The organism is Actinomycetospora chibensis (assembly GCF_028737215.1).
In the GTDB taxonomy this organism is placed as follows: domain Bacteria; phylum Actinomycetota; class Actinomycetes; order Mycobacteriales; family Pseudonocardiaceae; genus Actinomycetospora; species Actinomycetospora chibensis.
In genome coordinates, this window is the sequence record NZ_JAQZAM010000030.1 from 1 (window position 1) to 50,265 (window position 50,265).

Sequence of the window (50,265 nt, forward strand, 5' to 3'; positions counted from 1 at the left end):
ACCCATCCACGGATCGTGGACCGGCCCAGCTCACAGACTTGGGAGACACGCCCTAGGCCGGTCGGCGTGTGCCCGGTCGACATGCCAGCGTGGGGCTTCGCTGGCACTCAACGCCGGCTTCCCCACCACCGATCACCGGCCGTGCCCACCGTTGTCGGCCCGCTCATGATCGAGGGGGATTTCCTCGCGTTGAGTGCCAGCGTGGACGCAGGGCTGGCATCGGGGACCGGTGACGGCGGGTGTTCGCGTAGCGGGAACGACGTGATGTCACCCTCCGGCTCGCGCTCCTACCGTCAGTGCCCATGCAGCGCAGCACCGACCGCGTCCTGACGACCCACGTCGGCAGCCTCGCCCGGCCCGAACCCCTGCTGGACACCATGCGGGAGAAGGAGCACGGGCGGCCGTACGACGCCGACCTCTTCGCCCGCCAGGTGACCGACGCGGTCGCCGAGGTCGTCGCGAAGCAACGCGAGGTCGGGATCGACGTCGTCACCGACGGCGAGATGGGCAAGGTCAGCTTCGCCACCTACATCCAGCGCCGGCTCGGCGGCTTCGAGCCCGCGTCCTCCGGCGAGCGGCTGCTCCCGCCGTCCTGGCAGGTCGAGATCGACGCCTTCCCGGAGTACTACGAGGGCTACCTCGGCAAGTACTCGAAGACGGTGGCGCCGATGGTCAGCGTCGCCTGCACGGGTCCCGTCTCCTACATCGGCCACGACGAGCTGCAGACCGACATCGCCAACCTGCACAAGGCGGTCGCCGGGGTCTCCGGCGTCGTCGAGACGTTCATGCCGTCGACGTCGCCGCGCGGATTCGGGCGCAACGCCTACTACGCCACCGACCGCGAGTACTACGAGGCCGTCGGCGAGGCGCTGCGCGAGGAGTACCTGGCGATCATCGAGGCCGGGTTCCTCCTGCAGATCGACGATCCGTGGCTGATCGAGATCCTCTCCGACCCGACACTGGAGCCCGCCGAGCGCGACCGCACCGCGCGCGAGCACGCCGAGATCGTCAACCACTCCCTGCGCGGTGTCCCGACCGAGAAGATCCGTCTGCACACCTGCTACGGCCTCAACCACGGCCCGCGGGTGCACGACATCTCCATGGGCGAGGTCGCGCCGTACATGCTCGGCATCCAGGCCGGCGGCTACTCGTTCGAGGTCGCGAACCCGCGGCACATGCACGAGTGGAAGGTCTGGGAGGACCCCGCGATCCGGAACGCGCTGCCCGACGGCGCGGTCCTGATCCCCGGCCTGCTCGGCCACGCCCAGAACTACGTGGAGCACCCGGAGCTGATCGCCGACATGATCGGCTGGTACGCCTCGTGCGTCGGGCGCGAGAACGTCATCGCCTCCGCCGACTGCGGCTTCTCCTCGCGCGCGAGCTACGCGCCCGAGGTGCACCCGAGCGTCGTGTGGGAGAAGTTCCGCGCGCTGTCCGCGGGCGCCGCGATCGCGACGCAGCGCCTCTGGTCGTAGGCACGACACCGGAGGACGCGGAAAGGGGAGGCGGGCCGGCTGGGCGTCCCCCCGGGCGCCCGGCAACGACCCGCCTCCCCTTCCCGTCGCGCGCCCGGCCGAAGAGCACAGGGCGATCGCGAGGACGTCAGAGCGACCCCCGACGACCGTCGTCCCGCCCTCGCCGCCAAGCGTCACCGAACTCCGGCGCCGGGCATATCAGCAGAATTGACTAGCCCGCCCGCACGGTGCCCATGCCGCTGGACGGGGTCCTGCCCGCCGCCTACCGTCAGTCGTCGTGCCAGGTCAGGGGGGTGTTCCCGACGCCGACGGCGGAGCGGGGACGACGACGGCCGCGCCCGCCGGCCCCTGGCGCGCGGCGGACGCCGCCGCGCTGGCCCGCTCCTGGGACCGGGCCCGTGCCGGCAGCGCCCTCACCGTCGTGCTCACCGGCGACGCGGGCGCCGGCAAGACCCAGCTGGTGCGCGGCCTCGCGGCGCGCGCCGAGGCCGACGGCGGGATCGTGATCACCGGCTCCGCCGTCGACGTCGGCGAGCAGCTGCCGCTCTGGCCCGTCGCCACGGGTCTGCGACGTCTCGCGCGCGCCGCCGACGACGCGCCCGACCGGGTGCTCGCCGCGCGCGCCGCCCTCGAGCCGTGGCGCGAGGAGCTGCGGCCCCTCCTCGACGGCGGGACCACACCGGCACCGTCGGGCGGGCAGCTGCTCGAGCTGGTCCGCCGGGTCCTCGTCGGGCTCGCCGCCCGCGCGCCGGTCCTCCTCGTGATCGACGACCTGCACTGGGCCGACCGCACCACCCGCGAACTCGTGGTGTCGCTCGTCGCCCACCTCTCCGACGAGCGCGTCCTGGTCGTCGTCACCGCCCGCTCCGACACCCTCGACGTCACCCACCCGCTGCGTCGGATGCTCCCCGAGCTCGCCCGGGACCGGGCCGTCCGCCTGATCGAGCTCTCGCCGCTGCCCCACGACGCCGTCGCGACGATCGTCCGCGACGAGGGGGGCGACGCCGACCTCGCGGGCCTCGTCTGGCGCCGCTCGGGCGGCAACGCGTTCATCGTCGCCGAGACCCTCGCCGCCGTCGCCGAGGGCGCCGCCGACGGTCTCTCCCCCGGCCTGCGCGGCCTGGTGCTCGGCCGCCTCGCCGGGCTCGGCCCGGTGGCCCAGCGCGTCGTGGCCGCGCTGTCCCTCGGTGAGGAGCCGGTGTCGCACGGACTCCTCGCCGAGGTGGTGCGCGCCGCCGACGAGGACGAGCTGCTCGCGGCGCTGCGCGAGTCGGCGGAGGCCGCGATGGTGGTCGTCGACCCGCACGTCGAGGGCTACGGGCTGCGGCACGGCCTGATGCGGGACGTCGTCGCCGCCGAGCTGATGCCCGGGGAGCGGCGGAGCCTGCACCGTCGCTACGCGTTGGCGTTCGACGCGGTCTCCGGCGACGACCACGCCGATCACGCCACCCCGGACCCCGCCGGCCCTGCTGTGGCCCTGCGCCGCGCCCACCACTGGGCCCGCGCCGACGACCCCGAGCGCGCCCTGCCCGCCGTCGTGCACGCGGCGCAGGTGGCCGAGCAGATGCACGAGTTCGGCACCGCGCACCGCCAGTGGATGGCCGCGCTCGAACTCTCCGCGGCGCGCCGCGCGCCGGTCACCCTGGCGCAGGCCCACGCTCCCCGCGCGCTGCCGCCCGCCGACCACGAGGCCAGCGCGCTGCTGCGCCACGCCGCGGACACCGCCCGCCTCGCGGGCGAGTACGACGCCGCCGTCGACCTGCTGCGACGCCTCGTGCCCGACTCGGCGACCGTGGGGCGCACGGAGCTCCCGTCCGCGGTGCGGCTCGGGCGCACGCTGCTCGACGCGGGCCGCACGGGCGACGCGGTGCACGTCCTGCACGACGCGGGGCTCGCGGCGACCCGGATCGGCGACGACCCCGCCCTCGCGGGCGTCCACGCCGCGCACGCCGAGGCCCTGCTGATCACCGGCGACGTCCGGGGAGCCCAACGGGAGGTCGAGCGGGCGCTGGTGGTGTCCCGCCGCCGCGGTGAGCAGCCCGAGCAGGCCCCGATGCTCGCCACCCTGGGCTTCGCCCTGGCCTACCTCGAGAGCCCCGACCGGGGCCTCGCCGCCGTCGCCGAGGGTCTGATGATCGCCGAGCGCACCGGCGACGGCGCCGCGGTCGGGCGCGCCTACCAGGCGTGGGCGGACCTGCTCTCCGGCCCGCTGGGCGAGCTGCACGAGGGCGTGGAGATCGCGCGGCAGGGCGTGGCGCGGATGCGCGACCTGGGCCTGGCCCGCTCGGCCGGGGTGCGCCTGCTGGCGACGACGGCCAACGGACTGTTCCGACTCGGGCGCTGGGCGGAGGCCTCCGACGCCGTCGACGAGGCCTGGGCGCTGAGCCCCACCGGCGCGGACGCCCTCGAGGTACGCCTGGCCCGCTGCCGGCTGCAGGTCGGGCGCGGCGAGTTCGGGGCGGCCGACGAGGACCTGCGCGCGGTCGACCTCCTCGCCCTCGACGGCACGGGCGAGGACCCCGCCGTCGACAGCGTGACCGACAGCGCTACCGACACCGTCGCCGACCCCGGCGACACCACCGGACCCACGCCGCTCGCCCCGCGCCGCGGCACCGTGGCGTCCCGGTACCGCGTCCCCCTGCTGACGCTGCGCGCCGGGGTCGAGATGTGGCGGGGCCGGCCGGACCTCGCCCGCGACCTCGTCGCCCGCGGCCTCGACGTCGCCGAGCACACCCCGGACGACGTCTTCCTCGTCGCGCCGCTGGTGTGGCACGGGCTGCGGGCCGAGGCCGAGGCGGTCGCGCGCGGCATGGCCACCGACCGCGCGGCCCTCGACCGCCTCGCCGGCCACGTGACGCACCTCGAACGCCGGGTCCCGCACACCCTGCCCGCGCTGCGTCGCACGGTGCTCGCCTACGTCCGCATGTGCCACGCCGAGGCCGGGCGCGCCGCCGGGGCGTCCGACCCGGTGGCGTGGGGGCAGGTCGCCCAGGCGTGGAGCGCGCTCCTGCACCCCTACCCCGCGGCCTACGCGTTGTTGCGGCGCGCCGAGGCGCTGCTCGCCACCGGGGCACGCCGTGGCGAGGCCGCCCGCGCGCTGCGCACCGCCGCCGAGACCGCGACGGCGATGGGCGCGGCGCCGTTCCTCGACGAGATCGCGGGCCTCGCCCGCCGGGCGCGCCTGGACGTCGTGCACGCCGGCGACGCGGTGGTCACCACGCGCGACGACGCCGCCGAACCGGCGACGCGACGTGCTCCCGAGCTGTCGTCGCTGACCTCGCGCGAGCACGAGGTGCTCGCCGTGCTGGCCGAGGGCCTCTCCAACCGCCAGATCGCCCAGCGCCTCTACATCAGCGAGCGCACCGTGGCCGTGCACGTCTCCCGGGTGCTCGCCAAGACCGACACCCGCTCGCGCACCCAGGCCGCCGCCCTGCTCCAGCGCATCCGTGCCCGTCCCACCGGCCCCGATCGAGGTCCCCGTGCCTGATGCGCCCGACGAGAACAAGCGGAGGCTCGCGCCGCTCGCGGCGCGGCGACCCACGACGGTGCCGGAGGTCGTGGACCTCCTGCGAGAGATCCGGGACGTCGCGGACGACCTCGAGGGCAAGGGCAAGGGTCATCGCGACGGCATCGCCTGCTTCTCGGACCTCTATCACACGATCACGTCCGACGTGCTCGCCCGATACGAGGCGCGCGACCTCTTCCGTTGCGGCGACTTCATCTACCGGCTGGATCTGGCCTTCGCCCAGCGCTACCTCGACGCCCTGCACGCGTGGCTGGGCGGCCGCCCGACGCCGGCGTGCTGGAGCATCCTGTTCGACCGCCGCCAGGACGACTCCGCCGAGTGGTGCTTCTCGGTCGTCGGCGTCAACGCGCACGTGAACTTCGACCTCACCTTCGCCCTGCTCGACGTATGGGAGGCGAACCCCGGGCGGTGGCCCGATCTTCGCCACCAGCGCGCCGACTACCTGGCGATCAACAGGATCTTCCACGAGCGCATGGACCACCTCTGCGAGGAGAACGGCACGCCCTGGACACGGTGGGAGGAGCTCTTCCCGGACGGCGGCTGGCTCGACCGCCTCGCCAACCGCGGGGGCGACATGATCGTCCTGCGGACCCGTGACGAGGCCTGGGACAAGGCGGAGGAGCTGTGGCCGTCCCGCGAGCGGGACGGGTACCGCGACGTGATGAGCGAGACCCTGGACGAGAAGGCCGAGTTCATCGCGAAGATCTTCATCTGACGTAGCCTCGCCCCGTGCCCCGTCGCGACCCCCCGCTCCCCCAGCGCCACGGGCTCGACCCGGCGCGGGTGCGGATGCCCGACGAGGGGCCGTGGGCGACGCTGCGCGACCACCTCGTCGAGCGGCTGCCGGTGCCGCCCGCGCGGGTCGACGCGATGCTCGCCGAGGGGCGCATCGTCGACCACGAGGGCCCGCTGGGCCCCGCGTCACCGTTCGTGCCGCGGTCGGTGGTGTAGTTCCACCGCGATCTCCCCGACGAGGCCCCGGTGCCGTTCGACATCGACGTCGTGCACCGCGACGACGAGATCGTCGTCGTCGACAAGCCGCACTTCCTCGCCACGATCCCCCGCGGCCGCCACGTGCGCGAGACCGTGCTCGTCCGCCTCCGCGACCGGCTCGGTCTGCCGGCGCTGAGCCCCGCACACCGGCTGGACCGGGTGACCGCCGGGCTCCTGCTTCTCGTCGTCGACCCGTCGCGGCGCGGGACCTACCAGAACCTCTTCCGCGACCGGCGGGTCGCCAAGGCCTACGAGGCCGTCGCTCCGCACGACCCGGACGTCGACCTCCCCCGCGTCGTGCGGAGCCGGATCGTCAAGGAGCGGGGTGTCGTCACCGCGCAGGAGGTACCCGGCGAGCCGAACGCGGAGACGCTGGTCGAGCTGCTCGATGCCCAGGACGGCCCCACGTCGTTCGGCAGGGCGCGCTACCTCCTGACGCCCCGCACCGGGCGCACCCACCAGCTGCGGGTGCACATGGCCTCGCTCGGCCTGCCGATCCTCGGGGACCCCTTCTACCCCCGGCTCCACGACGTCCCGCTCGACGACTTCCGCACGCCGCTGCAGCTGCTGGCGCGCGAGCTGTCGTTCCCCGACCCGCGCACCGGCGAGATGCGCCACTTCACCAGCCGGCGCAGTCTGCAGGCATGGGACGACCCGCAGGGGTGGCGCACGGGACCGTGACCGACACCGATCCACTGATCGTCTCGGCCCTGCTCGACGCGGAGACGCAGGCCGAGCTCGACGCGCAGCGCCGGCGCCTCTTCCCCTCGAAGCGGCTCGTCGTCGGCGCGCACCTGACGCTGTTCCACGCCCTGCCGGGCGGTCGCGCCGACGAGGTGATCGCTGCGCTGGACGAGCTCGCGGCGCGCCCGCCGATCGCCGGCCGGGTCCGGGCGCCGTTCGCGCTCGGGCGCGGCGTCGCCTACCGGATCGAGGCCCCCGGGCTCGACGCCGTGCACGCGGCGATCGCCCGGCGCTTCGCCGGTGACCTGACCCGGCAGGACAGCCGGCGCCCGCACCACCACGTCACCGTGCAGAACAAGGTCGACCCGGAGACCGCGAAGGCGACGCTCGCCGACCTCGTCGCGTCGCACGCCCCGTACCCGGCCACGGTCACCGGCCTCGCACTCTGGCGCTACCGCGGCGGGCCGTGGGAGTCGGTGCGCGAGTTCCCGTTCCGCGGCGAGGGCTGAGCGTCCCGCGCTCGGGCAGGATGCCGGACGTGTCGGATCTGCCCCCACTCGACGTCCCCGTCGTCGCCGCGCCGATGGCGGGCGGCCCGTCCACCCCCGCCCTGGTCGCTGCCGTCGGCGACGCCGGCGGGCTGGGGTTCCTCGCGGGCGGCTACCTCACGGCGGACTCGTTCGACGAGCAGCTCGCCTCGTGTCGCGGCCGTCCCGTGGCGGCCAACCTCTTCCTGCCCGCGGACCCCGACCCCGACCCGGACCGGCGCGCCGCGGCGGTCGCCGCCTACGCCGAGGACCTCCGCGGCGAGGCCGAGCGCCGGGGCGTGGCGCTGGGCGAGCCCCGCACCGACGACGACGCCGTCGACGCGAAGATCGCGGTGCTGGCGCGGCACCGCCCGGCGGTGGTGTCGGTGACGTTCGCGCTGCCCTCGCCCACGCGGTTCGCGGCGCTGCGGGAGACGGGCGCGGCCCTGATGGCCACGGTGACCTCGGTGGACGAGGCCCGGGCGGCCGCGGCGCAGGGGTTCGACGCGCTGTGGGTGCAGGGCGCCGAGGCGGGCGGGCACCGGGGCGTCCACCGCGACACGGGCGGCGACCCCGAGGCCGGGGCCGCACCGCTCGCGCGTCTGCTCCCGGCGGTGCGCGCGGCGACGGACCTGCCGCTGGTCGCCGCGGGCGGGATCACCGACGGTGCCGGCGTGGCGCGGGTCCTCGCGGAGGGGGCGGTCGCCGCGGCGCTGGGGACCGCGTTCCTGTGCTGCCCCGAAGCCGGGACGTCGGCCACCCACCGGGCGGCGCTGCTCGGGTGGTCGAGGGACCGGTCCCGCGACACCGTCGTCACCCGGGCCTTCACGGGGCGGCCGGCAAGGGCGCTCGCCAACGCCTTCAGCGACGCGCACTCGGCGGCGGCTCCCGCGGCCTATCCGGAGCTGCACCACCTGACCCGCCCGCTCCGGGCCGCGGCCTCGGCGGCCGGGGACCCCGACGGGCTACACCTGTGGGCCGGGACCGGCTGGCGCACGGTCACCGAGGAGCCGGCGGGCGAGCTCGTCGCGCGGCTCGAGCGGGAACGCCGCGGAGTCTGACACGACACCCGTGGAGGAGCCGGAAACGACTGCGGCCCGTCCCCTGGGTTCGAGGACGGGCCACCGGGAGATCCGGGTCGAACTAGAAGTAGGTCTTGCGGCCACCCACGCCACGGCCGACGGCGCCCAGGATCGTCAGCACGAGACCGACGACCGCGAGGATCGCGCCGATCGTGTAGAGGATCGAGATGCCGGTGACGGCCCCGATGATGATGAGGATGACGCCGAGAATGATCAACTTTTCTCCTTGGTGGTGCAGTGATCAAGCCTTGGGGACTGCCAGTTACCCGGCCACATGAACGAGGACACTCCGCAACCGGACCATTCCTGGATCGTCCATTCGCGTCACACCGTATACGCCGGACGTACACTGCATGTGCAAGTCGAGGACGTTACTGCGCCGGCCGGGGACCGATTCCGGCAGGATCGGGTAATAGTTCCCGCTGCGGCGGTTGCGCTCGTGCTCGACGACGAGGACCGGCTCCTCGTTCTCCGCACGCATCGCCACGTCGTCGACCGGGACGGGTGGGAGCTCCCCGGCGGCGTCGTCGATCCGGGCGAGGATCCCATGACCGCGGCCTCGCGGGAAGCCGCCGAGGAGACCGGGTGGCGACCCAGCGGTCCGGGTCGCACGCTCCTGGCGTTCGAGCCCCTGCCCGGCACGGCGGTCGCGCCCATGTCGGTGCACCTCTGGACCGGCGCGGTGCCGGGCGACGTCCCGCTCGACCCCCTCGAGCCGGGCCGGGCGCGGTGGATCCCGTTCGCCGAGGCCGTGCGCCTCACCCTGGCCGGCGAGATGCTCGGCGCCGGCTCGCTGGTCGGCGTCCTCGCCCTGCAGGCCGAGCGCACGGCGACCTGAGCCGGCCCCCTGACAGGGCGCCCGCGGACGGGACGAAGGACGCCCTCGCTGCCGTGGGAGCAGCGAGGGCGTCCTTCGCTTCTCGGGGTGGGGTCAGTCGCTCTGGACGGTCAGACCCCACCCGGTGAGCGTGCCCTGGTCGATGCCGACCGCGTCGACGACCTGCAGGCGCCACTCCCCGCCGGCGGCCTGGCCCACGAGCGGCGCGAGCGGGCTGCCCGGCGTCGCACTGTCGAGGTCCACGGCGAGGTTCGGGTTGGCCCGGGCGCAGTCGGTCGGGTTCGCGACCTCGACCTGCGTGCCCTGGGGCGAGATCAGGGTGACCGTGAGGTCGCAGGTGAAGGGGTGCGTGATCGTCGCCTCGACGTGCACGGTCTGCACCGCGCCGGAGCCGTCGAGAGTGATCGCGCTGGTGACCCCCGCCGGGTCGGCGTCGGGGATCGCGACGGCGCCCGACGACACCCCGATCATCGTGCCGCCGCCGGAGAGCAGCACGACGGCGCCGACGATGCCGGCGACGACCACGAGCGCGATCCCGCCGAGCAGCCAGCCGATCCAGCCGCGCTTCCGGGGTGCGGGCGGAGGGCCGTAGCCCGTGCCCGGCATCGCGCCGGTCGGCGGCCGGCCGGGCGGGCCGTAGCCGGGCTGGCCGTATGCCGACTGACCGTATCCCGACTGGCCGTATCCCGACTGGCCGTAGCCCGACTGACCGTTGCCGGGCGGGCCGTAGCCGGGTCCGGCCTGACCCCAGCCCGGGCCGGGACCCGGTGGCGCGTAGCCGGGTGGGTAGGCCGACGCCCGGCCGGCCACCGCGGTGTCCTGAGCGGACTCGGGGGCCTGACCGACCACCCGGGTCGGACGCGACGAGGGGTCGCCCTCGGGGGCGGAGGAGCCGAACGGCGGGACGGTGGTGCTCATGGCGGTCTCCCGGGGAGGGCAGGGTTCGGGGGGCGGCCCCGGAGAGCGAGCCCGGAGCGTATGGCACGCACAGTAATCAAATCCGGCTCAGTCTCGGCCATTCTTCACTCTTATGTCGTAACGACAGCTTCACTCCGTGAGTGATGCGGGTCGCTCGACGACAAACACTTTGACGTCCTACTATTTGGGGCGAGGCCCGCCGACCCGTACTGCGAGGAACGATGACGGACGAGCTGTACGTCCCGACCCACCCGATCCGCTTCGTCACCGCGGCGAGCCTGTTCGACGGGCACGACGCGGCGATCAACATCATGCGGCGGATCCTGCAGCGGCAGGGCGCCGAGGTGATCCACCTCGGGCACAACCGCTCGGTCGACGAGGTGGTCACGGCCGCGATCCAGGAGGACGCGCACGGCGTCGCCATCAGCTCGTACCAGGGCGGGCACGTCGAGTACTTCAGCTACCTCGTCGACCTGTTGCGCGAGCGCGGCGCGGGGCACGTGAAGGTCTACGGCGGCGGCGGGGGCGTCATCGTCCAGGACGAGATCGACCGCCTGCATGCGCACGGCGTCGAGCACATCTTCTCCCCCACCGACGGCCAGCGCATGGGCCTGCCCGGAATGATCAACACGATGATCCGGACCTGCGACGTCGACCTCGGCGCGCAGCCCCCGTCGAGCTGGGACGGCGTCTTCGCCGGCGAGCCGGCCACGCTCGCGCGGGCCCTCTCGGTGGCCGAGGCGGGCCAGCTGCCCGACGAGATCCGCGAGCGCGCCGCGTCGACGCTCGAGGGCCGCTCCGTCCCTGTGCTCGGCATCACCGGCACCGGCGGCTCGGGCAAGTCGTCGCTGACCGACGAGCTCGTGCGCCGCTTCCGCCTCGACCAGGAGGACAAGCTCCGGATCGCGGTGCTCGCCGTCGACCCGACGCGGCGCAAGGGCGGCGGCGCGCTGCTCGGCGACCGCATCCGCATGAACTCCCTCGGCGGACCGCAGGTGTACTTCCGGTCGATGGCTTCGCGTGGGGGCGGGGGCACGCTGCCCGAGCACCTGGGCGACGCGATCGCGCTGCTGCGCGCCTCGGGGGTCGACCTCGTCATCGTCGAGACCCCCGGTATCGGCCAGGGCGACGCCGGCATCGTCGACTTCGTCGACGCCTCGCTGTACGTGATGACGCCCGAGTTCGGCGCCGCCTCGCAGCTCGAGAAGATCGACATGCTGGACTTCGCCGACGTCGTGGCGATCAACAAGTTCGAGCGCCGCGGCGCCGAGGACGCCCGCCGCGACGTCGCCCGTCAGCTCGTGCGCAACCGCGACGCGTTCAGCTCGTCGTGGGAGGACATGCCGGTCTACGGCACCAGCGCCGCGACGTTCCACGACGACGGCGTCACCGCGCTCTACGGGCACCTGCGCTCGACGCTCGCGGGGCTCGGCCTCTCGGTCGGCGACGGGCGGCTGACGATCCCGGACACGAAGACGTCGACCGACTACGCCGCCTCCATCCCGCCCGAGCGCGCGCGCTACCTCGCCGACATCGCCGGCACGGTGCGCGACTACCACCGCGGGACCGAGTCGATGGTCGCGGCCGCGCAGAAGCGCCAGGCGCTGCGGCGGGCCACCGAGGCCCTCGGCGACCGCGACGCCGGCGCGCTGCCGGACGTGCTCGCCGAGGCGGAGCGCGACCTGCCGGGCGAGGCCGCGGCGCTGCTGGACGCCTGGCCCGCGACGGTGGAGGCCTACGCCGGCGACGAGTTGGTCGTCCACGTGCGCGACAAGGAGCTGCGCACGCAGCTGACCCGCGAGACGCTCTCGGGCACCAAGGTCCACCGCGTCTCGCTGCCGCCGTACACCGCCGACGAGGAGATCCTGCGCTTCCTTCGGCGGGAGAATCTGCCGGGGCAGTTCCCGTTCACCGCCGGGGTGTTCGCGTTCAAGCGCGAGGGCGAGGACCCGGCCCGCATGTTCGCCGGCGAGGGCGACGCGTTCCGCACCAACCGCCGGTTCCACTACCTCTCGCAGGACTCGCCGGCGAAGCGACTGTCGACCGCGTTCGACTCCGTGACGCTCTACGGCCACGATCCGGCGACCCCGCCCGACGTGTACGGCAAGGTCGGCACCTCCGGGGTGTCGATCGCGTCGCTGGACGACATGAAGGTGCTCTACTCCGGGTTCGACCTGACCTCGCCGACCACGTCGGTGTCGATGACGATCAACGGCCCGGCGCCCGCGATCCTCGCCTTCTACCTCAACACCGCGGTCGACCAGCAGGTCGACGCGTTCACCGAGAGGGAGGGCCGGGAGCCGTCGGAGGACGAGCGCGCCGAGCTCGCCGCCCACGCGTTCCAGAACGTCCGCGGCACGGTGCAGGCCGACATCCTCAAGGAGGACCAGGGCCAGAACACCTGCATCTTCTCCACCGAGTTCTCCCTGCGGATGATGGCCGACATCCAGCAGTGGTTCATCGAGAACAAGGTCCGGAACTTCTACTCGGTGTCGATCTCCGGGTACCACATCGCCGAGGCCGGGGCGAACCCCATCAGCCAGCTCGCCTTCACGTTGGCGAACGGCTTCACCTACGTCGAGTCGTATCTCGCGCGCGGGATGGACATCGACGACTTCGCCCCGAACCTGTCGTTCTTCTTCTCGAACGGCATGGACGCCGAGTACTCCGTGATCGGCCGCGTCGCCCGTCGCATCTGGGCGGTCGCGATGCGGGAGCGCTACGGCGCGAGCGAGCGCTCGCAGAAGCTGAAGTACCACGTGCAGACCTCGGGGCGGTCGCTGCACGCGCAGGAGATGAACTTCAACGACATCCGCACGACGCTCCAGGCGCTGTGCGCGCTCTACGACAACGCGAACTCCCTGCACACCAACGCCTACGACGAGGCGGTCACCACCCCGTCGCAGGAGTCGGTGCGCCGCGCGCTGGCCATCCAGCTGATCATCAACCGCGAGTGGGGCCTGTCGATGAACGAGAACCCGCTGCAGGGGTCGTTCGTCATCGACGAGCTGACCGACCTCGTCGAGGAGGCGGTGCTGAAGGAGTTCGACTCGATCGCCGAGCGCGGCGGCGTGCTGGGCGCCATGGAGACGGGCTACCAGCGCGGCAAGATCCAGGACGAGTCGATGCTCTACGAGTCGCGCAAGCACGACGGCACGCTGCCGCTGGTCGGCGTCAACACGTTCCTGCCCCCCGAGGACGCCGAGCAGGAGGCGCCGGAGCTCGAGCTCTCCCGTGGCACCGAGGAGGAGAAGAACTCCCAGCTGCAGCGCGTGGAGGACTTCAAGTCCCGGAACGCCGACGCCGCCCCCGAGGCGCTGCGCCGGCTCCAGGACGCGGCCACCTCCGGGGGCAACGTCTTCGCCGAGCTCGTCTCCGCCGCCCGCGTCTGCACCCTGGGCCAGCTCACCGACGCGTTCTTCGAGGTGGGCGGGCAGTACCGCCGCTCGATGTAGCAGGTGCGCTGCGCGCATGTGAGCACTTCGGGGTGCTGGAGCACTCCCAAGTGCTCACATGCGGCGCAGCCGCACCTCAGGACGCCACGAGCCACGTCCCCGCGGTCTCGTGAGCCCGGGCGCGCACCTGCGCGGCGAGGGGGCGCAGCTCGGCCATCGCCGGCACGGTGTCGGCGAGGGTCAGCTCGGCCTCGATGACCGTGACGTCGCCGCCCCACACGTCGCCGAGGATCCGGACCAGCCAGCCGGTGCCGTGGTCCCAGCCCTCGCGCGGGGTGCCCGGCCCGTACCCGCCGCCGCGCGAGACCACGAGCGCCACGGGACGCCCGGCCAGCGGCTGGTTCCCGGGCGCGAAGCGCGGGTCGGTGATGAGCACGTCCACCCACGTCTTGAGGTGGGCGGCGATGCCGAAGTTGTAGAGCGGCGAGCCGATGACGAGCGCGTCGGCGGCGACGACCTCGTCGGCCAGCTCGCCCACCAGCGCGACCGCCGCGCGCTGCTCGGGGGTGCGGTCGGCCTCCGGCGTCGCGCCGGCACCCATCGCCGTCGTCCAGAGGTCGGCGGGCAGGGGCTCGCGGCCGACGTCGCGCCGGACGACCGTCCTCCCCGGGTGCTGCTCGAGCCACGTCCGCTCGACGGTGTCGGCCACCTCGCGGCTCACCGAGCCCTCGGTGCGGATGCTGCTGTCCAGACGGAACAGGGACATGGGGACGACCTCCCGATCGCGACGTGCTGTCGCTTAGATGTTCTGCTCGACAGACTATCGTGTCAACAGAAGGGTGGTGAGATCGCGTATCGTGAGACCGTGACCACTCCGCAGCGCGTCGAGTCCGATCTCGGCTGGGCGCTCGGCCGGGTGGCGCGCGCCCACCTGCGGGTGGCGCAGGAGCAGGTCGCGGGCCTGCCCGGGGGACCGCGCGGCTACCAGGTGCTCGTGGCAGCGGCGCGCGAGGAGTCGAGCACCCAGCTCGCGCTGGCCCAGAAGCTGGGCGTCGACCGCACCGTGATGACCTACCTGATCGACGAGCTGCAGGCCGCGGGCCTCGTCGAGCGCCGGCCCGATCCGGCCGACCGCCGCGCCCGCCGCGTCGTGCTCACCGAGGCCGGCGGCGCGCGCCTGTGCGACCTCGAACGTCGGCTGCGCGAGGCCGAGCAGCACGTCCTCGCCCCGTTGACCCCCGAGGAGCAGGACGTCCTGCGCGCCCTCCTGCGACGCGTGGCCGAGGTGGACCCGGACACCGCGTCGGCCTGCGAGGTCGCCCGCGACCTAGCCCAGGAGTGCTGAGAGCTCCTCGTCGAGCGCGCCCAGGAAGCGGTCGACGCCCTCGGCGCCGCCCAGCACGGCGTCGTCCGCCGCGATCCCGAGACGCACGCGGCCCGCGTAGCTCAGGATGCTCACGCCCAGCGCGAGCTGCCCGGAGCACGGCACCCAGAACAACAGGTCGCGCACACGCGTGCCGGCGATCTCGAGCTCCCGGACGGGGCCGGGCACGTTCGTGATGATGAGGCTCGCGGCCTCGGCGTAGCGGCGCACGAGGCCCTGGGTCCAGGCGGCGCGGCCGTGGCCGGCGGTGGCGATGCCGATGAAGGTCGCCAGCGCCTGATTGGTCCGCTTGATCGACGACATCACCCGGTGCATGCGCTCCACGCGGCGACCGGGATCCCGCTCGTCGGTGGGGATCGTCGGGAGCACGAGGCCGAACTCGTTGCCCAGCCAGTGCGACACCGGGCGGTCGAGGCGGCGCAGGTTGGTGGGCATCACCGCGCGCAGGCGGGGGCTGTCGCCGCCCAGGTACGCGCGCAGCGCGCCCGCGATCGCCGCGCACAGCACGTCGTTGACGCTCGCCCCGTGCTCCTTGCCGACGGCCTTGACCGCGTCGAGGTCGACGGCCCGCGTCCAGCGCGCGGACTTCGCGGTGCCCAGCTCGCCCTGCAGCGCGGTCTCGGCCTCGGCGGGCGGCCGGACGATGAGCGCGGTCGAGTGCCCGATCGCGCTGCTCGTCGCGGCGAGCTCCTCGCGGCCCTCCGGGCTCGGCCAGCGCGCGACCGTGCGCCCCAGCCGCGAGAGCCGCTGCGGGAGCTCCCGCCGCACGAGGCGGACGTCGCGGACCCCGCGGCGGCGCTTCGGGGGCGCGGCGTAGGCCACCGGGGTGCCCTCGTCGGTGCCGGGCGGGTCGTCGGCGAGCGCGTGGAAGAGGTGGTTGAGCGCGACGCCGTCGGCGAGCCCGTGGTGGATGCTCACGAGCACCGCGGAGCCGTCCTCGCCGGCACCCTCCGCCCCGCGGTAGCCGGTGAGCACGTGGATCGCCCACCAGGGCCGGTCGGTGGGCAGCGGGCGCGACATCAGCGTGCCGACGTGCTCGGCCAGCGCGGCGTCGTCGCCGGGCGAGGCGAGGTCCACCGTGTCGATGTGCGCGGCGAGATCGGGCTCGTCGTCGACCCACCGGACCGGCCCGAGGCCGCCGGCGGGCCAGGTCGGCCGCTGCCGGAACCCCGGATAGCGCGCCACCCACCGCTGGGCCACCCGCTCGCGCACCGTGGCGACGTCCACCGGTCCGTCGCAGAACAGCACTCCGTGCACGACCATCCGGTTCGTCGGCTGCTCGAGCTGCAGCCAGGCGGTGTCGATGCCCGACGCCCAACGGTCCACGGGAGTGCCTCCGGTCACGGGGAAGATGGCGGTACCGACGGTATCGGATGACTCCGGGTGGCACCCTGGAGGGCATGGACGTCGTCGACGATCAAGACCGCCGTGTCGCGCTCCCCGACTCCGTCGACCGGGTGGTCAGCCTCGTCCCCTCACTCACCGAGGCGCTCGCCGTGACCGCCCCGGGCCTCCTGGTGGGCGCCACCGACTGGTGCACCCACCCCGACGACCTCGACGACCACGGGGTCACCCGCGTGCGGGGCACGAAGAACCCCGACATCGAGACGATCGTCGCGCTGCGCCCGGATCTCGTGCTGGCCAACGCCGAGGAGAACAAGCCCGAGGAGCTCGACAAGCTCCGCGAGGCCGGGCTGGCCGTGTACGTCACCGACATCCGGACGGTCGACGGCGCGCTGCGCTCGCTGGAGCGGGTGCTCGCCGCGTGCGGCCTGGAGCGCCCGGCGTGGATCGACGGCGCGCGGGCCGCCTGGGACACCCTGCCGCTGCCCGACGGCCCGCGCCGCGCCGTCGTGCCGATCTGGCGCAAGCCCTGGATGGCGGTCGGCTCGGACACCTTCACCGGCGCCGTGCTCGCCCGTCTCGGCATCGAGAACGTGCTCGGCGACAGCCCGGAGCGCTACCCGCGGTTCGACCCGGCGGACCTGCCGGCGCACGACCTCGTCGTGCTGCCCGACGAGCCGTACCGCTTCACCGCCGACGACGGACCCGAGTCGTTCGCGGCGCCGTCCGCGCTGGTCAGCGGGCGGTTGCTCACCTGGTACGGACCGAGCCTGCTCGAGGCCGCCCGGGTGCTGCCCGCCGCGCTGGCGGCCGCGGAGACGACGGGCGCCGGCGCGGCCTCCTAGCGGCCTCAGGTCTGGGTGACGCCGCCGTCGACGGTGATCGTCGTGCCCGTGACGTACGAGCTCGCGTCGGAGACGAGGAAGACCAGGGCCGCGGCGAGCTCCTGCGGATCCCCGATCCGCCCGGACAGGACGCGCGGCATCATCTTCTCGAGGTAGCCCTCGGCGTAGCCGTCGGTCATCTCCGAGGTGAAGAAGCCGGGCGCGAGGGCGTTGACGCGGATGCCCTTGCGCGGGGTCCACTGCTGGGCGAGGTCGCGGGTGAGGCCGATCAGCCCGGCCTTCGACGCGGAGTACGCGGCCTGCGGGAGCCCGGCGGTGGTGAGCGCGAGGATGCTGGAGACGTTGACGATGCTGCTGCCGGGCTGCATCACCGCCCCGGCGGCCTGTGCCATCCAGTAGCAGCCGTTGAGGTTGACGTCGATGACCTCGCGGAACTGCTCCGGGGTCTCCTTCGTCGCGGGGTACGCGGTACCGATGCCGGCGTTGTTGACCAGGATGTCGACGCGCCCGAACTCGCTCATGCCGGCGTCCACCAGCGCGCGGCAGTCCTCGGGCTTGGCGACGTCCGTGCCCACGGCGACCACGCGGCGACCGAGCGCCTCGACGGCCTTGCGCGTCTCCTCCAGCTTCTCGGTGCGCCGGGCCCCGAGCACGACGTCGGCGCCCGCCTCGGCGAGCGCGGTGGCGAAGACCGCCCCCAGCCCGGAGGAGGCGCCGGTGATCACGGCAACGCGGTCGTCGAGTCGGAAGCGATCGAGGATGCCCATGGGCCCAGGACCGTAGGGCACGGTCTCCCGACGGCGCAGTGCTCCCGGAACCGGGCTCGTAGTCTCGGCGGGTGGTCGTCGCGTGAGCGGGGTGCTGGAGGGCTTCCTCGTCATCGCCGTGATCGTCGCTGTCGGACTGCTCGTCGGACGGCTCGGACTGCTGCCGGACTCGGCCACCGAGACGCTCTCGCGCACGGCGTTCTTCGTCGCCACCCCGGCGCTGCTCTTCGTCACGCTGCTGCGCGCCGACGTGGCGCGCGTGCTCTCGACGGGGCTGGTGGTCACCGCACTCGCGGCGCTGACGGTGTGCGCGCTCTACGTGCCGGTCGGGATGCTGCGCCGCAGGCCGCGCGGCGAGACCGTGGTCGGGTCGATGGCCAGCGGCTACCTCAACGCCGGCAACCTCGGTCTCCCGATCGCGACCTACGCGCTGGGCAGCGCCGCCGAGATCGCGCCGTCGCTGATCTTCCAGCTCGCCGTGCTCACGCCGACGTACACGACGCTGCTCGACGTCGTCGCCACACATCGACGCGGCGAGCGGCCCGGGATCGCAGGGGCGCTGCTGGCCCCGCTGCGCAACCCGTTGCTGCTGGCCACGGCCGCCGGCCTCGGCGGCAACCTCGCCGGCCTCCGGCCGCCCGAAGGGCTGCTCGCGCCGATCGAGCTGCTGGCCGACCTCGCGGTGCCGGCGATGCTGCTGGCGTTCGGGCTCTCGCTGGCGCACGCCCAGCGGCCGGGCCGTGACGACGACGTCGTCTGTCTGTCCGCGGTGATCGTGCTCAAGAACCTCGTGCACCCGCTGCTGGCCTGGGCGATCGGGACGGCGTTCGGGCTGAGCGGGCCGGCGCTGCTCGCGGTCGTCGTCAGCGCCGCCCTCCCGACCGCGCAGAACGTCTTCGGCTACGCGGTGCGCTTCGACACCGGCGTGGCCCTGGCCCGCGACGCCGCACTGCTCACGACGTTCCTGAGCGTGCCGGTCCTGCTGGTCGCGGCGCTGTGACGGCCATGTGAGCACTTTCCGCCCCTATGAGGGCGGAAAGTGCTCACGTACGGGGTCAGGCGGCCGCGAGGGCGGGCTCGGGCTCGGCCACGGGGTCGCGGGACTCACGGCGGCGGCCGCGGACCTCGAGGCCGCCGGAGAGCCCGAGCACGGCGAGGCCGACGACGGCGAGAACCGCGCCGACGAGAGCGGGCGCGAGGTAGCCCAGGCCCGCGGCGATGACCATGCCGCCGAGCCACGCACCGAGGGAGTTCGCGACGTTCGACGCCGACTGGATCGCCGCCGAGGCCATGGTCGGCGCGTCGCCGACGAGGTCGAGGATGCGGGTCTGGATCGCCGGGCCCAGGGCCAGCGAGAACATGCCGGCGCCGAAGAGCGAGAGCACCGCGAGCACCGGGTGGTGCACGGTGACGACGAAGCTGACCAGCACCCCGGCCAGCGCGACCAGGCAGACGTAGAGGGTGGACATCGGGGCGCGATCGGCGGCGCGCCCGCCGAGCACCGACCCCGCGGTCATGCCGAGGCCGACCACCGCGAGCAGCAGGGTGACCGTGGTGGTGGAGAACCCGCCGACCTCGGTGAGCATCGGGGAGACGTAGCTGTAGCAGGCGAACATCGCGCCGAAGCCGAAGATCACCGCGGCGAGCGAGAGCACGACCTGGGGGTGGCGCAGCGTCCGCACCTCGCGGGTCAGGGCCCCGGGACCGGTGGCGGTCGGGTCGGCGCGGGGGACGAACGCCGCGACGGCCGCGACGGCGACCAGGCCGATGACGCCGACGACGGCGAAGGTCGCCCGCCAGCCGGCCTCCTGGCCGAGCAGCGTGCCCAGCGGGACACCGACGACGTTGGCGATCGTGAGCCCGAGGAACACCCGGGACACCGCGGTGGCGCGCCGGTCGCGGCCGACCATCGACGCGGCGGCCACCGAGGCGGCGCCGAAGAACGCGCCGTGCGGCAGACCGGTGAGGAAGCGGACGGCGAGCAGCGACGTCATGCCCGGCGCGAGCGCCGAGAGCAGGTTGCCGACGGCGAACACGCTCATGAGTCCGATGAGGACGGGGCGGCGGGGCAGCTTGACGGTCGCGGCGGCGAGCAGGGGCGCGCCGACGACGACGCCGGCGGCGTAGGCCGAGATCAGGTGGCCGGCGTCGTCGATCGGGACGCCGAGGTCGCCCGCGACCTGGGGCAGCAGGCCCATGATCACGAACTCGGTGGTGCCGATGCCGAAGGTGCCCAGGGCTAGGGCGAGCAGGGCGAGAGGCACGGGGAGCTCCTCGAGGGGACGTGCGGGGGTTTTCCGTTCGCCGTCCACGGTTCGTGCGCTCGCGTCATAAGTCGAAGAAGATGCACGCCAGGACGCATAAGCTGAGCTGATGCCGACGCTGCGCCAGCTCGAGTCCTTCGTCGCCGTCGTCGACGAGGGATCGTTCACGCGGGCCGCTGACCGGCTGTTCGTGACCCAGCCCGGCCTCTCGCAGCAGATCGCGGCGCTCGAGAAGGAGCTGGGTGGGTCACTCTTCAGCCGCCTGCCGCGTGCGGTGGCTCTCACCCCGACCGGGCGGGCGCTCCTCCCCCACGCCCGCACCGCGATCACCGCGGCCGAGCGCGGGAACGCCGCGGCGCGCCAGGTCACCGGCTCCGAGGGCGGCGAGCTGCGCATCGCGTGCGTCTACTCGGTGAGCCTGGGCCTGCTGCCCGGGGTCCTGCGGCGCTGGCGCGCCGAGAACCCGGACGTCACCGTGCGCCTGTTCGAGCACCGCCACGGCGATGCGCTCGCCACCGCCGTCCGGGAGGGGCAGGCCGACGTCGGCGTCGGTCCGGTGCCCGCCCAGTGGCGCGGGCGCCAGCGCAGCCTCGGCACCGAGGAGATGGTGGTGCTGCTGCCGCCGAACCTCGGGGCCGACGACGTCATGTCCCCCGCAGGCGGGGAGATCGCCCTGAGCCGCCTCGAGCACGTGCCGTGGGTGCAGTACGCGCCGGACCACGCGCTGGCCGACGTGCTGATCGACGCCTGCGAGCGCGCCGGCTACCGGCCCCGGGTCGCGGTGCGCACCGAGCAGACGGCGGTCGCGCCCCTGCTCACCTCGGCGGGGATCGGGCCCTGCCTGGTGCCCGCGGCGATCGTGCCGCCGGTGTTCGCGGGCACGATCGCGCGACCGGTGCCCAGCGCCGACCGCGAGCTCCTCGCCTATACCGGGGCCGAGCCCGACGCCCTGACCACGCGGTTCCTGGGCCTCGTGGCCCGGGCGGCGGTCCTGATGCCCGACCACGTGGCGGCGGCGCTGTCGCGCTCGTGAGTCCTCGTCCGTGCTATGACACGCAGGATCACTCACGAGACCGGAGGTCGACCACTGTGGATGCTCGCCCGACGACGGCCGTCATCGGCGGCGGGACGATGGGCGCCGGGATCGCCCACGTCCTGCTCGCCGCCGGATCCCCGGTGGTCCTGGTGGAGGCCGACACGGGCCGGGTGGACGCGGCGCGGCAGGCGGTGGAGGCGAGCGTCGACGGCGCGGAGAAGCGCGGCAAGCTCCCCGAGGGCACCTCGCGCGACGACCTGCTCGCCCACCTGACGCTGCGCACGTCCGTCGACGAGCTCCCCGACGACACTGCGCTGGTGATCGAGGCCGTGCCCGAGCGCGTCGACCTCAAGCAGACCGTCCTCGGCGGCGCCGCCCGCGCCTGCCCGGCCGCGGTGCTGGCGTCCAACACCTCGTCGCTGTCGATCGGCGCGATCGCGGCCGACCTTCCCGGCGACCGCGTCATCGGCATGCACTTCTTCAACCCGGTACCGGCCCAGAAGCTCGTCGAGCTGGTGGTGCACCCCGGGACGTCGGAGGAGACGACCGCGGAGACCCGGGGCTGGGTCGAGGCGCTGGGCAAGACCGCGATCGTCGTCAACGACGCCCCCGGCTTCGCCACCTCGCGCCTCGGCCTGACCGTGGGGCTCGAGGCCATCCGCATGGTCGAGGAGGGCGTCGCGAGCCCGGAGGACATCGACACCGGGATGCAGCTCGGCTACCGCTGGCCGATGGGCCCGCTGCGGCTCACCGACGTCGTCGGGCTGGACGTGCGCCTCGCCATCGCCGAGCACCTCACCGGCGAGCTCGGCCCGCGCTTCACCCCGCCGCAGCTGCTGCGCGACAAGGTCGAGCGCGGCGAGCTCGGGCAGAAAGCCGGGCGCGGCTTCTACGACTGGAGCTGACGCGATGGATCTCGGACTCGCCGGCCGCGTCGCGATCGTCACCGGCGGCTCGCGCGGCATCGGCCTGGCCTGCGCCCGGCAGCTGGCCACCGAGGGCGCCCACGTGGTGCTCGTGGCCCGCGGCGCCGAGGCGCTCGAGCACGCCGCCGGGCGGGTGCGCGCCGCCGGGCCCGCGACGACGGTGCTGCCGATCGCCGCCGACACCACCGACGACGCGTCGGTCCGGGCGATGGTCGATCGGGCGGTGAGCGAGCTCGGCGGGGTCGACGTGCTGGTCAACGCCGCCGCCCCGCCCGCCGGCGGGGGTCCGGTACCGCCGTTGGCCGAGCTCACCGACGAGGCCGTGCTCGACGCCGTCGACACCAAGGTCGTCGGCTACCTGCGCACCGCGCGCGCGGTCGCCCCGCACATGACCGCCCAGGGCTGGGGGCGGATCGTCAACGTCTCGGGGCTCAACGCGCGGCGCACCGGCTCGATCGCGGGGACGGTGCGCAACGTGGGCGTCGCGGCGCTGACGGCCAACCTCGCCGACGAGCTCGGGCCCCGCGGGGTCGGCGTCGTGGTGGTCCACCCGGGCTACACGGAGACCGAGAGAACGGCCGGCATGGTGGCCGACCGGATGGCCGCCACGGGCCGCTCCGAGGACGAGGTCCGGGCCGAGCTCGCCGCCGGGACCAGCCTGCGCCGGATCATCACCGCCGACGAGGTGGCCGACGTCGTCGTCTTCCTGGCCTCGCCCCGCGCGATCGCGGTGACGGGCGACGCGATCGCCGCGGGCGGCGGCGAGCGGGGCGTCGTGCACTACTGAGACCTCGGCCCGGACCGACCCCACACGTACGAACCGGCGCCCCCCTCGAGGGGGGACGCCGGCTCGTATCTGGGAGGAAGTGTCAGCTCGGGACCCGCACGGTCCCGGTCGTCCCACCGTCCGCTTGTCTCGCCCAGCGGCGTGGAGTCTGGTGTGGATCAGCTCCCGTGCGCGGTACGGCGCCGGGTCGACCGGGTCCTCGTGATGCGGTGCGGGGTAGTCCCTGCGTCCAATCCATCACCTCTTCCCGGTCATCCAACTGGGTCATGTGCGCGGTGCGCTCATCCCTCAGCTCGTGTGATCAGCACCACAGCGACACCTCTGAACATACTCGCGCGCGGGGTGCGGTCAAGGGGTCCCACGCTCCATCGCGAGGAGCAAACGCTTGCGTTCGACCCCGGGTCCCCCACCGGAAGGAACCCCCGCCGCGGTCAGGACGCGATGGCACGGGACGAGCAGGCTGACCGGGTTCCGGGCGTTCGCGGTGCCCACCGCCTGGGCCGCGCGCGGGCTCCCGATCGCCGCCGCGAGGGCCCCGTACGTGGTCGTCGCGCCGTAGGGCACCTCGCGCAGTGCGTCCCAGACGGCCCGCGAGAACGGGGTGCCGGGCGGGTCGGCGGGGAGCGTGAACGTGCGCCGCTCGCCGGCGAAGTACTCGTCGAGCTCGCCGGCGAGATCGTCCAGGGCGCCGCACGCGCCGTCGTCGGGCTCGCCGAAGGACGGGTCGGGGTCGCTGCCGGGTCGGAGGTGGCTCCGCTGGTCGTGGACGTGCAGGCCGCGCACGGCGCCGAGCTCGTCGTCCCAGGTCAGGGTCAGCGGCCCGAGGGGGCTCTCGATCACGCGGAAGCGTCGCGAGGGTGCCGTCACGCGTCCTGGTCTACCCACCCGGGTAGGCACTCATCGTGCGTGCCATCGGAGTGAACTCCTACGGAGGCCCCGACGCCCTCGAGGTCGTCGAGCTGCCCGAGCCCCACGCCGGCCCCGGGGAGGTCCGGCTCCGCGTGCGGGCGGCGGCGGTGAACCCGACCGACACCCTCGCGCGCGACGGGACGCGGGCCGAGCGTCAGCGGAAGGACCCGCCGCCGTACGTGCCCGGCATGGACGCGGCCGGCGAGGTCGACGAGATCGGCGAGGGCACCGACACCGAGCTCCACGTCGGCGACGCCGCGATGGCGGTCGTCGTCCCCGACGGGAGCCACGGGGCCTACGCCGAGTACGTCGTGGTGCCGGCCGCGTCGGCCGTGCGGGCGCCGTCGGGGACGTCGGCCGCCGAGGCCGCGACGCTGCCGATGAACGCGATGACCGCGCGCCTGGCGCTCGACACGCTCGCGCTGGCGCCCGGGCGGACGCTCGCCGTGACCGGTGCGGCGGGCGCGCTCGGGGGCTATATCGTGCAGCTCGCGAAGGCCGACCGGCTCACCGTCGTCGCCGACGCCTCCGAGGCCGACGAGCCGCTGGTGCGCGCGCTCGGCGCCGACGTCGTCGTCCGGCGCGGCGACGACGTGGCCGCGCGTATCCGCGAGAGCCAGCCGGGCGGGGTGGACGCGCTGGTCGACGGGTCGCTGCAGGGCGACGCGCTGCTCGACGCCGTCCGCGACGGCGGGAAGATCGCGACGGTGCGCGGTCATCGCGGCGCCGACGAGCGCGGCATCACCTGGCACCCGGTGCTCGTGCGCGACGTCGCCACCGACCACGCCGCCCTGGACGTCCTGCGCCGCCAGGCCGAGGAGGGCGTGCTGACCCCGCGCGTCGCCGCCGCGATGCCGGCCGAGCAGGCACCCGAGGCCCACCGACGCCTCGAGGCCGGCGGCGTCCGGGGTCGCCTCGTCCTGATGTTCTGACCCCTCGTGCGCGATCTTCGGTGCTATAGCCCCGAAGATCGCGCACGAGGGGTCAGCCGAACGTGTCCACCAGCTCCGAGACGCAGAGGACGAGGAAGAGCACCGCGGCGCCGGACAGCAACGACGTCGAGAGCCAGCCGTTGCGCCATTCGCGCGGCGCCCGTTTGCTGCCGAGCAGCCACAGCAGCGTGATCGCCAGGAACGGCATGAAGAACGCGCCGAGCGCGCCGTAGGCGACGATCAGGGCGAACGGACGGCCGAGGAACAGCAGGATCATCGGCGGGAACGTCAGCCACAGCAGGTAGGCCCGGTACGGAACGCTGCGGGTCGCGTCCTCGCTGAGCTGACCGGCCGCGGCGAGCTCCTCGGGCGTGCGGGCAACGGCCTCGCGCCGGGTGCGGACGAAATCGGTGACCATCAGGCTCACGCCCTGCCACACCCCGAGCAGGGACGAGAACGAGGTCGCGAAGAAACCGACGAGGAACAGGGTCGCGATCACCGGGCCGAAGCGCTGCTGGAGGATCTCGTCGAGGTCGAGCAGGCCGCGGTCGCTCTCGACCAGCGCGATGTTCGCGGTGTACAGCAGCTCGGCGCCGACCACGAGCATCGCCGCCACGAAGATCCCCGTGGTGATGTAGGCGACGCGGTTGTCGAGGCGCATCACGCGCATCCACGAGCTGTCGCGCCAGCCCTTGGCGTTGATCCAGTAGCCGTAGGCCGCCATCGTCACGGTGCCGCCGACGCCGCCGACGAGGCCGAGGGTGTAGACGGCCGAGCCCGAGGGCAGCACGGGGAGCAGGCCCGCGAGCATTGCCGGGACGTCCGGGAGCACGATGACGGCCAGGCCGACCACGACGACGAACATGACGCCGACCAGCGCCGTCATGATCTTCTCGAAGATCGCGTACGACCCGAACCACACGAGCGCGAGCCCGAGCAGCCCGCACGGGATGCCCCAGGCCGGGATCGAGCCGCCGAACATCGCCGCGAGCGGCAGCGCCGACGACGTCATCGCCGTCGCGCCGTAGACGAAGCCCCAGATGACGACATAGACGACGAAGTACACGGTCGTCCAGGGCCCCAGCGACCGCCAGCCCGCGAAGATCGTCGAGCCCGTCGCGAGGTGCCAGCGCCCCGTCGCCTCCGCCAGCGAGATCTTCACGACGACCCCGAGGATCACGGCCCACAGCAGCGTGTAGCCGAACTCCGACCCGGCGACGAGCGTCGCGGCGAGGTCGCCGGCCCCGACGCCGGTCGCGGCCACGACGATGCCCGGGCCGACGATGCTCCAGCGGCGGGCCGGCTGCGTCGCGGTGGTGGTGTCGGTGTCGTCCGTCCCCCGATCGGTCATACGGGGCAGTTCATCACGTCCCTCCCGCGTCACGGGAGTGTGCGATCGCCACGGCCTGCTCGGGCGTCCCGCGCCAGGCGGGCCCGTGCCCGGGCAGGAGCACACCGGCGTCGAGCGGCGCCAACGCGTCGAGGGCGACGGCGGCCCGGGCCGGGTCGTGGTCGAAGAACGCGGCCAGGCGCTGCGGTCCGGTCCGGGCGGTCGTCGGGTGGCCGGTGACCAGGGCGTCGCCGCTGACCAGCGCTCCCGCGTCCGGGAGCAGGTAGGCGGTGTGGCCGCTGGTGTGCCCCGGGGTCGGCACGGGCACCGGGCGCCCCGGCAGGTCGAGGGGCTCGTCGAGGGCGGTCGCGCTCGGGACGGCGACGCTGCGCAGCGCGCCGAGCCGGACGGCGTGGACCGCCCACGCGAGCACCCGCGGCCGACAGGCGTGGCGGGCGACGTCGGCGGGACCCGCCTGCTCGACGACCTCGCGCCGCGCGTGGCGGACCTCGGCCGGCCCGGTGAGCACCGGGAACCCGACACGCGCGGCCAGCGGGGCGAGCCCGCCGACGTGGTCGACGTGGGCGTGGGTGACGAGCGCGGCGACGACGTCGCCCGGCTCGCGGCCCACGGCGGTGAGGGACGCCTCCAGCGCTCCGGCGTCGCCCGGATAGCCCCCGTCGATCACCGTCACGGCCTGGCCGTCGACGACGAGCACCCAGTTCACCGCGGACCCGCGCACGAGGTGCACGCCCGCGGCGACCGTCTCGACCGTCACGGGGTGCGGACGCCGACGTGCTCGGCGAGGAAGGCGGCGACGGCGGGCCGGGTGGCCTGGGCGCCCGGGCTGCCGAAGGGGTAGTCGAAGACGTGGTCGGCGTGCGGCACCTCGACGAGACGGCCGGGGACGCCGGCGTCGCGCAGGGCGCGGTCGTAGGCCAGCACGCGGCCGGGGAACACGAAGTGGTCCGCCGAGCCCAGGACCACGAGGGTCGGCGGGAGACCGGGGCGGACGAGGTCGACGGGTGAGGAGGCGCGGGTCTCCTCCGGGTGCCGGTCCGCCCGGCCGCCGAGCACGGCGTCCTGCAGGGACCGGTCGACCAGGCGCAGGTCGGTGGCCGGGTAGAAGGCGACGACGGCACGGGGCGTCGGCGCCCCCGGGAGGTCGCCGTCGAGGATCCCGGCGGTCGTGCTGATCGCGAGCGTCGCCCCGGCGGACTGGCCGGCGAGGACGATCCGGCCCGGGTCGAGGTCCTCCTCGTCGGCGTGCGCGACGGCCCAGGCCGCGGCGGCCGCGACGTCGCGCCGCTGCCCCTCGCCGACGGGCGACGGGGGCGGAAGGCGGTACTCGACGCTGACGACGGCGTGGCCCCGGTCGGCGAGCCAGCGGTTGAGCGCGGTGCGGTCGTCGCGCTCGCCGCGCACCCAGCTGCCGCCGTGCACCCAGACGACGACCGGGTGGGGCCCGGGGCCGGCAGGGCGGTAGAGGTCGAGGCGCAGCGGCCGGCCGAGCTCGTCGACCCCGTACTGCTCGGTGCGGTCCGGGCGCCCGTCGGGCTGGCCGGTGACGGTGAGCGCGGCCCACCAGTCGACGTCGGCCCCCTCGGCGCGGGCGGCCCGGGTCTGGTCGACGAGGACGGCACCGAGGCCGATCGTCGCGACGAGGGCGAGCGCGCCGACGACGATCCCGGTCCGCGGTGACCCCAGCGCCCAGGCCAGCCCACCGAGCCCGACGCCGGCGAGCGCCGCCAGCGCGGCGTGCAGGGGGTACTGGCCGGTGACGAACGACCCGAGGAACCCGATCACCGGCAGCCGCGGCACGTAGGTGCCGAGAGCCACGAGCAGCACCGTGGCGAGCCAGACCACACCGACCACGCGCACCAGCCACACCAGCACCCGGTGCCCTCCTCGCCCGCGCCCGACCTCGATCACCTCAGCACCCGCGCCGTCCCGTGTCGCAGCGAACGTCCTGCTGCGTCTACGCGCGCGAGGTCCTGAGGTGATCGGTCGGCGGGCTGAGGTCTCGATCACGGCCCGAGGCGCTCATGATCGAGGGGGATTCACTGACGTTGAATGCCAGCGTGGCCCCCACGCTGGCACACCCCGTGGGCCGTCCGGCGGAAGGGACTCAGCCGGGCTCAGCCGAAGGCGGCCGGGACGCGGCGGCCGGGCGGGGCCGTGAGGATCCGGCGGGCCAGGACGGCGACGACGGCCACCAGTGCCACGAGGGCCGCCACCACGACGGCCAGCGGCGGGCCCATGACCACGATCGCTCCGAGCGCCCAGACCACCGAGACCGCGTAGGGCAGCGCGCCGGCGCCCCGGGCCACGACGGCCGCGGCGATCGCGCCGGTGACCAGCAGGACCAGCGCCCCGAGGACGGTCGCGACGCCGCCGGCGCCCGGTGCGCCGAGGAAGGTGCCGGTGGTGGCCGCGCCGACAACGGTCGCGACGCTCACCCAGCCCGCGTAGAGGCCCACGGGGCCGTGGAGCGTCAGCCGGTCGGCGGCGTCGGCCGCGGGGTGCGCGGTGAGGCGGGCCATGGCGACGGCGAGCACCACGAGCAGCGCGACGATGACCACCTGGGCCAGCACGACCGCCTGCGCGGAGAAGACGAGGATCCAGCCGGCGTTGAGGACGCCCGAGGCCACGAGCCACCAGCCCGTCGCCCGGTGCACCGGCCGCGCCGGCTGGCCGGGCAACACCTGGCGCACGGCGAGCAGCAGGAAGCCCGCGTAGATCACACCCCAGATCGAGAAGGCCGCGGGCGCCGGCATGACGACGGTGGTGTTCTCCCGGGCGACGACGCCGACCGACAGGCCGAACGCCCCCGACCCGCCGAGCCCGCCCGCCACGATCTGCAGCAGCGCGACCAGCAGCAGGGCGCCGGCCCGCACACGATCACCCACGGTGGCCCTCGTCGTCGGGTCGGCCACGGTCGCGGTCATGAGCTATCCCTTCATCGTCGAACCTCTCGATGATGGAGATTACCTGGATTCCCGCTAGCATGCACGGTGTGACGGAGGCCGGTCGGCGCGAGCTGGTGGAGCTCCTGCAGGACTACGCCGACGAGGCCGGGCGCCTCGGCCACGCGTTCGCCTCCGGCCAGGGGCTGCACCGCACCGACGCCCAGGCCCTGCTCGCCGTCCTGCGGGCGGAGCGGGCGGGGGCCGCGCTGACCCCGGGGCGCCTCGGCGAGGAGGTCGGGCTCTCCTCGGGGGCGACGACGGCCGCGGTCGACCGCCTCGAGCGCCTCGGCCACCTGCACCGCGTGCGCGACGACGTCGACCGCCGCCGGGTGACGCTCCACCACGACGCGGCCGGCGCCGACGTCGGGCGCGCCTTCTTCGGTCCGCTCGCGTCGCGGCTCGACGGCGTCCTCGCCGGCTACACGCCCGACGAACTGGCCGTGATCCATCGTTTCCTCGGAGAGGTCGTGGCCGCGGTCGCCGAGCACCGCGCCGACATGTCCGAGGGAGGACCGTCCTGAGCTCGCCGCTGGCCGCGCGCGCCCGTCTCGGAGTGGTGGCGGTCGTCGTCCTGGCCGTGCTCGCGCTCGTCGTCACCCTCGTCGTCGTGCTGTCGAACAGCGAGATCACCGCGAACCCGCGCTGCACGATCACCGCCCCGCCCGACTCCCCCGGCCTGCCCACCACCTGGACGCTCACCCCGGAGCAGGCCGACAGCGCGGCGACGATCGTCGGCGTCGGCCGTCGCCTCGGGGTCCCCGACCGCGCGGTGACCGTGGCGCTCGCGACGGCGATCCAGGAGTCGGGGCTCGCGAACCTGCGCGGCGGCGACCGCGACTCCCTCGGCCTGTTCCAGCAGCGCCCGAGCCAGGGCTGGGGGTCCGAGGACGAGATCCTCGATCCCGTCTACAGCGCCACGGCGTTCTACACCGCGCTCGTGGCCGTCCCCGGCTGGACGACCATGGACGTCACCGTCGCCGCGCAGACCGTCCAGCGCAGCGGCTTCCCCGAGGCCTACGCCGACCACGAGCCCGAGGCGCGTCTCATGGCCGTCGCCCTGCTCGGGCAGGCGCCGGGCGCGTGGACGTGTGTCGACCTGCCGGCCGCGCCGCCCGCCGACCCGGGGACCGGCGCGGTCGCGGAGCTGGCCGCCCGCGAGCTCGGGACCTCGCGGCTCTCCGGCACGCAGCCCGCGGAGAACGGGTGGGCGCTGGCCACCTGGCTGGTCGCGCACGGCGAGCGGCTCGCGCTCGAGAGCGTCACCTACGACGGGCGGACGTGGACGGTCGCCTCGGGGGCGTGGGAGACGTCGGGACCCGCCGACGGCCGGCTGTCGCTGCGCCGGATCGGGCAGCCGGCCTGAGCCGGCTCACCGCGCGAGCAGCAGGAACCCCGCGCCGACGAGGACCAGCACCGCGAGCACGACGAGGGTGATCCCGATCCGCCGCACGGCCGACCACGGCTCGTGCTCGCCCGGGCTCGGACCCTCGTCGGGGACGTCCTGCGGCCGCGTCGCCGGCAGGCCACCACGACCGCCCGCCCCGGGCGATCCCCGGCCCCGGTCCCTCGTCGTGATCACGTCGGTGCGCACGGTGGGGTCGGGGGCGGCGAAGCGGCGCAGGTCGTCGGCGAGCTCGCGGGCGTCGTGGTGGCGCATCGCCGGCTCGAGGGCCATGGCGCGCAGCACGAGGGCGTCGAGGTCGGGCGAGATGTCGCGCACGTACTGCCGGGGCGGGACGGGCGATTCGCGCAGCCGCTGGGACGCGACCTCCACCGAGCTCGGCCCCTGGAACGGGGTCCGGCCGGTGAGCAGCTCGTAGAGGGTGCAGCCGACGGCGTAGACGTCCGAGCGTCCGTCGAGCGCCTCGCAGCGGACCTGCTCGGGCGAGAGGTAGGCCGCGGTGCCCATGACGACGCCGGTGCCGGTGAAGCCCTCGACGTCGGCGACGCGTGCGATGCCGAAGTCCATGAGCTTCACCGTGCCGTCGTTGCAGCGCATGACGTTGCCCGGGTTGACGTCCCGGTGGACGATCCCGCGCTCGTGGGCGGCGGCGAGCGCCTCGCACACCGGCACCAGCACCGCGGCGGCCTGGTCCGGCTCGAAGCGGCCACGGTCACGGAGCTCGTCGCGCAGCGTGCGCCCGTCGACGCACTCCATCACGACGAACACCTCGGACCCGCCCGAGAACCCGACGTCGTGGACGGCGACGACGTGCGGGTGGTCGATCACGGCGGCCGCGCGGGCCTCGTCCCGGAGTCGGCCGCCGTACTCGGCGTCGCCGCGGAGCTCGGCCGGCAGCAGCTTCACCGCGACGGTGCGCCCGAGCTCACGGTCGACCGCGCGGTGGACCTCCGCCATCCCGCCGCGCCCGATCAGACCCTGCAGCTCGTAGCGGTCGGCGAGCACCCGCGCGGTGCCCGCGTCCTCCCTTGCGCTCACCTGCTCACATCCGCCGCGTCCGAGCCGCGTCGCCGCCCCCGAGCAGGGCGTCGAACAGGTAGCGGTTGTCGACCATCGCCTGGCGCATGTCCTCGGTGTCCGCGCGCCCCTCCTCGACCTCGGTCGAGGTGCGGTGGGCGGCGCGGTAGCGCTCGACGAGGTCGGGATGGTCCACCGAGATCATCTTGGCGCGCTCCTCGAAGCGCTCGACGGGATAGCCGCGCTCGCGCATCACCTGCTGGACGAGCAGGTCGGCGTCGCGCAGGCCCGTCGACGGATGCTCGACGAACGTCGACTGCGCCGCCTCCCACGCCTGGCCGAAGCGCTCCCGTTCGTCGCCGCCGAGCTCGCGAACCTCGATCTCGCGGCGCCGCTTGAGCCGCGCCCGCAGTTCGCGCTCGCCGTCTCTCGTCCCGTACTCGTCCACCACACGGTCGTACTCGTCGCCGAACTGGCTGCGCAGCGCCGCGCGACGCGACCGCGAGCGGCTGCGCGAGACGACGACGAGCACGATCCCGAGGATCAGCACCAGTACAGCGACCCCGACGATGATCAGGACCGGATCCATGCCACCCCTCCGTGCGCCAGCTCGGTATCGCTGACGATCAAACCATCGGGTGCCCAGCAGACCCCGGCGAGGAGCCCCGTTCGGGTGACGAGTCGCCGAGCGGTTCCCCCTCGTTACTCCGTGCGATCAGCCGCTCACGACCATCCAGCCCAGTACCGGGGTCGACTGGAGGTACACGAGCACGCACATGCCGGCGAGGAACACGAGGCTCCACAGCAGCACCTTGCGGAGGATCTCCCCCTCGCGGCCGGCCATGGCCACCGCCGACGCCGCGATCGCCAGGTTCTGCGGGGAGATCATCTTGCCGAGCACGCCGCCGGAGCTGTTGGCCGCGGCCAGCAGGATCGGATCGAGGCCTGCGCCCTCGGCGGCGGTGACCTGGAGCGCGCCGAACAGCGAGTTCGCCGACGTGTCCGAACCCGTGACCGCGACGCCGAGCCAGCCCAGCACCGGCGAGAGCACCGCGAAGAAGCCGCCGGTGCCCGCGAGCAGGCCGCCGAGCGTCAGCGTCTGCCCCGACGTGTTCATGACGTAGGCCAGCGCGAGCACCGCCATCACGGTGACGATCGCCGTCCGCAGCTGCACCAGCGTGCGCCCGTAGGCCGCGACGGCCGCCGCCGGACGTACGCGCAGGACCAGCGCGGTGAGGATCCCCGCGATGAGCAGGATCGTGCCCGCGGACTCCAGCCAGTTCAGCGTGAACGCCTGGGTGGACACCGGCTTCCCGGCCTCGGTGACGACGTTCAGTCCCGGCCAGTTGAACTTCGTCGTCGTCGCGCTCAGCGCGTCGTCGACCACCGGGATCTGCTGGATGGAGAACAGCAGGATGATGATCAAGTATGGCGCGTACGCGAGGACGACGTCGCGACGGGTGTCCCGGCTGTGGTCGTCGTGGTCGGAGCCCTCCGGGCTTCCGGGACCGGCCCCGGCCCCGCCGCCGTCCCCGCCCGGGGACACGCTCACCGTCTCCCGGGTGTCCTGCGGCGCGTCCGCCGGAACCTCCGCACGTCGCGGCGGCCGGACGCGCACGAGCAGCACCACCGCGCCCGCCGCGAGCAGCGCCGCGACGATGTCGGTGAGCGCGAGCGAGATGAAGTTGGAGGTGACGTACTGCGCGACGCCGAAGACCAGCCCGGCGACGAGCGCCACCGGCCAGGTCTCCCGCAGGCCCCGGGCCCCGTCGACCAGCGCGACGAGGACGAAGGGCACGAACACCGCGAGGATCGGGGTCTGGCGTCCGACCATCGCCCCGAGGGCCTCCTCGGGCAGGCCGGTCACCGACGCCAGCGTGGTGATCGGGACCGCGATCGCCCCGAAGGCGACGGGCGCGGTGTTGGCGACGAGCGCGACCACCGCGGCCTTGAGCGGGCTGAAGCGCAGGGCGATGAGCATGACCGTGCAGATCGCCACCGGGGTCCCGAAGCCCGCGAGCGCCTCAAGCAGCGCGCCGAAGCAGAAGGCGATGATCACGGCCTGGACCCGCTGGTCGTCCGAGACCGACCCGAACGACCGTCGGAGCACGTCGAAGTGCCCCGACACGACGGTCATCTGGTAGATCCAGAGCGCGTTGATCACGATCCAGAGGATCGGGAAGAAACCGAAGACCGCGCCCTCGGTGCCGGCGAGCAGCGCCTGCCCGACGGGCATGCCGTAGGCGATGATCGCGACCAGCAGCGCGACCGCGAGCCCGATCAGCGAGGCGAGCCAGGCGCGCACCCGCAGGCCGCCCAGCAGCACGAACAGGGTCAGCAGCGGGAGCACCGCCACCAGCGAGCTCCAGACCAGCGAGCCGCCCAACGGGGTGTCGTTCTGGATGTACACGAGCCCACCTCCCGCCCGCGCGACCACCGTGCCGCGCGTGGTGGCGCAGAGTGCCCGCTTCGTGGCGCGGTGTCGACCCGAAACGGTGAATCGTGTGAACGGAGAGTGTGTCGCGGTGCGGTGAGCCGTCTGGCGATCGCGCTCCGTTCGGAGAACCGTGCTCTCCGTGACCGCGAACTCAGCGACAGGGACGTCCGCCGCCGACTCCGGGCCCTCCACCGACCGGCGCTTCTTCGGACACCCGCTCGCGCTGGGCAGCCTGTTCTCGGTCGAGCTGTGGGAACGCTTCTCGTTCTACGGGATGCAGACCGTCATGGCGTACTACCTGTACTACGCCGTGACCGAAGGCGGGCTCGGTTTCCCCGAGGCCTCGGCGACGAGCATCATCGGCGCCTACGGCGGGCTGGTGTACCTCGCGGCCGTGGTCGGGGCGTGGGTCGCCGACCGGCTGCTCGGCGCCGAGCGCACCCTGTTCGTCTCGGCGATCACGGTCATGGTCGGGCACGTCGCGCTCGCGGTCCTGCCCGGCGTCGCCGGGGTCGTGGCCGGGCTGGTGCTGGTGGCGCTCGGCAGCGGCGGGGTGAAGACGTCGGCGACCACCGTCGTCGGCTCGCTCTACGCCCGCGACGACCCGCGCGCCGACGCCGGGTTCTCGATCTTCTACATGGGCATCAACATCGGCGCCCTCGTCGGCCCGCTGCTCACGGGGCTCACCCAGCAGCTCGCCGGCTTCCACTGGGCGTTCGGCCTCGCGGCCATCGGCATGGCCGTCGGCCTCACGATCTACGCCCTCGGCCGACGCGGCCTGCCCTCGAGCGCCGCCGCCGTCCCCGACCCGCTGCCCTCCGGTGCCTGGGTGCGGCCGGCCCTGGGCGTGGTGGTGGTCGTCGTGCTCGTCGTCGTCGGGTTCGCGACGGGCGTCCTGTCCGCGGCGAACCTCTCGACGGCCGTCGCGATCGTCGTCGTGCTGATCTCGATCGGCATCTTCGCGATCATGCTGACCAGCCCGAAGGTGGACGGCGACGAGCGCAGCCGCGTGCGGGCGTTCATCCCGATGTGGCTGGGCAGCGTCGTGTTCTGGTCGCTGTTCCAGCAGCAGTTCACCGTGGTCACGCTCTATTCCGACACACGCCTGGACCGGAACCTGTTCGGCTGGGAGTTCCCGGTCAACTGGCCGAACTCGATCCAGCCCTTCTGGGTCATCGTGCTCGCCCCGTTGTTCGCGCTGATGTGGACGAAGCTCGGCGACCGCGCGCCGTCGACGCCGGTGAAGTTCGCCCTCGGCGCCACCGGCATGGGGATCGCGTTCCTGCTCTTCCTGCCCTGGGCCGGCGGCACGGGCAACACGACACCGGTGCTCGCCCTCGTGCTGATCCTCATGGTCTTCTCGCTCGCCGAGCTCAACCTCTCGCCGGTCGGGCTCTCGCTCTCGACCCGCGTCGGGCCCGCGGCGTTCCGCAACCTCACCGTGGCGCTCTTCTACCTGTCGATCTCGCTGGGCTCCGCGCTCTCCGGCACGCTCGCGGGCTACTACTCCCCCGAGACCGAGGGCGCCTACTTCGGCATCACCGGCGCCGCGGCCATCGTCCTCGGGCTCGTCCTGTTCACCCTGTCGCCGTGGATCCGGCGGGCGATGCGGGGCGTGCGGTAGTCCTGCAGACGTCAGCGGCGTGGCGCCGCGACGTTGAGTGTCCGTAGCGCCACGCACTCGCTCGCGACCCCCGCGCGCCCCGCCCCACACCGCCGGCGGGGAGGGGCGTTCGAGGACCACTCCGCAGTCGTCCGCGCGATGCTCGGCCGAGCGCGACACCGGCATTATCGTCGGGCGGCGACCCGGAGAGGGAGCTCGACGAGGGGGACGGCGATGAGCGACGACGACAGCACGACGCCCCGTCGGCGCCTGCACCTGCCGATCGACGACCGCATCCCGCCCGAGCAGTGGACCACCGAGGAGCCCTGGGGCCCGAGCGCGACGCAGGGCAACGAGGCGATGGCCGAGGAGCAGCGCCGTCGCCGGGTGATCGAGTACGGGGCGGGCGGCGGGGTGTGACCGCGGAGCCGCTCGCCGTCGAGGAGCACCGCGCCCACCTGCTCGCGATCGGCTACCGGCTCACCGGCTCGCGCGCCGACGCCGAGGACGCCGTACAGGACGCCTGGCTGCGTTGGGACCGGCTCGGTCGCGACGGCCGCGCGCAGGTCCGCGACACCCGGGCCTGGCTGGCGACGACCGTCGGGCGGCTCTGCCTGGACCGGGTGCGCTCGGCGCCGGCGCGCCGCGAGCGCTACGTCGGGCCGTGGCTCCCCGAGCCGCTGGTGACGACAGGTCGCGACGACGTGCTCGACGCCGTCGTCACCCGCGAGGACGTGCGGATCGCGGCGCTGCTCGTCCTCGAGCGCCTCTCCCCCGACCAGCGCGTCGCCTTCGTCCTGCACGACACCGCCGGCGTGGGATTCGACGACGTCGCCGACGTGCTCGGCTGTACGACGCCGACCGCCCGCCAGCTCGCCTCCGGGCCCGGAAGGCTGTCGGGGCCGCGGCCGACGCCGGCGACCTGCCCGACGCCGTCCCGGAGCCCGAGCAGCGCCGCGTGCTCGACGCCCTGGTCGCCGCCCTGGCCGCGGGCGACGTGCCGGCGCTGGTCGCGGTGCTCCACCCGGACGCCGCGCTGCGCACCGACGGCGGCGGGATCGTCAAGGCCGCCCGGCGGGTCGTCGTGGGCGCGGACAAGATCGCCCGGCTCCTCGTCGCCCTCGTCCAGGAGGCGGGTCCGGAGATGCTGGCCGGGGCCCGGCCGGTCCTCGTCAACGGCGAGGCGGGCCTGCTCGTGCCCACGGATCCGACAGGCCCGGCCCCGATCGTCCTCGCCCTGACCGTCGACGGGGGCCGGGCGCGGGCGGTGCACGCCGTGATGACCCCGGAGAAGCTCGGTCCCGGCCCACTCACCCCGGGGATGCCACCGACCTGACGCCCGGCACCTCGCACGACGCCGCAAAACCCTGCGCGCGCACGCCGAGGGCGGCGTTGGTGCGGGCGCGCTGGTTCTCGACGCCGATGAGGTGGGTCAGCTCCACGAGCCCGGCGTGCCCGAGGCGGGCGTCCAGGTCGGCCACCTGCGCGTCGGTGACGGCGATCGGCGAGCCGCTCATGGCGTCGGCGTAGGCGAGGACGGCGCGCTCGTCGTCGTCGAACCCGCGGTCGTCGGGCGCCCCGTCCGCGGCCGCACGCCGCAGGTGGTCGGCGTCGAGACCCGCCCGGATCCAGAGCATCTCGCCGAAGTCGACGCACCACGAGCAGCCGACCCGCGTCGCGGTCCGGTAGACGGCGAGGTCGCGCAGCCGGGCCGGCAGCGTCGTCGCGGCCTTCTCGGTGAGCGACTCGGCGACCGCGGACGACCAGAACAGCCCGGGGTGGTGACGCAGGACCGCGAACGGCTCGGGCACCTCGCCGAAGCGGCGGCGGGCGTAGGCGTACGCGAGGCGACCGAGCACGCCGGCGTCGCGGTCGGGGACGAGCGGGATGCGGGACATCGGGACCTCCGAGGGGTGACGGGGCGCTGTCGGAGGAGGGACGGCGCGGCCGCCCCGAACGTGACACCGTGAGCGCCATGGAGGCCGATGACTTCGCCGACGTCCTGTCCTCGGTGCGCGAGTTCGTGCGCGAGGAGGTGGTGCCGCGCGAGGACGAGATCGAGGCCGCCGACGAGGTGCCGGCCAAGCTGCGCGAGCAGTGCAAGGCGATGGGGCTCTACGGCTTCGCGATCCCCGAGGAGTTCGGGGGCATCGGGCTCTCGATGCGCGAGGAGGTCGAGCTCGCGATGGAGCTCGGCTGGACGACGCCCTCGCTGCGCTCGCTGTTCGGCACCAACAACGGCATCGCCGGACAGGTGCTGCTCACCGGCGGCAGGGCCGAGCAGCAGCAGGAGTGGCTGCCGCGCCTGGCCTCCGGCGAGGTCGTCGCGTCCTTCGCCCTCACCGAGCCCGACGCCGGGTCCGATCCGAGCTCCCTGACCACGAAGGCCGTGCGCGACGGGGACGGGTGGGTGATCACCGGCCAGAAGCGCTGGATCACCAACGCGCCGCTGGCCGACGTGCTCATGGTCTTCGCGCGCACCGATCCGGACGCCTCCCCGGCCAAGGGCATCTCGACCTTCCTCGTGCCCACCGACGCCGCGGGCGTCTCGTTCTCCGAGCACGACGCGAAGATGGGCCAGCGGGGCTCGTGGACGTGCGAGGTCTACCTCGACGACGTCCGGGTGCCACAGGCGTTCCTGGTCGGCGGAGACCAGGGCCTGCACCGCGGCTTCGTCACCGCCATGCGCTGCCTGGCGCACGGGCGGCTGCACATCGCGGCGCTGTGCATGGGCATGGCCGCGCGCCTGGTGCACGAGATGACGGAGTTCGCGACGGTGCGCGAGCAGGGCGGGCACGCGATCGCGACCTACCAGCTCGTGCAGGGCCTCGTGGCCGACTCGGTGACCGACTGGCACGCCGGCCGGGCGCTCGTCCGCGAGGCCGCCCGGGCCTACGACGACGGCTCGGACACCACCCTCGGGCCGTCGACCGCGAAGTACTTCTGCTCCGAGGCCGTCGGGCGCATCGCCGACCGGGCGGTGCAGGTCCACGGCGGCTCGGGCTACATGCGGGGCGTGCCCGTCGAGCGGATGTACCGCGACGTGCGCCTGTTCCGCATCTACGAGGGCACGAGCCAGATCCAGCAGGTCATCATCGCCCGCGGGGTGCTGGGAGGCGCTGCGCGCACGTGAGTGAGGTGGGTCGTCCTGACGACCCACCTCCCGCACGTGCGAAGCTTCGATCATGGCGCTCGACGGCGGCATCCTCGCCGGCCTGGTCCGCCCCGGCGCACGCATCGCGCTCGCGGACGGCTGCGGCAGCCCGCGCGCGGCCTACCCGCTGCTCTCGGCCCTGGCGCGCGAGCGCGGGGACCTGCGGCTCGTCACCGGCTGGCTGCCCGGCCCCGCCGACGGCCTCGAGCTCGACGCCTTCGCCGACGCGCGCACCGTGATGCCGGGCTGGGGCCTGCGGTCCGCCGCCGAGGCGGGCCACATCCACGCCGTGCCCGCCCGGCTCGCGGCCATGCCCGCGCTGCTGGCGGGCCCGCTGCGCCCCGACGTGCTCCTGGTCGCCGCGACACCGGGTCCGGTCGGGCCGGTGCTGGGCGCCGAGGTGTCCTGGGTGCGCGCCGCGATCGACCTCGGCATCCCGATCGCCGTCGTCCTCGACCCGGATCTCCCCCGCGCCGCCGCCGGGCCGCCGCTGCCCGACGAGCAGGTCTTCGTGCTCGGCGAGGCGGCCGGCGGTCCGCACGCCCCGCCCCCGGCGGCCACCCCGAGCGCCGAGCACGAGGCCATCGGCCGCCACGTCGCCGGCCTGCTCACCGACGGGGTGCGCCTGCAGTGGGCGCCCGGGACGCTCGGCGCCGCGGTGGTCGACGGCGTGCGCGCGGCCGGGGTCCGCGTGCACGCCGACTCCGGCCTGCTCGGCGACGGGGTGGTCACCCTCGACGAGGCGGGGCTGCTGCTCTCCGACCCCGTCGCCACCTACCTCGTCGGCACCCCCGCGCTCTACGCCTGGGCGGACGCCCGCGGGCGGGCCGGGCGCCCGGTGGTGCACCGGATCGAGTACACCCACGAGCCCGCCCGGCTCGCCGCCGAGCCGCCGCTGATCGCGGTGAACACGGCGGTGGAGGTCGACCTCGACGGTCAGGTGAACGTCGAGGGCACCCGGAACGCCCTGGTGGGGGGCATCGGCGGGCACCCCGACTATGCGGCGGCGGCCACCCGCTCGACACGCGGGCTCTCGGTGATCGCGGTCGCGTCGCAGCACCGGGGACGGTCGACCCGCGTCGAGCACCTGTCCCGCCCCGTGACGACCGCCGCGCACGACGTCGACGTCGTCGTCACCGAGCACGGGCCCGCCGACCTCCGCGGCCTGGACCGCGCAGAGCGTCGCCGGGCCCTGGACGTGGTCTTCCCGGGCTGAGCCCCCCCGGGTTCCCCGGGACCGGCGCCGAGATCCACTCACGGCGGGACGACTCCGCCGCCCTAGGGTGGGTAGCCGGACGACGTCCGTTCACCTCGCCGACCTCCAGAGGACACCCCATGGCCGACGGCACGACCGCCCCCCGCCCGCACCTCGCCGCCGTGCCGGCCGAGGCCGCCACGCGCACGCCGGCCCTGCCGGCCGAGGAGGCGCAGCAGCCGTACGACGCCCCCGACCTGCTGGCCGCCCTCGACGCCGGGGACGAGGAGGCCGTCCGGGCCTGGTTCCGCGCGCACAGCCCGGACCCGGCGAGCCTGCTCATCTACGGCCTCTACCTCGGCGCGGGACTCGTCGGGCTCATGGAGTGGCCCGCCGTCCTGCTGGGCGTGGCCGGCCAGGTCGTCGTCGACCGGCGCTTCGGCGGCGTCGAGGCCCTCGCGGCCGAGATGCGCGCGAAGCTCGACGGCGCGCTGCCCGCCCGGAGCTGAGCCCGGCGCCGGGTCAGGACCGGACGAGACGGGCGATCGCCGCGGAGGCCTCCTGGACCTTCTCGGCGGCCTCGTCGTCGCCCGCCTTCGCGGCGTCGACGACGCAGCTGCCCATGTGCTCCTCGAGCAGCCCGAGCGCGACGTTCTGGAGGGCGTGGGTCGCCGCGGAGACCTGGGTGAGGACGTCGATGCAGTACTTCTCGTCCTCGATCATCTTGGCGATGCCGCGGACCTGACCCTCGATCCGGCGCAGCCGCCGCAGGTGGTCGTCCTTGTGGCTCGCATAGCCGTTCATGACCCTCCTGGGCGCCGTGGTGCAGCGCCCAGATTACCTGGCGTCGACGGTCGGCCCGAGGGCCTGACGCACGGCGCCGGCCGCCGCGTTGACCGACTCGCGCGCCGCGTCGTAGCCCCGGGGCGACTCGACCATCGGCTCGTTGGTCATCACCGCGACCACGAAGCGCCCGTCGACGACGGCCACGGAGTGCATGTCGCCCCGCGAGCCCAAGCAGCACAGCCAGCCCTGCTTGACCGGCGAGCGTCCGTCGAGGAAGCCGTAGCCCTGGTCGAACCCGTCACCCGCGATGCGGGGCGCGTCGGACAGGGAGCGCAGGAGGAGGTCGCGGTCGGGCGCCGGGAGATCGACCTGCACGTGACGCAGGAGCTTCACCATGTCGCGCGCCGAGGTCTGGACCTCGCCCCACTGGGACGGGTCCTCCGGGCTGGTCGTGTCCTCGAGGCCGACCGACCGCGCGACGCGGGTGATCGCCGCGGGCCCGTCGTACTCGGTCCACAGGGCGTTCATCGCGGGGTCGCTGCTGGAGCTCAGCGCGGCGTGCACGAGACGCAGGTCGCGGGCGCCGAGCTGGATCTCGCCGGCGCGCTGACGCTCGAGCATGTCGACGACGAGGAAGAGCTTCGCCAGCGAGGCGGTGTTGAACGTGTCCTCGCCGTTCGACCCGGGCGCGAGCTCGCCGGTGGCCGTGTCGGCGACCGAGACCGCGACGCGGAAGTCGTCCCGGGCGGCCGCCTCCTCGCCGGCGGTCGCGGCCCCGGCCAGGTCGACCTCGGGCGCGTCCGGGGCGGTGGGCGGCGCGACCGTCTCGGTGGTGTCGTCCGGCGGCAGCGCCAGCGCGGCGAGCGTGCTCGACCCCCCGTTGAGGCTGTCGACGGTGACCAGCGTGCCGGCCACCACCGCTCCGACCACCGCGGCGCCCAGGCCCAGCGGCAGGCCCCCGGTCCGGCGGGCCCGGGGCGCGCTCCTCGCCCGTCGGGGCGCTGCGGGCGTTGACCGGCGCGGGGCCTCCTCGCTGCGGACCGAGGAGCTCCGGCGGGTGGGAGCTCCTACCGGCGTCCTCGCCGACGACTCCGACCGGCAGGTGACGGCGGGCTCCGGGGCGGTGCGCGGCTTGCGCGCGGCCCCGCCCGGTGACGGAGCGACCTGCGGGCTGCGCGCCGGTCGAACCGTGGGCCGGGGCGCCGGGGACTGCGGTGCGGGGGGCCGTGCCGCAGCGGGCTGGGTTGCGGGGGGCTGGAGCGCGGATGGCTGGAGCGCGGATGGCTGGGGCGCGGATGGCTGGGGCGCGGGGACGGGCGCCGGGCGGGGAGCGGGCGGGCGGCCGTGCCGCGGCGGCGGCGCGGGGTGGCCCGGAGGCGGACCGGGTACCTGGGCGTGTCGGGACGGCGGGCCGCCGTACGTCGGGGGCGGCACGAACGGCGGGGGCGCCCGGTGACCTGCGGAGGGGGCCACCGGCCGGGGTCCGGTCAGCACCGCGACGCCCGCGCCCTCGGGCGCGCGATGGCGCGCCGGAGCGGCGACGGGCCCGCCGGAGCCGTACGGACGGGAGCGTCCCGCTGATCCGTCCGGCCCCGGCTGCGGCGGCAGCCGGTGGGAGGTCACGAAACCATCACACCACCTCGCCGCGCGTGATCGACGCCCACCCGGCCACTTTCGGGCGGGCCATTTGACACCGATACCCCCCAGGGGTACTCAGGAGGGGACGAGAGAGGGAGGTCCGCGGTGAGCGCACCGTCCGTGCCGTCCGCGGGGACGCACGCCGACACCCGGCGCGTCGAGCTGGCGATCACCGGGATGACGTGTGCCTCCTGCGCCGCCCGGATCGAGCGGAAGCTCAACCGCCTCGACGGCGTCACCGCCAGCGTGAACTACGCCACCGAGAACGCCCGGGTCGACCACCCGGCCTCGGTGGGGGTGGACGACCTCGTCGCCACCGTCGAGAAGCTCGGCTACGGCGCCACCGTGCCCACCCCGGCGGACACCTCCCCTGCCGACGACCGCCCCGGCCCGGGCGACGCCGACGTCCTGCGCACCCGCCTGCTCGTCAGCCTGGCGCTGACGCTGCCCGTCGTCGTGCTCGCGATGGTGCCCGCCTGGCAGTTCACCTCCTGGCAGTGGCTCTCCGCGATCCTCGCCGCGCCCGTCGTCGTCTGGGGCGGTCAGGACTTCCACCGCGCGGCCTGGACCAACCTGCGTCACGGCGCCGCGTCCATGGACACACTGGTGTCGGTGGGCACGCTCGCCGCGCTCGGCTGGTCGTTCTACGCCCTGTTCCTCGGCGGCGCCGGCATGCCGGGGATGACCCACGGGCTGTCGCTGACCGCCGCCGGCGGGCCGGACGCGATCTACCTCGAGGCCGCGTCGGCGGTGACGACGTTCGTGCTGGCCGGGCGCTTCTTCGAGGCCCGCGCCAAGCGCCGGGCCGGCGACGCGCTGCGCGCCCTGCTCGACCTCGGCGCGAAGGACGTCGCCGTGCGCCGCGACGGGCACGAGGAGCGCATTCCGGTCGACCGGCTCGTGCTCGGCGACGAGTTCGTCGTGCGCCCCGGCGACACCGTGGCCACCGACGGCGTCGTCGTCGAGGGCCGCTCCGCGGTGGACGCCAGCGCCATGACCGGCGAGTCGGTGCCCGTCGACGTGGGCCCGGGCGACCGGGTCAGCGGGGCGACGGTCGCGGTCGGCGGGCGCCTCGTGGTGCGCGCGACCGCCGTCGGCGCCGACACCCGCCTGGCCCGGATCGCGCGCCGGGTCGAGGAGGCCCAGAACGGCAAGGCCGAGGTGCAGCGCCTCGCCGACCGCGTGTCCGGGGTGTTCGTGCCGGTCGTCATCGCGCTCTCGCTCGGCACGCTCGCCGTGTGGCTGCTGCTCGGGGCAGGCGCGTCGGCGGCGTTCACCGCGGCCGTCGCCGTCCTCATCATCGCCTGCCCCTGCGCGCTGGGGCTGGCGACGCCGACCGCGCTGATGGTCGGCACGGGGCGCGGCGCCCAGCTGGGCATCCTGCTGCGCGGCCCCGAGGTGCTCGAGTCCACCCGCCGGGTCGACACCGTCGTGCTCGACAAGACCGGCACCGTCACGACCGGCGAGATGGCCCTGGTCGGAGTCACCCCGCTCGCGGGTGTCGACGAGGACGAGCTGTTGCGGCGCGCGGGAGCGCTCGAGGACGCGCTCACCCACCCCGTCGCCCGCGCCGTCGCGGACGCGGCCCGCGAGCGGCTCCCGGAGCTGGGTGGGGTCCTGCCCGCCGCCGTCGACGTCGCGGCCCGCGACGGCCTGGGCGTCCGCGGCACCGTCGAGGGCCGCACCGTGGTCGTCGGACGCACCCGGCTGCTCGACGCCGAGGACGTCGCCGTCGACCCCGGGCTCGCCGACGCCGTCGCCCGCGTCGAGGCCCGGGGCGCCACGCCCGTCGCGGTCGCGTGGGCGGACGAGGCCGGCGTCCTGACCGCCCGCGGCGTGCTCGCCGTCGCCGACACCGTGCGCGCGACCTCCGCCGACGCGATCGCCGCGCTGCACGGCATGGGCCTGCGCACCGTCCTGCTCACCGGTGACCACGAGACCGTGGCCCGCGCCGTCGCCGACGAGGTCGGCATCGACACGGTGATCGCCGGGGTGCTGCCCGAGGAGAAGGCCGAGGAGGTGGCCCGCCTGCAGAGCGAGGGCGCGGTCGTCGCCATGGTCGGCGACGGGGTCAACGACGCCGCCGCCCTGGCGCGCGCCGACCTCGGGCTCGCGATGGGCACCGGGTCGGACGCGGCGATCGAGGCCGGCGACCTCACCCTGGTGCGCGGCGACCTGCGGGTCGTGCCGGACGCCCTGCGCCTGGCCCGGCGGACGCTCGGGACGATCAAGGGCAACCTGTTCTGGGCGTTCGCCTACAACGTGGCCGCGCTCCCCCTGGCCGCGTTCGGCCTGCTCAACCCCATGATCGCCGGCGCGGCGATGGCGTTCTCGAGCGTCTTCGTCGTCGGCAACAGCCTGCGGCTGCGGCGCTTCACACCGCGGGGCGGTGCCCGATGACCGGGACGTCCGACCGGGACGGCACTGCCATCCTGACCTAGCCTGGGCCACGTGCGGAGTGCGTTCGGGACCACGTTCGACGTCGACGGCATCTACCTCAACACCCCGTCCATCGGGGTCCCGCCGCGGCCGGTGGTCGACGCCGTCTCCGAGGCGGTCGGGGCGTGGGGGCGGGCGGAGTCCTCGCCGCCGCAGTTCGACGAGGCCGTCGACACCGCGCGGGCGTCGTTCGCCCGTTTCGTCGGGGTGTCGCCGTCGTCGGTGGTGCTGGGCAGCGCGGTGTCGGGCCTGCTCGGGCTCGTCGCGGCGTCGCTGCCGGCGGGGACGCGCGTGCTCACCGCGGAACGCGAGTTCACCAGCGTCACCTTCCCGTTCGCGGGGGCCGGGCACGAGGTGATCGAGGTGCCCCTCGAGGACCTGCCGGAACGGACGGTGTCGGCCGACGTGGTGGCCGTGAGCGTGGTGGCCTCCGCCGACGGCGCTCTGGTCGACCTCGAGGCCCTCCGCTCGGAGGTCGGTCCCGACACCCTCGTCGTCCTCGACGCGACCCAGTCGCTGGGTTGGCTGCCCGCCGACCTCTCCTGGGCCGACGTCGTCGTCGCCGGCGGGTACAAGTGGCTGCTCTCGCCCCGCGGCGCCTCGTGGATGGCGGTCTCCGACCGGCTCGCCGAGCGCCTCGTCCCGCATCAGTCCGGCTGGTACGCCGGGGGCTGGCACGCCATCTACGGGCTACCGCTGCGCCTGCACCCCGACGCCCGCCGCTTCGACCTCTCCCCCGCGTGGCTCGCGCACGTGGGGGCCGCGACCGCCCTGCCCTGGCTCGAGAGCCTCGACGCCGCCGCGGTGCACGACCACGGGGTGGGGCTCGCCAACCGCCTGCGCGCCGGGCTCGACCTGCCGCCGGCCGAGTCGGCGATCGTGGCGCTGCGCCACGAGGGCGCCGCCGATCGGCTCGCTGCCGCCGGCATCCGGGCGGCCCTGCGTGGCGGGGCCGCCCGCCTCGGCTTCCACCTGCACAACACCGACGCCGACGTCGACGCGGTGCTCGAGGCGCTGGCCTGACGCGGCCCGCCGCCGCCGCGGCCGCGACGGGCACGGTGCGCATGATCGACGAGCGCCCACGCCTGCGGAATGTGCCCCTCGCGGGCCGTCCCAGCCCTCCCCGGCGTCAGGCTGGGTCGCGCGGGTACTGCTGGGGCGCGTTGACGGCGCAGTAGGTGCAGGACTCGGTGGGGAAACGGGCCGGTTCCTCGGGTACGGCGGGTGCGGCCGGACCCCGCCGGGGCCGCAGCAGCACCGCCGAGAGCAGGGCGCCGACGACGAGCAGGCCGGCGGAGATCGTCATGGCCGTCCGGAAGCCCTCGGAGAACGCGGGCGGATCGGTGTAGTCCTGCCCGGAGATGCCCGCGACGGCCGGGATCAGCGCGACGGCGAGCAGGCCGGCGGCCCGGGCGATCGCGTTGTTGACGCCCGAGGCGATGCCGACGTGGCGGTCGTCGGCGGCGTCGAGGACGGTCGCGGTGAGCGGGGCGACGGTGCCCGCGAGCCCCAGCCCGAACAGCGCCACCGCCGGCAGGACGTCCACGACGTACGACGCGCCGGGCCCGATGCGGCCCAGCAGGAGCATCCCGGTCGCGGCGAGCAGGAGCCCGACCGTCATGGGCCAGCGCGGTCCGATCCGCTGCGCCAGGCGCCCCGAGCGGGCCGAGAGCAGCAGCATGATCACGGTGATCGGCAGCATCGCCGTACCCGCCGCGAGCGGGCTGAACCCCGCGACCACCTGCAGCTGGAGGACGACGAGCACGAAGTTCACGCCGAGCGCCCCGTAGACGAGCAGGGTGATGACGTTGGCGGCCGTGAAGCGTGGGCTGGCGAACAGCTCGCCGGGCACCAGCGGGGCCCGCGAGCGTCGCTCGACGAGGACGAACGAGAGGAGGGCGAGCACGCCCACCACTCCGGTGACGATCACAGCCGGGGTGCCCCCGTCCTCCCCGGCGGCGGTCAGCGCCCAGGTCAGGGCCCCGAGGCCGGCGACGGCGAGCACGGTGCCGGGCACGTCGAGGTGGTGAGCGGCCTGCGGGTCACGCGACTCCGGCACGTGCCGCAGCGCCACGACCACGATCACCACGGCGAACGGGATGTTGATGAGGAACACCGCGCGCCAGGTCCACTCGACCAGGAAGCCGCCGAGGAACGGGCCGATCGCCCCGGCGACACCGCCCAGGCCCGACCACGCGCCGATGGCCGCGGCGCGGTCGCTGCCGTGGAAGGACGCCGAGATCAGCGCCAGGCTGCCCGGGGTCAGCAGCGCACCGCCGACGCCCTGCAGCGCGCGCCCGGCGATGAGGAACTCCACCGACGGCGCGAGCCCGCACAGTGCCGAGGCGACCGCGAACCACACGACGCCGATGACGAAGACCCGGCGACGGCCGAAGCGGTCGCCGAGCGAGCCGCCGAGCAGGATCAGCCCGGCGAGGGTGAGCGTGTAGCCGTTGATCGTCCACTGCAGCGCCGCGAAGCTCGCGTCGAACTCGGCGCCGATGCGCTCGAGCGCGATGTTGACCACCGTCGAGTCGAGCAGAGCCAGCCCCGATCCGAGCACGGTCGTCAGCAGGATCCAGCGGCCCCGGGCGCTGCCCATCCGGATGGTGTCGGCGCCGCCGGCGGTGTCGGTCACCGCCTCAGCATGGTCGTCGCACCGGTACGTGACGAGTTCGGCCGCCGCGTTACCGTGCCTCCATCGTGACGACCGGCCTCTCGCTCCCGTTCGAGCTGCCCTCCAGCGGAGCCCTCGACGGCGCCCTCGACCAGCTCACCGGCGGCCAGACGCAGGCCACGCTCGTGATCCTCGCGGGCCTCGTCGCGCTGCTGGTCGTCGGCGTCCACGGCACGTGGCGCCTCGCCCGCAACGTCGTGACCATCGCCCACGAGGGCGGGCACGCCCTGGTCGCGATCTGCTCGGGGCGCACGCTGACCCGGATCCTCCTGCACTCCGACACCTCGGGCGTCACGGTGTCGAAGGGACGCCGCGACGGGCCGGGCATGGTCGCGACGGCCGCCGCCGGCTACGCCACCCCGCCGGTCCTCGGGGTCGGCGCCGCGGCGCTCGTGGCCGCGGACGCGATCTCGGCGATGCTCGTGATCGCCGTCGTCCTGCTGCTCGCGACGCTGATCCTCATCCGCAACGCCTACGGCGTCCTGTCGGTGGCGCTCACCGGCGCGATCTTCGTGGTGGTCGCGGCCTACGGATCGGCGAACGTCCAGTACGGGTTCGCCTGCTTCGTCACCTGGTTCCTCATCCTCGGCGGCCTGCGCACGGTGCTCGAGGTGCAGCGCAAGCGCACCCGGCGTCGCGCGCCCGACTCCGACGCCGACCAGCTCGAGCGCCTCACCGGCGTCCCGGGCGGCATCTGGGTGGCCCTGTTCGCCCTGGTCGGCATCTTCGCGCTGATCGGCGCCGGCCGGCTGCTCGTGGTCTGGCCGCCCGTCTGACGTGCGTGATCTTCAGAGCTATGGCTGAGAAGATCACGCACGAAGGACGCAGTCGGCGCACTTCCCGCCGCCGGGCACCCGGTAGTAGAGGCAGCACGTGGTGCGGGCGAACCCGATGCCGCTCGGGTGGCCCGGGTCGGCGACGAAGCGCCCGAGGCCTGCGAAGGGCTCGTGCTCGAGGACGCCCCGCACGATCGCGAACGCGGCGTCGTGGCGGTCGGGGCGCTCGCCGCCGAGCACCCGCACCGCCCCGGCGAGCGCGGACGTCGCGTTGCCCCACAGCACCTGCTCCGACACCGACGCCCGGGCCCGGATGCCCGCGACCAGCGGCGCGAGGTGGTCCCGGGCGAGCACCTCGGCCAGCGCCGCCGCCGTGGGCGGGTCGTCGGGGGTGCCCAGCTCCGTGCCCGTGAGCCGCTCGGGGTCCGCCCACAGCGGCACCGGCCCGCCGGCCCACGGGCGGGCGTGCAGCACGGTGCGCGGCGACAGGTCGGGCAGCACGCCGGCGGTCGCCGCGCACAGCAGGATCGACACCGGGCGTGACGCCAGCGACTGCGTGAGCAGCGACGCCGCGACCCGCCGCCCGGCGTCCAGGCCCTCGGCGACCGCCGCCAGGCGGTCACCGACCGGGTCGGGACCCGCCGCGGGCACGTCGTACAGCGACGCGAGGGGCCGCCACGACGGGTCGGCGGCCTCCTCGTCGCGGGTCGAGATCGCGAAGAAACCGCCGACCGCGTCGGCCTCGGCGAGCACCGCCCGGACGCGGACGACCGGGGCGATCGGGGCAGCCGGGTTCCGCTGACGGCCGGTCGATTCGACGCCCACAGCGACCCATGCTGGAGGACATGAGCGTCTCGGGCACGGGGAGACGTCGCGGGCGCCGGAGCGGGCCTGCCCGTTTCTCGTTCTGGATCGACCGCGCGGGCACCCTCGGGCCGACCCTGCTGCGCTACGACCTGCGCGGACGTGGCGTGCGGCGCGGCGCCCGGCTCGGGATCGACGGACGCTGGCACGCCAGCACCCAGCCGGACTCGCTCCTGTGGCTGCACACCGGTTCGGGCGACCCCATCGACATCGACGGGGCCCGCGAGGTCGCCCGGCAGCTCGGCTTCCCCGACCTCGACGTCACCGACCCGCTGGTCCTCCCCTGACGCCTGCCGTCACCCCCTGCTCGGGAGCGGTCACGCTCCGCCACATTCGACCGGGTTCGGGGAGGTCGATGCTCCGCCAGTCGGTCCCGTTCCGTTAGGTTCCTCGCCATGCTCGACTCCGGCGTCCGTCTCGCCGCCGCCTTCCTGCCGGTGGGAGTACCGGTGATCGTCGGTCTCGTGCTCGCCGTCCTGCGACGCCGCTCGCTGCCGACCGTCTCGGGCCCGGCCATCCTCGGGCTGGCGCTGCAGCTCGTGGTCGTCGTCGTCACGACGTTCCTCGTGGCCGCGGCCTCGCTCCAGGCCTTCGGCCTGACGCCCGAGACGCTCCTGCCGCTGTCGAGCGCGCTCGGCTTCGTGGTGATCGTGCTGCAGGTCCTGTCCTGGACGCTGCTGCTCATCGCCCTCTTCCGGCGGCTGCCCACGACGGAGCCGGCGACGGCGGCCCCGGCGCCCGTCCCGGCGATGGAGCAGGACCGCACGCCGACCGGCCGGCACGCCCTGCTCGACGACCGGGGCGCCCAGGTCGTGGCCGAGGAGGGCACGACCTTCCTCCCGGTCGGCGGTCCCCGCCCCGAGCCGGCCCCGTCCTCGATGCCCCTGCCCTCGATGCCCCTGCCCTCGGTGCCGCAGCCCGGCTCGGGCCGGCAGGGGCCCGGCGGCCCCGCCCGCGGCCACTCTGCGACGGGTCACCCCGGACCGGGCAGGCCGATGCCCGGGCCTCCCCCGGCACGGCCGACCGAGGAGCCGGCCCTCGAGGAGCCGGCGGTCACCGAGACCTTCGCGGCCGGGCCCGCCCGGGACGAGCCCGCGCCGGAGGCGGAGGACGACGAGCGCTACCCGGGCTACCTGCAGGATGCCGCCACGAACACCCCCGGTGACGACGGCGCGGCGGAGGACACGGAGTACCCGGGCTACCTCGAGGGTGTCGACGACGACGAGGAGCCCTCGGACACCGGGTCGATCGCGGCGGAGCAGCAGGAGGTCCCGGAGACCGCGGTGTTCGCGACCGCCGAGCCCGCCGACGAGCTCGACGAGCCCGACGAGCTGCCGGCCGAGGAG

Annotated in this window: 45 protein-coding genes and 3 pseudogenes; 29 read left to right on the forward strand and 19 right to left on the reverse strand. The window is 74.6% G+C overall.

What is annotated here, in order from left to right; all coding sequences use genetic code 11:
- Positions 1-302 precede the first annotated feature (302 nt).
- The 6 genes and pseudogenes from PH189_RS28125 to PH189_RS28150 all read left to right on the forward strand — a co-directional run bounded on the left by PH189_RS28125 (position 303) and on the right by PH189_RS28150 (position 8,266).
- A complete protein-coding gene (locus PH189_RS28125) occupies positions 303-1,475 on the forward strand; it encodes a cobalamin-independent methionine synthase II family protein (protein WP_274192172.1) in 1,173 nt (390 codons plus the stop codon).
- 277 nt (positions 1,476-1,752) lie between these two features.
- Entirely contained in the window at positions 1,753-4,962 is a 3,210-nt protein-coding gene (locus tag PH189_RS28130) for a helix-turn-helix transcriptional regulator (protein WP_274192173.1), read from the forward strand.
- The gene (locus PH189_RS28135; RefSeq protein WP_274192174.1) at positions 4,955-5,716 is read left to right on the forward strand and encodes a DUF5995 family protein; all 762 of its coding nucleotides are present in this window, start codon (positions 4,955-4,957) and stop codon (positions 5,714-5,716) included. The genes PH189_RS28130 and PH189_RS28135 overlap by 8 nt, the downstream gene beginning before the upstream one ends.
- Before the next feature lie 74 nt (positions 5,717-5,790).
- A pseudogene (locus PH189_RS28140) lies at positions 5,791-6,675 on the forward strand (pseudouridine synthase).
- Positions 6,672-7,187 (forward strand): 2'-5' RNA ligase family protein, encoded by a 516-nt coding sequence (locus tag PH189_RS28145; protein WP_274192214.1) that lies wholly within the window; start codon positions 6,672-6,674, stop codon positions 7,185-7,187. The pseudogene PH189_RS28140 and the gene PH189_RS28145 overlap by 4 nt, the downstream one beginning before the upstream one ends.
- A 29-nt stretch (positions 7,188-7,216) precedes the next feature.
- Positions 7,217-8,266, forward strand: a complete 1,050-nt coding sequence (locus tag PH189_RS28150) for an NAD(P)H-dependent flavin oxidoreductase (protein WP_274192175.1) — start codon at positions 7,217-7,219, stop codon at positions 8,264-8,266.
- A gap of 82 nt (positions 8,267-8,348) precedes the next feature.
- Here PH189_RS28150 and PH189_RS28155 read toward each other — a convergent pair whose 3' ends face one another.
- Positions 8,349-8,504 carry a hypothetical protein gene (locus tag PH189_RS28155; RefSeq protein WP_274192176.1) on the reverse strand — a complete coding sequence of 52 codons (156 nt, stop codon included), beginning with the start codon at positions 8,502-8,504 and terminating at the stop codon, positions 8,349-8,351.
- A 57-nt stretch (positions 8,505-8,561) separates the two neighbouring features.
- Between PH189_RS28155 and PH189_RS28160 the strand changes: the two genes are divergently transcribed.
- The gene (locus PH189_RS28160) at positions 8,562-9,125 is read left to right on the forward strand and encodes an NUDIX domain-containing protein (RefSeq protein WP_274192177.1); all 564 of its coding nucleotides are present in this window, start codon (positions 8,562-8,564) and stop codon (positions 9,123-9,125) included.
- Between the two features lie 93 nt (positions 9,126-9,218).
- Here the strand turns inward: PH189_RS28160 and PH189_RS28165 are convergent, their stop codons facing one another.
- Entirely contained in the window at positions 9,219-10,043 is an 825-nt protein-coding gene (locus PH189_RS28165; protein ID WP_274192178.1) for a proprotein convertase P-domain-containing protein, read from the reverse strand.
- A 221-nt stretch (positions 10,044-10,264) separates the two neighbouring features.
- Between PH189_RS28165 and icmF the strand changes: the two genes are divergently transcribed.
- Positions 10,265-13,498: a fused isobutyryl-CoA mutase/GTPase IcmF gene (gene icmF / locus PH189_RS28170; protein WP_274192179.1), complete on the forward strand. Its 3,234-nt coding sequence runs from the start codon at positions 10,265-10,267 to the stop codon at positions 13,496-13,498.
- 76 nt (positions 13,499-13,574) lie between these two features.
- Here icmF and PH189_RS28175 read toward each other — a convergent pair whose 3' ends face one another.
- A complete protein-coding gene (locus PH189_RS28175; protein WP_274192180.1) occupies positions 13,575-14,204 on the reverse strand; it encodes an FMN-dependent NADH-azoreductase in 630 nt (209 codons plus the stop codon).
- Between the two features lie 99 nt (positions 14,205-14,303).
- On the opposite strand from PH189_RS28175, the gene PH189_RS28180 reads away from it, so the two are divergent.
- Positions 14,304-14,783, forward strand: a complete 480-nt coding sequence (locus PH189_RS28180) for a MarR family winged helix-turn-helix transcriptional regulator (RefSeq protein WP_274192181.1) — start codon at positions 14,304-14,306, stop codon at positions 14,781-14,783.
- Here PH189_RS28180 and PH189_RS28185 read toward each other — a convergent pair.
- A complete protein-coding gene (locus PH189_RS28185; protein ID WP_274192182.1) occupies positions 14,766-16,166 on the reverse strand; it encodes a wax ester/triacylglycerol synthase domain-containing protein in 1,401 nt (466 codons plus the stop codon). The two genes, PH189_RS28180 and PH189_RS28185, sit on opposite strands and share 18 nt — an antisense overlap.
- 56 nt (positions 16,167-16,222) lie before the next feature.
- Between PH189_RS28185 and PH189_RS28190 the strand changes: the two genes are divergently transcribed.
- The gene (locus PH189_RS28190) at positions 16,223-17,011 is read left to right on the forward strand and encodes a helical backbone metal receptor (protein ID WP_274192183.1); all 789 of its coding nucleotides are present in this window, start codon (positions 16,223-16,225) and stop codon (positions 17,009-17,011) included.
- A 5-nt stretch (positions 17,012-17,016) separates the two neighbouring features.
- Here PH189_RS28190 and PH189_RS28195 read toward each other — a convergent pair whose 3' ends face one another.
- On the reverse strand, positions 17,017-17,778 hold the full coding sequence (locus tag PH189_RS28195; RefSeq protein WP_274192184.1) for an SDR family NAD(P)-dependent oxidoreductase: 762 nt from the start codon (positions 17,776-17,778) through the stop codon (positions 17,017-17,019).
- Positions 17,779-17,860: 82 nt separating this feature from the next.
- On the opposite strand from PH189_RS28195, the gene PH189_RS28200 reads away from it, so the two are divergent.
- A complete protein-coding gene (locus PH189_RS28200) occupies positions 17,861-18,778 on the forward strand; it encodes an AEC family transporter (protein WP_274192185.1) in 918 nt (305 codons plus the stop codon).
- A gap of 55 nt (positions 18,779-18,833) precedes the next feature.
- Here the strand turns inward: PH189_RS28200 and PH189_RS28205 are convergent, their stop codons facing one another.
- A complete protein-coding gene (locus tag PH189_RS28205; protein ID WP_274192186.1) occupies positions 18,834-20,042 on the reverse strand; it encodes an MFS transporter in 1,209 nt (402 codons plus the stop codon).
- Positions 20,043-20,151: 109 nt separating this feature from the next.
- Between PH189_RS28205 and PH189_RS28210 the strand changes: the two genes are divergently transcribed.
- The 3 genes from PH189_RS28210 to PH189_RS28220 are packed head-to-tail and all read left to right on the forward strand — an operon-like array spanning position 20,152 to position 22,791.
- Positions 20,152-21,075, forward strand: coding sequence for a LysR family transcriptional regulator (locus PH189_RS28210; protein ID WP_274192187.1), 924 nt, complete (start codon positions 20,152-20,154; stop codon positions 21,073-21,075).
- Positions 21,076-21,131: 56 nt separating this feature from the next.
- Positions 21,132-21,983: a 3-hydroxyacyl-CoA dehydrogenase family protein gene (locus PH189_RS28215; RefSeq protein ID WP_274192188.1), complete on the forward strand. Its 852-nt coding sequence runs from the start codon at positions 21,132-21,134 to the stop codon at positions 21,981-21,983.
- Positions 21,984-21,987: 4 nt separating this feature from the next.
- Positions 21,988-22,791 (forward strand): SDR family NAD(P)-dependent oxidoreductase, encoded by an 804-nt coding sequence (locus tag PH189_RS28220; protein ID WP_274192189.1) that lies wholly within the window; start codon positions 21,988-21,990, stop codon positions 22,789-22,791.
- 348 nt (positions 22,792-23,139) lie between these two features.
- On the opposite strand, the gene PH189_RS28225 is transcribed toward PH189_RS28220, so the two are convergent.
- Positions 23,140-23,658 carry a methylated-DNA--[protein]-cysteine S-methyltransferase gene (locus PH189_RS28225; protein WP_274192190.1) on the reverse strand — a complete coding sequence of 173 codons (519 nt, stop codon included), beginning with the start codon at positions 23,656-23,658 and terminating at the stop codon, positions 23,140-23,142.
- A 35-nt stretch (positions 23,659-23,693) separates the two neighbouring features.
- Here PH189_RS28225 and PH189_RS28230 point away from each other — a divergent pair, with 35 nt between their 5' ends.
- Positions 23,694-24,632, forward strand: a complete 939-nt coding sequence (locus PH189_RS28230; protein WP_274192191.1) for an NADP-dependent oxidoreductase — start codon at positions 23,694-23,696, stop codon at positions 24,630-24,632.
- A gap of 52 nt (positions 24,633-24,684) precedes the next feature.
- On the opposite strand, the gene PH189_RS28235 is transcribed toward PH189_RS28230, so the two are convergent.
- The 4 genes from PH189_RS28235 to PH189_RS28250 form a co-directional block, all read right to left on the reverse strand.
- Positions 24,685-25,983, reverse strand: coding sequence for an Nramp family divalent metal transporter (locus PH189_RS28235; protein ID WP_274192192.1), 1,299 nt, complete (start codon positions 25,981-25,983; stop codon positions 24,685-24,687).
- Between the two features lie 13 nt (positions 25,984-25,996).
- On the reverse strand, positions 25,997-26,740 hold the full coding sequence (locus tag PH189_RS28240) for an MBL fold metallo-hydrolase (protein WP_274192193.1): 744 nt from the start codon (positions 26,738-26,740) through the stop codon (positions 25,997-25,999).
- Positions 26,737-27,858 carry an alpha/beta hydrolase gene (locus PH189_RS28245; RefSeq protein ID WP_274192194.1) on the reverse strand — a complete coding sequence of 374 codons (1,122 nt, stop codon included), beginning with the start codon at positions 27,856-27,858 and terminating at the stop codon, positions 26,737-26,739. Before PH189_RS28245 ends, PH189_RS28240 begins: the two co-directional genes overlap by 4 nt.
- A gap of 242 nt (positions 27,859-28,100) precedes the next feature.
- Positions 28,101-28,910 carry a tryptophan-rich sensory protein gene (locus tag PH189_RS28250; RefSeq protein ID WP_274192195.1) on the reverse strand — a complete coding sequence of 270 codons (810 nt, stop codon included), beginning with the start codon at positions 28,908-28,910 and terminating at the stop codon, positions 28,101-28,103.
- Positions 28,911-28,978: 68 nt separating this feature from the next.
- Between PH189_RS28250 and PH189_RS28255 the strand changes: the two genes are divergently transcribed.
- On the forward strand, positions 28,979-29,452 hold the full coding sequence (locus PH189_RS28255) for a MarR family transcriptional regulator (RefSeq protein ID WP_378015057.1): 474 nt from the start codon (positions 28,979-28,981) through the stop codon (positions 29,450-29,452).
- A gap of 35 nt (positions 29,453-29,487) precedes the next feature.
- Positions 29,488-30,294, forward strand: coding sequence for a hypothetical protein (locus PH189_RS28260; protein WP_274192197.1), 807 nt, complete (start codon positions 29,488-29,490; stop codon positions 30,292-30,294).
- 6 nt (positions 30,295-30,300) lie between these two features.
- Here PH189_RS28260 and PH189_RS28265 read toward each other — a convergent pair whose 3' ends face one another.
- The 3 genes from PH189_RS28265 to PH189_RS28275 form a co-directional block, all read right to left on the reverse strand.
- The gene (locus tag PH189_RS28265) at positions 30,301-31,371 is read right to left on the reverse strand and encodes a protein kinase domain-containing protein (protein ID WP_274192198.1); all 1,071 of its coding nucleotides are present in this window, start codon (positions 31,369-31,371) and stop codon (positions 30,301-30,303) included.
- Positions 31,372-31,375: 4 nt separating this feature from the next.
- Positions 31,376-31,939, reverse strand: coding sequence for a hypothetical protein (locus PH189_RS28270; protein ID WP_274192199.1), 564 nt, complete (start codon positions 31,937-31,939; stop codon positions 31,376-31,378).
- A 126-nt stretch (positions 31,940-32,065) separates the two neighbouring features.
- A complete protein-coding gene (locus PH189_RS28275; RefSeq protein ID WP_274192200.1) occupies positions 32,066-33,760 on the reverse strand; it encodes an L-lactate permease in 1,695 nt (564 codons plus the stop codon).
- Between the two features lie 166 nt (positions 33,761-33,926).
- Here PH189_RS28275 and PH189_RS28280 point away from each other — a divergent pair, with 166 nt between their 5' ends.
- From PH189_RS28280 to PH189_RS30385, 4 genes and pseudogenes are all read left to right on the forward strand, one after another.
- A complete protein-coding gene (locus PH189_RS28280; RefSeq protein WP_274192201.1) occupies positions 33,927-35,411 on the forward strand; it encodes a peptide MFS transporter in 1,485 nt (494 codons plus the stop codon).
- A 213-nt stretch (positions 35,412-35,624) separates the two neighbouring features.
- The gene (locus PH189_RS28285) at positions 35,625-35,810 is read left to right on the forward strand and encodes a hypothetical protein (RefSeq protein WP_274192202.1); all 186 of its coding nucleotides are present in this window, start codon (positions 35,625-35,627) and stop codon (positions 35,808-35,810) included.
- A pseudogene (locus PH189_RS30380) lies at positions 35,807-36,205 on the forward strand (sigma factor); the annotation flags it as partial. The gene PH189_RS28285 and the pseudogene PH189_RS30380, both read left to right, overlap by 4 nt.
- Before the next feature lie 143 nt (positions 36,206-36,348).
- Entirely contained in the window at positions 36,349-36,726 is a 378-nt protein-coding gene (locus tag PH189_RS30385; protein ID WP_337994201.1) for a sigma-70 family RNA polymerase sigma factor family protein, read from the forward strand.
- Here PH189_RS30385 and PH189_RS28295 read toward each other — a convergent pair.
- Positions 36,701-37,288 (reverse strand): carboxymuconolactone decarboxylase family protein, encoded by a 588-nt coding sequence (locus PH189_RS28295; RefSeq protein WP_274192203.1) that lies wholly within the window; start codon positions 37,286-37,288, stop codon positions 36,701-36,703. The genes PH189_RS30385 and PH189_RS28295 overlap by 26 nt on opposite strands.
- A 77-nt stretch (positions 37,289-37,365) precedes the next feature.
- Here PH189_RS28295 and PH189_RS28300 point away from each other — a divergent pair, with 77 nt between their 5' ends.
- The 3 genes from PH189_RS28300 to PH189_RS28310 all read left to right on the forward strand — a co-directional run bounded on the left by PH189_RS28300 (position 37,366) and on the right by PH189_RS28310 (position 40,248).
- The gene (locus tag PH189_RS28300) at positions 37,366-38,523 is read left to right on the forward strand and encodes an acyl-CoA dehydrogenase family protein (RefSeq protein WP_274192204.1); all 1,158 of its coding nucleotides are present in this window, start codon (positions 37,366-37,368) and stop codon (positions 38,521-38,523) included.
- A 52-nt stretch (positions 38,524-38,575) separates the two neighbouring features.
- Positions 38,576-39,760 carry an acetyl-CoA hydrolase/transferase C-terminal domain-containing protein gene (locus PH189_RS28305; RefSeq protein WP_274192205.1) on the forward strand — a complete coding sequence of 395 codons (1,185 nt, stop codon included), beginning with the start codon at positions 38,576-38,578 and terminating at the stop codon, positions 39,758-39,760.
- A 119-nt stretch (positions 39,761-39,879) separates the two neighbouring features.
- Positions 39,880-40,248, forward strand: coding sequence for a hypothetical protein (locus PH189_RS28310; protein WP_274192206.1), 369 nt, complete (start codon positions 39,880-39,882; stop codon positions 40,246-40,248).
- A gap of 13 nt (positions 40,249-40,261) precedes the next feature.
- Here the strand turns inward: PH189_RS28310 and PH189_RS28315 are convergent, their stop codons facing one another.
- Positions 40,262-40,543 carry a metal-sensitive transcriptional regulator gene (locus PH189_RS28315; RefSeq protein WP_274192207.1) on the reverse strand — a complete coding sequence of 94 codons (282 nt, stop codon included), beginning with the start codon at positions 40,541-40,543 and terminating at the stop codon, positions 40,262-40,264.
- Positions 40,544-40,576: 33 nt separating this feature from the next.
- Positions 40,577-41,440 carry a serine hydrolase gene (locus PH189_RS28320; RefSeq protein ID WP_274192208.1) on the reverse strand — a complete coding sequence of 288 codons (864 nt, stop codon included), beginning with the start codon at positions 41,438-41,440 and terminating at the stop codon, positions 40,577-40,579.
- Positions 41,441-42,268: 828 nt separating this feature from the next.
- On the opposite strand from PH189_RS28320, the gene PH189_RS28325 reads away from it, so the two are divergent.
- Positions 42,269-44,563, forward strand: a complete 2,295-nt coding sequence (locus PH189_RS28325; RefSeq protein ID WP_274192209.1) for a heavy metal translocating P-type ATPase — start codon at positions 42,269-42,271, stop codon at positions 44,561-44,563.
- Positions 44,564-44,614: 51 nt separating this feature from the next.
- Positions 44,615-45,625: an aminotransferase class V-fold PLP-dependent enzyme gene (locus PH189_RS28330; RefSeq protein ID WP_274192210.1), complete on the forward strand. Its 1,011-nt coding sequence runs from the start codon at positions 44,615-44,617 to the stop codon at positions 45,623-45,625.
- A 106-nt stretch (positions 45,626-45,731) separates the two neighbouring features.
- Here the strand turns inward: PH189_RS28330 and PH189_RS28335 are convergent, their stop codons facing one another.
- Complete coding sequence (locus PH189_RS28335; protein WP_274192215.1) at positions 45,732-47,204, reverse strand: MFS transporter; 1,473 nt, start codon at positions 47,202-47,204, stop codon at positions 45,732-45,734.
- Positions 47,205-47,305: 101 nt separating this feature from the next.
- Between PH189_RS28335 and PH189_RS28340 the strand changes: the two genes are divergently transcribed.
- A complete protein-coding gene (locus PH189_RS28340) occupies positions 47,306-48,055 on the forward strand; it encodes a M50 family metallopeptidase (protein ID WP_274192211.1) in 750 nt (249 codons plus the stop codon).
- Positions 48,056-48,088: 33 nt separating this feature from the next.
- Here the strand turns inward: PH189_RS28340 and PH189_RS28345 are convergent, their stop codons facing one another.
- Positions 48,089-48,880, reverse strand: coding sequence for a (2Fe-2S)-binding protein (locus PH189_RS28345; protein WP_274192212.1), 792 nt, complete (start codon positions 48,878-48,880; stop codon positions 48,089-48,091).
- A gap of 20 nt (positions 48,881-48,900) precedes the next feature.
- Between PH189_RS28345 and PH189_RS28350 the strand changes: the two genes are divergently transcribed.
- Complete coding sequence (locus PH189_RS28350) at positions 48,901-49,206, forward strand: hypothetical protein (RefSeq protein ID WP_274192213.1); 306 nt, start codon at positions 48,901-48,903, stop codon at positions 49,204-49,206.
- A 108-nt stretch (positions 49,207-49,314) separates the two neighbouring features.
- Positions 49,315-50,265, forward strand: a pseudogene (locus PH189_RS28355) (hypothetical protein); the annotation flags it as partial.

Coding starts and splice junctions, on each gene's coding strand:
- PH189_RS28125 (WP_274192172.1), top strand. CDS start 303: ATGCAGCGCAGCACCGACCGCGTCCTGACGACCCACGTCGGCAGCCTC.
- PH189_RS28160 (WP_274192177.1), top strand. CDS start 8,562: ATGAACGAGGACACTCCGCAACCGGACCATTCCTGGATCGTCCATTCG.
- PH189_RS28165 (WP_274192178.1), bottom strand. CDS start 10,043: ATGAGCACCACCGTCCCGCCGTTCGGCTCCTCCGCCCCCGAGGGCGAC.
- icmF (WP_274192179.1), top strand. CDS start 10,265: ATGACGGACGAGCTGTACGTCCCGACCCACCCGATCCGCTTCGTCACC.
- PH189_RS28175 (WP_274192180.1), bottom strand. CDS start 14,204: ATGTCCCTGTTCCGTCTGGACAGCAGCATCCGCACCGAGGGCTCGGTG.
- PH189_RS28190 (WP_274192183.1), top strand. CDS start 16,223: ATGGACGTCGTCGACGATCAAGACCGCCGTGTCGCGCTCCCCGACTCC.
- PH189_RS28195 (WP_274192184.1), bottom strand. CDS start 17,778: ATGGGCATCCTCGATCGCTTCCGACTCGACGACCGCGTTGCCGTGATC.
- PH189_RS28210 (WP_274192187.1), top strand. CDS start 20,152: ATGCCGACGCTGCGCCAGCTCGAGTCCTTCGTCGCCGTCGTCGACGAG.
- PH189_RS28220 (WP_274192189.1), top strand. CDS start 21,988: ATGGATCTCGGACTCGCCGGCCGCGTCGCGATCGTCACCGGCGGCTCG.
- PH189_RS28235 (WP_274192192.1), bottom strand. CDS start 25,983: ATGACCGATCGGGGGACGGACGACACCGACACCACCACCGCGACGCAG.
- PH189_RS28250 (WP_274192195.1), bottom strand. CDS start 28,910: ATGACCGCGACCGTGGCCGACCCGACGACGAGGGCCACCGTGGGTGAT.
- PH189_RS28270 (WP_274192199.1), bottom strand. CDS start 31,939: ATGGATCCGGTCCTGATCATCGTCGGGGTCGCTGTACTGGTGCTGATC.
- PH189_RS28285 (WP_274192202.1), top strand. CDS start 35,625: ATGAGCGACGACGACAGCACGACGCCCCGTCGGCGCCTGCACCTGCCG.
- PH189_RS28295 (WP_274192203.1), bottom strand. CDS start 37,288: ATGTCCCGCATCCCGCTCGTCCCCGACCGCGACGCCGGCGTGCTCGGT.
- PH189_RS28300 (WP_274192204.1), top strand. CDS start 37,366: ATGGAGGCCGATGACTTCGCCGACGTCCTGTCCTCGGTGCGCGAGTTC.
- PH189_RS28305 (WP_274192205.1), top strand. CDS start 38,576: ATGGCGCTCGACGGCGGCATCCTCGCCGGCCTGGTCCGCCCCGGCGCA.
- PH189_RS28310 (WP_274192206.1), top strand. CDS start 39,880: ATGGCCGACGGCACGACCGCCCCCCGCCCGCACCTCGCCGCCGTGCCG.
- PH189_RS28315 (WP_274192207.1), bottom strand. CDS start 40,543: ATGAACGGCTATGCGAGCCACAAGGACGACCACCTGCGGCGGCTGCGC.
- PH189_RS28335 (WP_274192215.1), bottom strand. CDS start 47,204: ATGGGCAGCGCCCGGGGCCGCTGGATCCTGCTGACGACCGTGCTCGGA.
- PH189_RS28350 (WP_274192213.1), top strand. CDS start 48,901: ATGAGCGTCTCGGGCACGGGGAGACGTCGCGGGCGCCGGAGCGGGCCT.